General features: G+C 38.8%; 54 protein-coding genes, 1 pseudogene, 2 riboswitches and 1 other annotated feature (2 of these 58 only partly in view). Of the genes and pseudogenes, 15 read left to right on the forward strand and 40 right to left on the reverse strand.

Annotation, left to right across the window (positions count from 1 at the left end):
- A protein-coding gene (gcvT, locus tag BUB71_RS02830; protein WP_073151554.1) for a glycine cleavage system aminomethyltransferase GcvT crosses the window boundary here: on the reverse strand, window positions 1-59 show its beginning. 1,051 nt of this gene lie to the left of the window's left edge; 59 of the gene's 1,110 nt are visible here — the first part of the coding sequence; the start codon lies at window positions 57-59; its stop codon lies beyond the left edge, outside the window.
- Between the two features lie 152 nt (window positions 60-211).
- A riboswitch (glycine riboswitch) is annotated at window positions 212-305 on the reverse strand.
- A gap of 255 nt (window positions 306-560) precedes the next feature.
- Here gcvT and BUB71_RS02835 point away from each other — a divergent pair.
- From BUB71_RS02835 to BUB71_RS02845, 3 genes are read left to right on the forward strand one after another with little or no spacing between them, the layout of a single operon-like run.
- Entirely contained in the window at window positions 561-2,273 is a 1,713-nt protein-coding gene (locus BUB71_RS02835) for a DEAD/DEAH box helicase (protein ID WP_073151556.1), read from the forward strand.
- On the forward strand, window positions 2,230-3,054 hold the full coding sequence (locus BUB71_RS02840) for a YqhG family protein (protein ID WP_073151562.1): 825 nt from the start codon (window positions 2,230-2,232) through the stop codon (window positions 3,052-3,054). The genes BUB71_RS02835 and BUB71_RS02840 overlap by 44 nt, the downstream gene beginning before the upstream one ends.
- Before the next feature lie 26 nt (window positions 3,055-3,080).
- Window positions 3,081-3,851 (forward strand): AIM24 family protein, encoded by a 771-nt coding sequence (locus BUB71_RS02845; RefSeq protein ID WP_073151565.1) that lies wholly within the window; start codon window positions 3,081-3,083, stop codon window positions 3,849-3,851.
- Between the two features lie 394 nt (window positions 3,852-4,245).
- Here the strand turns inward: BUB71_RS02845 and BUB71_RS02850 are convergent, their stop codons facing one another.
- The 7 genes from BUB71_RS02850 to BUB71_RS02880 all read right to left on the reverse strand — a co-directional run bounded on the left by BUB71_RS02850 (window position 4,246) and on the right by BUB71_RS02880 (window position 12,347).
- Entirely contained in the window at window positions 4,246-4,596 is a 351-nt protein-coding gene (locus BUB71_RS02850) for a hypothetical protein (RefSeq protein WP_139278959.1), read from the reverse strand.
- Window positions 4,597-4,922: 326 nt separating this feature from the next.
- The gene (locus tag BUB71_RS02855; RefSeq protein WP_073152747.1) at window positions 4,923-5,666 is read right to left on the reverse strand and encodes an amino acid ABC transporter ATP-binding protein; all 744 of its coding nucleotides are present in this window, start codon (window positions 5,664-5,666) and stop codon (window positions 4,923-4,925) included.
- A 95-nt stretch (window positions 5,667-5,761) separates the two neighbouring features.
- A complete protein-coding gene (locus tag BUB71_RS02860) occupies window positions 5,762-6,457 on the reverse strand; it encodes an amino acid ABC transporter permease (protein ID WP_073151574.1) in 696 nt (231 codons plus the stop codon).
- Between the two features lie 59 nt (window positions 6,458-6,516).
- Entirely contained in the window at window positions 6,517-7,320 is an 804-nt protein-coding gene (locus tag BUB71_RS02865) for a transporter substrate-binding domain-containing protein (protein WP_175552262.1), read from the reverse strand.
- Between the two features lie 115 nt (window positions 7,321-7,435).
- A complete protein-coding gene (locus BUB71_RS02870) occupies window positions 7,436-8,743 on the reverse strand; it encodes an anti-phage deoxyguanosine triphosphatase (RefSeq protein ID WP_073152753.1) in 1,308 nt (435 codons plus the stop codon).
- 119 nt (window positions 8,744-8,862) lie between these two features.
- Window positions 8,863-10,599, reverse strand: coding sequence for an ABC transporter ATP-binding protein (locus BUB71_RS02875; RefSeq protein ID WP_073151577.1), 1,737 nt, complete (start codon window positions 10,597-10,599; stop codon window positions 8,863-8,865).
- A complete protein-coding gene (locus tag BUB71_RS02880) occupies window positions 10,596-12,347 on the reverse strand; it encodes an ABC transporter transmembrane domain-containing protein (RefSeq protein WP_073151581.1) in 1,752 nt (583 codons plus the stop codon). Before BUB71_RS02880 ends, BUB71_RS02875 begins: the two co-directional genes overlap by 4 nt.
- 384 nt (window positions 12,348-12,731) lie before the next feature.
- A riboswitch (SAM riboswitch) is annotated at window positions 12,732-12,841 on the forward strand.
- Between the two features lie 70 nt (window positions 12,842-12,911).
- On the opposite strand from BUB71_RS02880, the gene BUB71_RS02885 reads away from it, so the two are divergent.
- Entirely contained in the window at window positions 12,912-14,204 is a 1,293-nt protein-coding gene (locus BUB71_RS02885) for a homocysteine synthase (protein ID WP_073151585.1), read from the forward strand.
- Between the two features lie 24 nt (window positions 14,205-14,228).
- Complete coding sequence (gene metA, locus BUB71_RS02890; RefSeq protein ID WP_073151589.1) at window positions 14,229-15,137, forward strand: homoserine O-acetyltransferase MetA; 909 nt, start codon at window positions 14,229-14,231, stop codon at window positions 15,135-15,137.
- A gap of 29 nt (window positions 15,138-15,166) precedes the next feature.
- On the opposite strand, the gene BUB71_RS02895 is transcribed toward metA, so the two are convergent.
- Entirely contained in the window at window positions 15,167-15,523 is a 357-nt protein-coding gene (locus BUB71_RS02895) for a hypothetical protein (protein ID WP_073151593.1), read from the reverse strand.
- 122 nt (window positions 15,524-15,645) lie between these two features.
- Here BUB71_RS02895 and typA point away from each other — a divergent pair, with 122 nt between their 5' ends.
- Together typA and BUB71_RS02905 are read left to right on the forward strand one after the other, a co-directional pair.
- Window positions 15,646-17,469: a translational GTPase TypA gene (typA, locus tag BUB71_RS02900; protein WP_073151596.1), complete on the forward strand. Its 1,824-nt coding sequence runs from the start codon at window positions 15,646-15,648 to the stop codon at window positions 17,467-17,469.
- Between the two features lie 137 nt (window positions 17,470-17,606).
- On the forward strand, window positions 17,607-18,467 hold the full coding sequence (locus BUB71_RS02905; protein WP_073151598.1) for a hypothetical protein: 861 nt from the start codon (window positions 17,607-17,609) through the stop codon (window positions 18,465-18,467).
- 43 nt (window positions 18,468-18,510) lie between these two features.
- Here BUB71_RS02905 and BUB71_RS02910 read toward each other — a convergent pair whose 3' ends face one another.
- The 7 genes from BUB71_RS02910 to BUB71_RS02940 form a co-directional block, all read right to left on the reverse strand.
- A complete protein-coding gene (locus tag BUB71_RS02910) occupies window positions 18,511-18,840 on the reverse strand; it encodes a hypothetical protein (RefSeq protein ID WP_073151599.1) in 330 nt (109 codons plus the stop codon).
- A gap of 127 nt (window positions 18,841-18,967) precedes the next feature.
- Window positions 18,968-21,271: a right-handed parallel beta-helix repeat-containing protein gene (locus BUB71_RS02915; RefSeq protein WP_073151600.1), complete on the reverse strand. Its 2,304-nt coding sequence runs from the start codon at window positions 21,269-21,271 to the stop codon at window positions 18,968-18,970.
- A gap of 173 nt (window positions 21,272-21,444) precedes the next feature.
- Entirely contained in the window at window positions 21,445-21,957 is a 513-nt protein-coding gene (locus BUB71_RS02920; protein ID WP_073151601.1) for an adenine phosphoribosyltransferase, read from the reverse strand.
- Window positions 21,896-24,295, reverse strand: coding sequence for a single-stranded-DNA-specific exonuclease RecJ (gene recJ, locus BUB71_RS02925; protein ID WP_139278960.1), 2,400 nt, complete (start codon window positions 24,293-24,295; stop codon window positions 21,896-21,898). Before recJ ends, BUB71_RS02920 begins: the two co-directional genes overlap by 62 nt.
- Before the next feature lie 50 nt (window positions 24,296-24,345).
- Entirely contained in the window at window positions 24,346-25,248 is a 903-nt protein-coding gene (gene secF / locus BUB71_RS19935) for a protein translocase subunit SecF (RefSeq protein ID WP_245815496.1), read from the reverse strand.
- The gene (secD, locus tag BUB71_RS19940) at window positions 25,238-26,470 is read right to left on the reverse strand and encodes a protein translocase subunit SecD (RefSeq protein ID WP_073151605.1); all 1,233 of its coding nucleotides are present in this window, start codon (window positions 26,468-26,470) and stop codon (window positions 25,238-25,240) included. Before secD ends, secF begins: the two co-directional genes overlap by 11 nt.
- 155 nt (window positions 26,471-26,625) lie before the next feature.
- Window positions 26,626-26,916: a post-transcriptional regulator gene (locus BUB71_RS02940; RefSeq protein ID WP_340148291.1), complete on the reverse strand. Its 291-nt coding sequence runs from the start codon at window positions 26,914-26,916 to the stop codon at window positions 26,626-26,628.
- Between the two features lie 126 nt (window positions 26,917-27,042).
- Between BUB71_RS02940 and spoVB the strand changes: the two genes are divergently transcribed.
- Window positions 27,043-28,611, forward strand: coding sequence for a stage V sporulation protein B (spoVB, locus tag BUB71_RS02945; RefSeq protein WP_073151608.1), 1,569 nt, complete (start codon window positions 27,043-27,045; stop codon window positions 28,609-28,611).
- A 48-nt stretch (window positions 28,612-28,659) separates the two neighbouring features.
- Here spoVB and BUB71_RS02950 read toward each other — a convergent pair whose 3' ends face one another.
- The gene (locus BUB71_RS02950) at window positions 28,660-29,340 is read right to left on the reverse strand and encodes a DUF421 domain-containing protein (RefSeq protein ID WP_073151611.1); all 681 of its coding nucleotides are present in this window, start codon (window positions 29,338-29,340) and stop codon (window positions 28,660-28,662) included.
- Between the two features lie 104 nt (window positions 29,341-29,444).
- Between BUB71_RS02950 and BUB71_RS02955 the strand changes: the two genes are divergently transcribed.
- Window positions 29,445-29,834 carry a TIGR04086 family membrane protein gene (locus BUB71_RS02955; RefSeq protein WP_175552263.1) on the forward strand — a complete coding sequence of 130 codons (390 nt, stop codon included), beginning with the start codon at window positions 29,445-29,447 and terminating at the stop codon, window positions 29,832-29,834.
- A 190-nt stretch (window positions 29,835-30,024) separates the two neighbouring features.
- Here the strand turns inward: BUB71_RS02955 and yajC are convergent.
- The 16 genes and pseudogenes from yajC to BUB71_RS03035 form a co-directional block, all read right to left on the reverse strand.
- Window positions 30,025-30,306 (reverse strand): annotated as a pseudogene (yajC, locus tag BUB71_RS19945) (preprotein translocase subunit YajC); the annotation flags it as partial.
- Window positions 30,307-30,326: 20 nt separating this feature from the next.
- Window positions 30,327-31,463, reverse strand: coding sequence for a tRNA guanosine(34) transglycosylase Tgt (gene tgt, locus BUB71_RS02965; RefSeq protein WP_073151614.1), 1,137 nt, complete (start codon window positions 31,461-31,463; stop codon window positions 30,327-30,329).
- A gap of 158 nt (window positions 31,464-31,621) precedes the next feature.
- Window positions 31,622-32,659, reverse strand: a complete 1,038-nt coding sequence (gene queA / locus BUB71_RS02970; RefSeq protein ID WP_073151617.1) for a tRNA preQ1(34) S-adenosylmethionine ribosyltransferase-isomerase QueA — start codon at window positions 32,657-32,659, stop codon at window positions 31,622-31,624.
- A 133-nt stretch (window positions 32,660-32,792) separates the two neighbouring features.
- A complete protein-coding gene (gene ruvB / locus BUB71_RS02975) occupies window positions 32,793-33,791 on the reverse strand; it encodes a Holliday junction branch migration DNA helicase RuvB (protein WP_073151620.1) in 999 nt (332 codons plus the stop codon).
- A gap of 15 nt (window positions 33,792-33,806) precedes the next feature.
- Window positions 33,807-34,424 (reverse strand): Holliday junction branch migration protein RuvA, encoded by a 618-nt coding sequence (gene ruvA / locus BUB71_RS02980; RefSeq protein WP_073151623.1) that lies wholly within the window; start codon window positions 34,422-34,424, stop codon window positions 33,807-33,809.
- Between the two features lie 14 nt (window positions 34,425-34,438).
- Entirely contained in the window at window positions 34,439-34,921 is a 483-nt protein-coding gene (ruvC, locus tag BUB71_RS02985) for a crossover junction endodeoxyribonuclease RuvC (protein WP_073151627.1), read from the reverse strand.
- Between the two features lie 212 nt (window positions 34,922-35,133).
- Window positions 35,134-35,694, reverse strand: coding sequence for a hypothetical protein (locus BUB71_RS02990; protein ID WP_073151630.1), 561 nt, complete (start codon window positions 35,692-35,694; stop codon window positions 35,134-35,136).
- Between the two features lie 71 nt (window positions 35,695-35,765).
- Window positions 35,766-36,644, reverse strand: a complete 879-nt coding sequence (locus BUB71_RS02995) for a YitT family protein (RefSeq protein WP_245815516.1) — start codon at window positions 36,642-36,644, stop codon at window positions 35,766-35,768.
- A gap of 161 nt (window positions 36,645-36,805) precedes the next feature.
- Complete coding sequence (locus tag BUB71_RS03000; protein WP_175552264.1) at window positions 36,806-37,483, reverse strand: polysaccharide deacetylase family protein; 678 nt, start codon at window positions 37,481-37,483, stop codon at window positions 36,806-36,808.
- Between the two features lie 177 nt (window positions 37,484-37,660).
- Window positions 37,661-38,623 (reverse strand): polysaccharide deacetylase family protein, encoded by a 963-nt coding sequence (locus BUB71_RS03005; protein ID WP_245815517.1) that lies wholly within the window; start codon window positions 38,621-38,623, stop codon window positions 37,661-37,663.
- A 120-nt stretch (window positions 38,624-38,743) separates the two neighbouring features.
- The gene (locus BUB71_RS03010; protein WP_073151639.1) at window positions 38,744-40,195 is read right to left on the reverse strand and encodes a hypothetical protein; all 1,452 of its coding nucleotides are present in this window, start codon (window positions 40,193-40,195) and stop codon (window positions 38,744-38,746) included.
- An 88-nt stretch (window positions 40,196-40,283) separates the two neighbouring features.
- Window positions 40,284-41,006, reverse strand: coding sequence for a YebC/PmpR family DNA-binding transcriptional regulator (locus tag BUB71_RS03015; protein WP_073151643.1), 723 nt, complete (start codon window positions 41,004-41,006; stop codon window positions 40,284-40,286).
- A 44-nt stretch (window positions 41,007-41,050) separates the two neighbouring features.
- Window positions 41,051-41,902 carry an NAD+ synthase gene (locus BUB71_RS03020; protein WP_073151646.1) on the reverse strand — a complete coding sequence of 284 codons (852 nt, stop codon included), beginning with the start codon at window positions 41,900-41,902 and terminating at the stop codon, window positions 41,051-41,053.
- Window positions 41,899-42,756, reverse strand: coding sequence for a nitrilase-related carbon-nitrogen hydrolase (locus BUB71_RS03025; protein ID WP_073151650.1), 858 nt, complete (start codon window positions 42,754-42,756; stop codon window positions 41,899-41,901). Before BUB71_RS03025 ends, BUB71_RS03020 begins: the two co-directional genes overlap by 4 nt.
- Window positions 42,757-42,856: 100 nt before the next feature.
- Window positions 42,857-43,768: a phosphotransferase gene (locus BUB71_RS03030; RefSeq protein ID WP_175552265.1), complete on the reverse strand. Its 912-nt coding sequence runs from the start codon at window positions 43,766-43,768 to the stop codon at window positions 42,857-42,859.
- 40 nt (window positions 43,769-43,808) lie between these two features.
- On the reverse strand, window positions 43,809-44,342 hold the full coding sequence (locus tag BUB71_RS03035; RefSeq protein ID WP_073151656.1) for a LysM peptidoglycan-binding domain-containing protein: 534 nt from the start codon (window positions 44,340-44,342) through the stop codon (window positions 43,809-43,811).
- A gap of 178 nt (window positions 44,343-44,520) precedes the next feature.
- Between BUB71_RS03035 and BUB71_RS03040 the strand changes: the two genes are divergently transcribed.
- The 5 genes from BUB71_RS03040 (at window position 44,521) to BUB71_RS03060 (ending at window position 50,311) form a co-directional block, all read left to right on the forward strand.
- On the forward strand, window positions 44,521-45,330 hold the full coding sequence (locus BUB71_RS03040; protein ID WP_073151659.1) for a GDSL-type esterase/lipase family protein: 810 nt from the start codon (window positions 44,521-44,523) through the stop codon (window positions 45,328-45,330).
- Window positions 45,327-46,280, forward strand: a complete 954-nt coding sequence (locus BUB71_RS03045) for an ABC transporter ATP-binding protein (protein ID WP_073151662.1) — start codon at window positions 45,327-45,329, stop codon at window positions 46,278-46,280. The genes BUB71_RS03040 and BUB71_RS03045 overlap by 4 nt, the downstream gene beginning before the upstream one ends.
- On the forward strand, window positions 46,252-47,244 hold the full coding sequence (locus BUB71_RS03050) for an ABC transporter permease (RefSeq protein WP_073151665.1): 993 nt from the start codon (window positions 46,252-46,254) through the stop codon (window positions 47,242-47,244). Before BUB71_RS03045 ends, BUB71_RS03050 begins: the two co-directional genes overlap by 29 nt.
- Before the next feature lie 61 nt (window positions 47,245-47,305).
- Window positions 47,306-47,515, forward strand: a binding site (T-box leader).
- Between the two features lie 43 nt (window positions 47,516-47,558).
- Entirely contained in the window at window positions 47,559-49,247 is a 1,689-nt protein-coding gene (gene argS / locus BUB71_RS03055; protein WP_073151668.1) for an arginine--tRNA ligase, read from the forward strand.
- Window positions 49,248-49,402: 155 nt separating this feature from the next.
- On the forward strand, window positions 49,403-50,311 hold the full coding sequence (locus BUB71_RS03060) for a peptidoglycan-binding protein (protein WP_073151672.1): 909 nt from the start codon (window positions 49,403-49,405) through the stop codon (window positions 50,309-50,311).
- Window positions 50,312-50,528: 217 nt separating this feature from the next.
- Here the strand turns inward: BUB71_RS03060 and ilvE are convergent, their stop codons facing one another.
- The 5 genes from ilvE to BUB71_RS03085 are packed head-to-tail and all read right to left on the reverse strand — an operon-like array spanning window position 50,529 to window position 54,843.
- On the reverse strand, window positions 50,529-51,437 hold the full coding sequence (gene ilvE, locus BUB71_RS03065; protein ID WP_073151675.1) for a branched-chain-amino-acid transaminase: 909 nt from the start codon (window positions 51,435-51,437) through the stop codon (window positions 50,529-50,531).
- Window positions 51,438-51,470: 33 nt separating this feature from the next.
- Complete coding sequence (pheA, locus tag BUB71_RS03070; protein ID WP_073151678.1) at window positions 51,471-52,355, reverse strand: prephenate dehydratase; 885 nt, start codon at window positions 52,353-52,355, stop codon at window positions 51,471-51,473.
- Window positions 52,356-52,360: 5 nt separating this feature from the next.
- On the reverse strand, window positions 52,361-53,308 hold the full coding sequence (thrB, locus tag BUB71_RS03075) for a homoserine kinase (protein WP_073151681.1): 948 nt from the start codon (window positions 53,306-53,308) through the stop codon (window positions 52,361-52,363).
- Window positions 53,305-54,372 carry a threonine synthase gene (gene thrC, locus BUB71_RS03080; protein ID WP_073151684.1) on the reverse strand — a complete coding sequence of 356 codons (1,068 nt, stop codon included), beginning with the start codon at window positions 54,370-54,372 and terminating at the stop codon, window positions 53,305-53,307. The genes thrB and thrC overlap by 4 nt, the downstream gene beginning before the upstream one ends.
- A gap of 21 nt (window positions 54,373-54,393) precedes the next feature.
- Window positions 54,394-54,843: an ACT domain-containing protein gene (locus BUB71_RS03085; protein ID WP_073151688.1), complete on the reverse strand. Its 450-nt coding sequence runs from the start codon at window positions 54,841-54,843 to the stop codon at window positions 54,394-54,396.
- A 126-nt stretch (window positions 54,844-54,969) separates the two neighbouring features.
- On the opposite strand from BUB71_RS03085, the gene BUB71_RS03090 reads away from it, so the two are divergent.
- Entirely contained in the window at window positions 54,970-55,437 is a 468-nt protein-coding gene (locus BUB71_RS03090; RefSeq protein ID WP_073151691.1) for a low molecular weight protein-tyrosine-phosphatase, read from the forward strand.
- 351 nt (window positions 55,438-55,788) lie between these two features.
- Here the strand turns inward: BUB71_RS03090 and obgE are convergent, their stop codons facing one another.
- Entirely contained in the window at window positions 55,789-57,105 is a 1,317-nt protein-coding gene (gene obgE, locus BUB71_RS03095) for a GTPase ObgE (protein WP_073152770.1), read from the reverse strand.
- Between the two features lie 5 nt (window positions 57,106-57,110).
- Window positions 57,111-57,671, reverse strand: partial view of a Spo0B domain-containing protein gene (locus BUB71_RS03100; protein ID WP_073151694.1) — the 3' portion only. 177 nt of this gene lie beyond the right edge of the window; the window shows 561 of its 738 coding nt (coding positions 178-738); the start codon falls outside the window, past its right edge; it ends in the stop codon at window positions 57,111-57,113.

A 57,671-nucleotide genomic window follows, 5' to 3' on the forward strand; every position in this document is an offset into this window, starting at 1 on the left:
AAACATATTAGTCGGCTTTCTTGCTCATATGCCGGAAAAATTGGTGTTCTCTTTTTCATTGCACACCTCCACTTTTGATAAAAAAAGACAGAGAACCTCCGTGATTAAACATGGAAGTCTCTGTCCTGATACCTGAGAGATAGTCCTTCTTTCATGGATTGCCCCGTTGGTGGTAGACACGATGCAATCGTATCTACACTCTCCAGAGTGGCGTCCAGCGGACCTCCTTTTGCCTGAGAGTTTCACCATTCTGAATGGTTTGCTCCTTCGGCGCCACAAGTTGTGGTCTCTCCTTCCGCCTTCAATCGCCGTACAATATTTGATTTCCACTTCCTATTTTGCCATAAAAAACGAACAATATCGAGTTTTATTTTTTAAAAGTACGCTTTTAAGCTTGAAGTGGTATCTTGAAGACATCTGTGTAGTCTGATATAAAATCGAAGCGCGAAATATTGATGTAGCTATTACCTTTGCTCACAAGTTCTTCGACTTCTATCTGTATATGCTTTCTCTCAATGAAACATACTAAAACTCGTATGTAATAGGAAAGGATGTTACCAATGAATCAAATATCGATCCGTTTTGATCGTACTTGGCTTACATCATTTAAACATACGATAGAAACTGGTGAGCATTGGTCAAATTGGGAGCGTTTCCAATTAGCTTTTGAAGCTGCTGAACAACAAATTATTCCGCAATTTGATACCTTACAGTGCCTCAAACATCTACAGACATTTCAACCTCTTCCACATCAGATTGAGGTAACTCGTCAAGTGATCTCAGAAATGCATGGACGGGCGATTCTAGCTGATGAGGTAGGACTGGGCAAAACGATTGAAGCAGGCTTGATCTTAAAAGAATATTTGATTCGTGGATTGGTTCATAAAGTTCTGATCCTCGTACCTGCCTCACTTGTCCTTCAATGGACACGGGAATTGAATCAAAAGTTTCAAATCCCTGCTATGGCTCAGAAAAAAGCGTGGATGTGGGATTCATATGATATCCTGGTCGCATCGATGGATACAGCAAAAAGAGAACCACATCGCTCAGAAATTTTGAAACATCAGTACGATCTTTTGATTGTAGATGAGGCACATAAGCTTAAAAATAAACGAACGAAAAACTGGCAATTTATTAACCAACTTGATAAAAAATATTGTCTCCTACTTACAGCAACACCTGTACAAAATGAGATGGAAGAATTATATAACTTAGTTACATTACTCAAACCTGGACAACTAGGTAAACAGCGCGAGTTTCAAAATGAATTTGTGGCAGCAAAGCGAAAGGCAAAAAATGAAGCTCAACTCCGTCAAGAAATTCAACGTGTCTTAATTCGAAATCGACGACAGGATCATGATCTACCACTTACCAAACGAATGGTTCATACGATTCCAATTGAGCTATCACCAGCAGAACGTGAACTTTATGACGGCGTCACACAATTTGTTCAGAATCAATGCAGGCAAGGCGGAACTGATCCGCGAAGCATGCTATCGCTTCTTGTGCTACAAAAAGAAGTGTGTAGTAGCAGAGATGCTGTATTTCACACGCTCTTTAAACTGTTTCAAAAAGATGGCAATCCATTATCCCCAGAAGTAGCTTCATTGATCGAAAAACTTCGTGCTGTTCAGTATTCTTCAAAAGTAAATCAAGCTGTTCAGCTAATCAAAGAAATTCCAGAAAAATTGATTCTTTTTACCGAGTATCGAGCAACACAGGAAATGATTATCCGTCAACTTGAACAAGAAGGCATTTACGCTATTCCCTATCGCGGAGGATTTAGTCGAAATAAAAAAGATTGGATGATGGAGCTTTTCGCAAAACGAGCGCAGGTTATGGTTGCCACGGAAGCGGGAGGAGAAGGAATTAATCTACAATTTTGTCACCATATGATTAACTTTGACATGCCTTGGAACCCGATGCGAGTCGAACAAAGAATTGGTCGTATTCATCGACTTGGTCAAGAAAATGATGTTTTCATTTACAACTTCGCCACAATCGGCACAATTGAAGAGCATATTATTTGGCTTCTACATGAAAAGATCAATTTGTTTGAATCAGTGATTGGTGAATTAGAAACCATCTTAGAGAAAATGGATGGAGATGATTCATTAGAAAAGCGATTGCTCCACCTAATTGCATGTAAAAAAGATGATCTTGCTATTCGAGAGGAATTAAACCATTGGGGAGAACGGTTTCGTTTGTTAAAAGAGGAGGTATTAGCCGATGAGCAACAAAGTAGTAACAGAAGTTGCGCGCAACTTCATTGAACGTTATTTATACGCATATGATTGTCAAATCATTGAATCGACCCCCTCCTATCTGCACACACAACTTTCCATTCCAGCAGATCGCGATCTATGCAATCGACCCTATTACTGGATGTATGTAGAACAATTAAATCTACCTCCTCAGCCGATTCAACTATGCCTTACCTTCGATCCTGAACATCCTCCTACAGATCGTCCCAGTGAATGGATTTTTCCAGGTTCACAGCGATACCAACATTTTCTACAATCTGCTAAAAGACACGGTCGCTTTACTTCACTTTTCCAAAACGCTGATGAAAATTATCGACGACAAGGATCATACCCCTATCAAACTTGGCTGGGGATCAATTTTCTGGTCTCTTATATTTGTGAACAGAAACGAGATCAAATCTGGGAGCTGGGCATTAATCTACAATCAGGGGAGATTGTTGAATCTTTCTATCAACAGATTAAATCTCTATCATGGCAAACACAATTACCGCCTAACCGCTTCACTCAACCCTTAAAACTTAAATACATAGAAGCTTTGGGAGAGTTGGAGTGTTATTTGGAAGAGAAGATCAGCTTGGAAGATCACGATTGGGCAAAACAAGCGTTAACTCGACTTTCAGAAGAACAAGAACAATTACAGGATTACTATCCCGAATCACAATCAAATGAAGAGGTATTATTGGAGAAAAAACAACGTAATCTCCAATTAGTTCGACAATATCATCCACGAATTGAAGTTGAAGTGATCAATGGCGGTTTTTTTCATCTTGACATGCTAAAATACAAATAATTCATGTCAGCAAAGAGGTGTGCATCATGGAAACAGAACCGCTCTTTCAAGTGGTACAATCCATCGTTCATTCTAATTGTCGCTTTGAAATTTTACAATATCGAGAGATTGCCCATCACGACTCATGGAATACACAGCAATTAGGAAATCGACTTCAGCAAGTTCGGGTCATTTTACAAGAAGGAAAAATCACTTCAACAGAGGATTTATTTTATTACTCTAAAGGGAAAATTGAGTTAAATTTAGAAAAACGTTCTACAGAACAAGTAAAAAAAATCAAACGCCGCTTTCTACCCAATCATGCAACACTTCAACCTACATATGAAGGTACAGGAGAAATCTATTTCCGACCAGAATGGGAACATTATCTCATTTTTCAACTTGATAAAAATGAGATCTTAGTCGATCAACATATGTTTATTTGTGGTGAATCGTCTCTTCAACTCTCTTATGCTGATCCTAAAAACATTAATCAAGCAGTCAACCGCAACCGTGAAAAATTACAACAACTCAAGTTAAAAGGTTCAGGTGTCTGTGTATTGCGCAGCCCTGTACCAGTTGATGAAATTGTTCAAATCGATCTTCAAGATGAAACATTCCGCACAGAGGAAGATATCGTGATTTATCGGCAACCAAGCGTTGAATTTACCATAGAAGGAACTGATAGCAGTAAGATGTTTTCCAATATTCGCGCTGCTGATTCATTCCTGCGCGCTTATCGGGGAACAGGTACAATCTGGATCACACCCACACGCTTTCTTCATCAAGAAGATGATGAGGAAGAAGAGGAGGAATAAGTCCTCAATCAGCTTTTGACATATGTTTTTTAGCAAAAGGAAACCCCCATATAGGGGGGTTCAGCTTGTATACAAAGTCTCGTGATTGGCTCGTGATCGTGGTTCGCGGCGACGCTCCGATCCGGGCTTACGTGGATGCGGGGACTGTCGCGTTCTGGCAGCTTTCGCGGTCGGGCAAAACTCGCCTCCTCCGGCATACGCCTGCGGAGACTCGAACAGTTTGCCCGCAAGGAAAATGCCGATTCAGCTGCCATTCCGCTAAGTTACACCCGAAATGGAGCTTTGCCGTTCACCTCTCCACTCGCTCATTCGGTTTTTCTTCAGTCTGAACCCTCATATAGAGGGTTATATCTCATTGATTTAGGCGAAATATATGTGGCTTTTCCAATCACAATTAGCGTGTTCTTCCACGTTCATGCTCTTTATCTTTCATTAATGCTCGCTCAATTAATTTATCTGACAACACCATTCCAATTTTTGGACCATCAGGATTTTTAGCATCTTCTGGAACTCTCATGTCAATAGGTTGTTCTTTACCTGGTTGACTCAATTGTTTTGTTAGATCAGTAAAACTAAGGTCAGGACCGGATTTTGCTTTTTCTGTTGCCAAAGCTTTTTGAAGAGTCATGTGTGGAGAATTATTCGCATTGATCAAGTCTTGTTTAGTCGGTTGACTACTAGGCATTACCCCTACAGTTAAAGTAGGTTTTTTTGTTTCTTTCTCTTTTGTTGCTGTTGACATCATGATCCCTCCCTACTCCCTGTATATGCCTATTTTAATCCCTATCTTTATAAAAGTCTATTATTTCATTGAGCTTAAAAAGTTAAAACTTTACTCTCTCCAGATCCAAACTCTATCATAAATAGTCACTCAATAATGAACTTTTATACTCCTCTATCTTTCATTGATCATATTTATAAAGCGCCAAGTTGAACCCGCCATCCTTTGGATTGGTGGGTAAATTTATGCTATATTATGTATTTCATCATACAGATTGAACATGAAAAGGATAAGAGAAAATGACTCGTATCCTTCTGAATGTGTCTATACATTACGGATTACATTTATGGTTAACGATACAAAAACTTCTGTAAAAAAACTTTCGTTCGTTCTTCCTTAGGCTGAGTAAAAAGCTGATTAGGATGATCTGTTTCAATAATTTGCCCCTGATCGATAAAAATCACGCGATCTGCCACATCCCTGGCAAAATTCATCTCATGTGTAACGATGAGCATTGTCTGTTTTTCCTCAGCTAGCTCTTTAATCGTTACTAAAACTTCTTCTACTAGCTCTGGATCAAGAGCAGAAGTCGGTTCATCCAACAGGAGTACGAGTGGTTCCATTGCCAACGCCCGGGCGATGGCTACACGTTGTTGCTGACCGCCTGATAATTGGGCTGGATATGCACCTGCTTTTTCAGCAAGGCCTACTTTTTGTAATAGTCGCTGTCCGAGCTTCACAGCTTTTTGTTGATCCATTCGACGAACGATAAGCGGCCCCTCAATTACATTTTCAAGCACCGTTTTATGTGGAAAGAGATGAAAATTTTGAAAGACCATCGCTGTGTGCCCTCTTAACCGCCGATACTCCGATTCACTTACTTTTCCCTGCCCAAAAGATAGATGTACCTGATTGATATCAATACTACCTTGTGTTGGCAATTCTAATAAATTCAGACAGCGGAGCAATGTAGACTTACCAGAACCGCTTGGCCCAATAATACAGAGCACTTCACCTTGTTTTACCTGTAAATCAATTCCATGTAATACGACTTGATCACCAAATCGTTTCTCCAATCCATTGATCTCAATCATCAAAACACCTTCTCCTAATCCAATCATTTATGACAAAAGGATCTAATGAAAACTTAGATTAATAAAAGAATCTCCGGGATATCTATTCATTGCACTTAAAGGAAACGATTAAAATGCTTTTCAAGTCGGTTTTGAGCCATTGAAAGGAGCGTACAAATAATCCAATAGAAAAACGCGACAAGGATATACATCGTCATATAATCAAGCTCACGACCACCTACAATCTTTGCTTGATACAACATTTCTGGGACCGTTATTACCGATAGAAGAGAAGTATCCTTTACTAAAGCAAGAAAAGTATTCGAAAGTGGAGGCAAAGCAACTCGCGTAGCTTGGGGAATGATAATTCGACGCATCGTTTGTCCATAAGTCATATTAATGGATTGGGCTGCCTCCCACTGTCCTTTTGGCACAGAAAGTAAAGCGCCTCTTATTGTCTCCGCTGCATAACCACCAACATTGAGTGAGAGTCCAATTAATGCTGCTGCAATGGGTGTTAATTTAATATTGATTACTTGTAATCCAAAGTAAAGGATGACAAGTTGCACAAGCAAAGGTGTACCTCGAATAATCGAAATATAGATTTGAGCTGGGAAATACAGCCATACTCGATTAGACATTCTTGCGATTGCAGTAAAGAAAGCGAGCAACAAACCAATGATCATTGCAACGATACTGATCCAGACTGTATTCCATAATCCTTGTAACACAAAAGGAGTTGACTGGATCGCTAAGTCCCAGTCAAACAATTTTTGCCACTCAATATATTGAAATTGATCGAGAAAATCCATAATTTGTTTCCCCTTAAATCCAGCTACAGTAATGTTACGAAATGAATCATTTCATTCGTTTACTGTGTAATATCTTTTCCAAAATACTTCTCGGAAATTTCCTTCAATGTACCATCTTTTCTCATTTCATCTAATGCTCGATTCAATTCAGCTAACAATTTTGGGTTTCCTTTTTCAACCGGGAAAGCAATTTCTACTTTTTCAATCGGTTCCCCTACAACTTTCAAGGGCAATTTTTCCTTCTTCATCATCTCAGCGATGGCAAGGCGATCATTAATCGATACGTCAATACGTTTATTGGCTACGTCCCACATTGCTGACATCATATCTTCATACACTTTTACTTCTGCTTTTGCATCTCGTGCATATTTTCCATAGTTACTTGTAGATGTTTGGCCAGCCGTCTTCCCTTTAATATCTGCAACGCCTTTAATGGTTTGGTTATCCTTGTGTACCACAATTTCCGCATATGAGATGGTATAGGGATTCGTAAAGTCGAATTTTTTCTTCCGTTCTTCCTTTACCCCTACTTGGTTGGCAACAATATCGATCTTTCCAGTCTGAAGACTTGATAACATACCATCCCAAGGAGTTTCTACAAATTGAGCCTTTACACCAATCCGTTTGGCTAATTCTTCTGCAATCTCAACATCAAAACCGGTAAGTTTATTCCCTTTTTTCTCATGAAAACTGAAGGGACTATATGTACCTTCTGTTCCAATTAAAATCGTTCCCCGTTTCTTAATTTGATCAAGCAAATCGCCCTCAGCTTTCTTTTCAACAGAGCATCCTGTTAATACAACACTGAGCAGGATCATAACAGATAAGAGCGAAAAACCGAGCATCCGTAGTCTAGACATCATCTCTTCCTCCATAATTCATAGTAAACTAGTATGATATATTTGATTTTATAATCTTACGTTGCAATTCTTTGCTTGTCAATCTGTTTTATTTTATATATAAATTGTTTTATATATGCTAATCATCAAAAAAACGATCACTTGGACCAAACAAACGCGCATGCACTTTCATTGCATAGGAGTCAGTCATACCAGCAATATAATCGCAAACAATACGTGCTTGTTCTTGCTCTGTCTCCGCTTTCTTTACCTTGATTCGATCACTTCGAGGTAAAAGTGCATGTTCCTCCATTAGTGCATCAAACAATTGCTGAATGATGTAACTACCTCGATAGGCAACTGTCTGAACGCGGTGTGAATATATCACCTCATCCGCAACTAATCGATGAAGCTGATCTAGTAACGGTCTCATATCCGATGTTAAAAATACACGATATTTTACTCTTGCTGACGAAAATTCATTCGATATTTTTTGTAAGGAAATAGAAGCAATAAAAGCTGAGATCAGTAAAGTGAAGACTCTTTTTAAACGATATTTCAACTGTTCACTGCCTAAACGGAGGTTTTCCAAAAGTGAACAGGCACTTTGTAGAGGAGGTAAACCAATCTTTGCATATGGAGCGATAATATCTGACAACTGATCTAATTGAATCAAACCCAAATTAATCGCATCTTCAACATCATGGGTACCGTAGGCAATATCGTCCGCGATTTCAAGTAAAGAACACTCTAGACTTTGGTTTACTGTTTGTAAATATTCATTTGGTTTTGGCTCCGTTCTAAGCAGATAAGACTGCTCATGATCTAAGAGTGGACTGATCACCCACTTAAAGCGAGGCTCTTCAGAAAGAAAATAACTAGCTTTAGGTGGATAAGGTTTTTGTAACTGTTGCATCGCTTGATCTAAAGAAATGGGATACTTCATGATGGAGAGCAGCAGCGCACGTGTTAAATTTAACCCCTCACCATGTTCTCCTTCTAAATCCGTCAACAAACGAAAGGTATGTGCATTTGCTTCAAACCCACCATATTTGCTCATACATCGATGCAATGCTTCTTCACCCCGATGACCAAATGGTGGATGTCCTAAATCATGCGCTAGAGAAGCTGCCTCTACCAACGAAGCATCCAATGTCGCTTCTGGCATGAAACTTCTGCTTGTTCGATTAAGAAAATTGGCGATTTGACGAGCTATCTGGGCTACCTCTAAAGAATGAGTTAATCTTGTACGATGTAGATCGCCGACATACATACCAATCACCTGTGTTTTGGCCTGTAGTCGGCGAAAAGCTGCACTATGAATAATCCTTGCACGATCAATTTCAAATGCTGTCCCTTGAACTTCCATGTCTAGCGCTTCATCATGAAAACGTTCATAATCTGATACCTGATACAATGAATTCACTTGATCAAATGATCGTTTCATTGGTGTAATCGAACCTCTCACACTTTTTATTCCAGGAGTTCAAACAAGAAATACCACCTGGTTGTATACAATTGCTAGCAATCATTTTTATTTTATACGAATTATGCTTGAAAAATCCATTACCCAACAACGATCCCATTTTGCATTTGATCCATTTGAGCATAAATCCCGCCTTGGTTAACTAATGTTTTGTGTGTACCTCGTTCGACAATTCGCCCACGATCTAGAACAAGGATCTGATCTGCATCTCGAATCGTTGACAGACGATGAGCAATGATAAAAGTGGTTCGATCCTTACGCATTTTTATCATCGCTTGTTGAATGAGCTCTTCCGTCTCAGTATCGATGTGTGCAGTCGCTTCATCTAACACTAAGATTTTCGGCATGAGTGCCATTGTCCGTGCAAATGCTAGAAGTTGCTTCTCTCCACTAGATAATGTTGTTCCACCGTCAGTGATAATTTGGTCATATCCATTTGGCAAACGACGTATAAAAGGGTCAGCCTGTACAAGTTGTGCCGCGTTTATGATCTGTTGATCTGTTATCGAGGGATGATCTAAGCCAATATTACTACGAACAGAACCATGAAATAGCACAGAATCTTGTAGTACCAACCCAATTTTTGTTCGAAGTTCCTGCTCAGAAAAGCGAGCTAATGGCTTCCCTTCTAAAAGAATCTCACCACTCGTTGGTTCATAAAACCGCAAAAGCAATTGAACAATTGTACTTTTACCACTACCTGTATGTCCTACAAGCCCTACTGTCTGTCCAGGCTCAATGCAAAATGAGACCTCATCTAAAACCAATTCGCCATTTGAATATGCAAAAGAAACATTTCGAAATTCTACCAAACCTTTATCGATTGATATTTTGTCATTTCCTAATTGTTGTGGAGCAAGGTCTTGCTGATCCAATAATTGAAAAACACGTTCCGCAGAGACGATTGATTCTTGATAGCGAGGTAATTGCGTAACAATCTGTTGTAATGGCTCAAAAACACGATTGATTAAATTAATAAATCCATATAGAACACCAATTTTAATTTCTGCATGGATCGCTTGCCAACCAAAAAACTGTAAAATCACGATCAATACAAGAATCCATAGAAAGTCGGTTGCAGGTCTTAAAAGTAAAGCATCGGCCTGTATTCCTTTTATACGTAATTGAAAATGGTCTTGATTCAATCCTCGAAATTGTTCATATAAGCGAGCTTCTTGAGAAAAGACTTGAATGACTGACATCCCTTGTAATGTTTCGTTTAAATGTGTATTCAACTGACTCAACTTGCTACGCATTTTTTGAAATATTGGGCGACTTACTTTCCGATACGTCGCAATCAACATGTAAAACAATGGAAATAAAACCAGCGAAGTCAACGCCCAACCAGGATCTAATATAAAAAGACCCACCAGTACGCCAATAATAAAAATACTATTCTGTAACAAAGATGCTAAAACACTTACATATAGATCACGAATTGATTCTGTATCGTTGGTAATTCGTGTAATCATAGAACCAGTAGGCGTCCGATCAAAATACGCGAGTGAAAGTTGTTGTACTTTCGAAAAAACTTCAATTCTCATCCTACGGATAATAGATTGTGCAATTTTTTGAAAACGAATCTCCTGTTTATATAGCAAGAGTGCCGACAATACTTGACATCCAAAATAAATCGCACAAAACAATAGTACTTCACGAATAATCCAATGCTTAGGTAACAAAAAATGGTCAATGTAGTAGCTAATCCCCAATGGAAGCCCTATCTCGATCATCGTAGCAATAAAGAGCAAAATAAAAGCGAATAGAAAGACTCTCCAATGAGGCTGAACATATCTTACCAATCGACGAAAAATCATCTTCGTCCCTCCAATCCTTCGGTCAATGTCTGTTGACGTAGTAATGTCTGTTGATACCACCCGCTCTTTTTGGCAAGTTCTCGATGTGTCCCGGAATCGATTACTTCTCCTTGTTCAAAAACCCAAATTTGATCTGCATGTTCAACTGCGCTTAAACGATGAGCTACAATGATCGTTGTCTGATCCTGACGTTTTTGCCGAATCATTTGTATGATCTGCTGCTCTGTTTTCGCGTCAACAGCAGATAGAGCATCATCTAAGATTAAAATTTCTGGTTTCAACAGAATAGCCCGAGCAATGGAGATTCGTTGCTTTTGACCACCTGATAAAGTGACACCTCTCTCCCCGACTACAGTCTGGTACCCTTGAGCAAATTGGAGGATATCATCATGCACTTGTGCATCTCGAGCTGCTTGTTCAATCTCTTCTGGTGTTGCCGCAGGATAGCCAAATGCGATATTCTCTGCTATCGTGGTGGAAAAAAGCATGTGCTCCTGAGGAACATATCCAAATGCAACACGTAATGTTTTTAACGCAATATGACGATGATCAATTTCCGATAATCGAATCTGACCTTCAGTTAACTCAAATTCTCGTAATAACAAACGCAATAGTGTGGTTTTGCCACTCCCTGTTCTACCGACTAATCCAATAGTCTGTCTTGGAAAAATGTTTAAATCTAACTTCTGTAAGGCTACTAGGTTTGAGTTTGGATACGTGAAACGCGGTATATAGATTTTCACTTCTCCTGATGGAAGTTGTTTGATCGGTTGACTGACCTGAATGATGGGCTCTTCATCCTGTAACAGTTTTTGGAGCCGCCCATATGAAGCGCGACCGCGCTCAATAATATTAAATAACCAACCAAGGGCTAACATCGGCCAAATTAAATCACCTATATAAAAAGTAAACTGTGTTAGTTGACCTATGGTAATCTTCCCTTGCAAAACAAACCACGATCCAAAACCAATCGATATGAGAAAACTTACTCCTGTAATAATGAAAATAGTGGGGTCATAGAGTGCATCTATTCGCGCTGCAGATAGATTGGTAGAAACAATTTGATTCATACGCTTCTTAAACTGACTCAACTCGGAATCTTGTTTGCCGAATGCCTTGATCATCCTTACTGAAGATATATTTTGCTGTACATCTTCCGTCATATCCTCAAAGGCTTCTTGTGCTTTTTTAAAACGATGATGCAAAAGTTTTCCATAGTAGCTAGCCGTCCAGGCCATAATCGGCATCGGCAGCATAGCTAATAAAGTCAATTTCCAATCAATAAAGAAAACCATTGTACTGATAATCATAATCCCACCAATTAATCCATCAACGATTACCATAACTCCATCACCAGCGGTATAAGTAACTGCTTGAATATCATTTGTTCCATGTGCCATTAATTTCCCAATTCGGTGTCGCTGATAAAATGTTGGTGATTGCTTTGTTAGATGTTGGTAAAAGCGGTCTCGTAATAGTTGCCCAAGTCGGTGTGCAGCACCAAACAATTGAACTCTCCAAACATACCGGCAACCATAGACCAAAATCCCTGAAATAAATACAAGTAAAGTCCATTTCAGAAGTATGCCAGCCGTAAGAGTTTTAGCAGTTCCGTGATCAACAATGATTCGTATCACATATGGGACAAAAAGTTCTAATAAAGTGACAGTGATCAACATAACAATGCCAATTATATATCTCTTCTTTTCTAGGCGAAAAAACCACCATAAATCTAAAAAAATCTTCATTTCCTTTCTCCTCCAAAGAACCCCAATAAAAATAGCCATCAAAGGGTTGCAAACAAGAGCAACCCCTTGATGGCCGATGGTCATGCTTAGTGACCTGTATCAACCATAGCAAAAGTTGCTGACTTGTTTAGGGAAATATACCTTTAATACGCTTTTTAACTTCATCATCACAAATCAGCTCCTTTCTCAGTCCATTATTGGTAATTTATGATAAACATTTATTCAACATATCGAACAATTATTCCTGCTTCATTTTAAAATTAAGTAATAAAAAGTAACCGAAAGACAATTCACGAGTGATTGTCTTTCTCTTAGATTGACGAATTGGCTTGGATCGCATACAATGTCCAATAGTAATAACTTAAAAATAGTTTAATAAAGATTCTCTTATCCAGAGTGGCGGAGGGACGGGCCCGATGATGCACGGCAACCCTGATTTTTGAATCAGAAGGTGCCAATTCCTGTAGAGGTTTGATACCTCTAGAAGATAAGAGAGGGACTTCGATACCAAGCCCTTCTCTTATCGAGAAGGGCTTTTCATATGAAATAAAGGAGGATATTATCTTGAGTGATTTCAAAAGACTAAATTTAGAAACTGTTGCTGTACATGGAGGGCAACAACCTGATCCCACCACAAATTCACGTGCTGTGCCCATCTATCAAACGAGTTCATACGTTTTTAACGATGCACAACACGCTGCCGATTTATTTTCTTTGAAAGAAGCAGGAAATATATATACTCGTATTATGAACCCAACGCAAGATGTATTTGAAAAACGAGTTACTGAGTTAGAAGGCGGTGTTGGTGCCCTAGCAACCAGCTCTGGTCAAGCTGCCATTACGTATGCAATCTTAAATATCGCTGGTTCTGGAGATGAAATTGTTTCTTCAAGCCACTTATATGGAGGAACCTATAATCTTTTTCGACATACATTTGCGAAACTAGGAATTACAGTTCATTTTGTAGATCAAAGTGACCCTGAAAATTTCCGTAAAGCGATTACTCATAAAACCAAAGCGATATTTGCAGAAACGATCGGAAATCCCCAACTTGAAGTTTTAGATATTGAAGCTGTAGCAAATATCGCTCATCAAGCTGAGCTTCCACTAATCGTAGATAATACTTTTGCTACTCCCTACCTGTGCAGACCTTTTGAATATGGAGCCGATATTATCGTTCATTCTGCAACAAAGTTTATTGGTGGACATGGTACAAGTATTGGTGGAATTATTGTTGATTCTGGTAAATTTAATTGGGATAATGGAAATTTTTCTGAGCTCGTTGAACCAGATCCAAGCTATAATGGGATTCGTTACACTGAAGCAGTGGGTCCTTTTGCATATATAACAAAAGCACGCGTTCAATTGCTTCGTGATACAGGTGCTGCCATTTCTCCCTTTAATGCCTTTTTACTCTTACAAGGTCTAGAAACATTACACTTACGGATGGAACGTCATAGTGAAAATGCTCTAGCTTTAGCCACATTTTTAAAAGAGCACGACCAAGTAACTTGGGTAAATCATCCTGGCTTAACAGATCATCCATCTTATCAAAAGTCACAAAAATACCTTCCACACGGGCAAGGAGCGATTTTTACTTTTGGCATTAAGGGTGGGGTTGAAGCAGGAAAGCAGTTAATTGAAAATGTAAATTTATTCTCGCATTTAGCGAATGTTGGTGATGCTAAGTCTTTAATTATCCATCCTGCAAGTACAACACACCAGCAGCTATCCGAGGAAGAACAAAGCTCAGCAGGCGTAACACCTGATCTCATTCGACTATCGGTTGGAATCGAATCAATTGATGACATTATCGCTGACTTATCACAGGCGTTAAAAGCAAGTAAACAAGGGTAGTTTGATAGAAAGAAGGGTATATCTTTGCCTATTAAGATTCCAAATCAATTACCAGCTAAAATGATTTTACAAAATGAAAATATATTTGTTATGGATGAACAACGTGCATTGCATCAAGATATTCGCCCATTGCAAATTGTCATCCTCAATCTAATGCCAACAAAAGTAGCGACAGAAACACAATTGCTTCGACTACTTGGAAATTCACCACTTCAAGTTGAAATTACATTGATCCATCCAAAATCACATATTTCTAAAAATACACCTGCTGAGCATTTAACTGCTTTCTATCAAACATTTGAAGAGATTACACATAAAAAATATGATGGAATGCTGATCACCGGAGCTCCTGTTGAGCATCTACCTTTTGAACAAGTAGATTATTGGGAAGAATTAACACAGATTTTGGAATGGGGGGAAACAAATGTTACCTCTACATTTCACATTTGCTGGGGAGCACAAGCAGGACTCTACTATCATTATGGCATATCTAAAACCATACTTAACCAGAAGGTTTTTGGGATATTCGAGCATCAGTTGAAAAAGACTCACCATAAACTATTACGCGGTTTTGATGATCTCTTTTATGCCCCTCATTCACGCCATACAGATATCGACCGAACATTGGTGCAAAAAAACGATCAACTTGAACTTTTAGCAGAATCAGACGAGGCGGGTATCTATTTACTCGCCAGTCAAGATGGGAAACAGATTTATGTTACTGGTCATTGTGAATATGACTTACTTACTTTAAAGTACGAGTACGAACGTGATGTAAGTCGGGGTCTTTCTATCCAAGTTCCTAAAAACTATTTTCCAGGCGATGACCCCTCTCAAACACCAAAACAAAATTGGCGTTCACATGCAAATTTACTCTTTACTAATTGGCTCAATTACTACGTTTATCAAGAAACCCCCTATAAACTTCAGTAATCGAAAAGAGACCTTCCATGAGGTCTCTTTTACGCCCGAAATGTAGCAATCACTTCGATTTTCCCTACTATATTCCGATTCAACTCTTCTAAATCCTCTGCCGGAATCCAGTATTCTTGATGGTGAGTTCCTCCAACTGTTTGAATCTCATACTGTTCTAAAAAATCTTGTTGAATCTGAAAGCGAGTAACATGTCCCTCAAAATCTGAAGCTTTATCTTTTGTATTCCAATCACGTGCAATCTGTTCAGCATATGACTGATCCAAAACAGGATAAAAAATGGGCTGAAACGGTAATCGCGGTGGAAATGCACGATAACCCCTCTCTTTCAATAAATAAAGCTCCTTTTTTCCAACAGGTCTATAAAGTGTTATTGTTTTCATCATTTGTTTCCTTTCGTCTTGATTCAGTGCATAATATTATTCATTTGGTAAATATAGCTCGATTCTTATATCCATTCTGTGTTACGATGGGGGGATGAAGAATAGAGAGGGGTCTTAACAGTTCCATGAATGCAGAACAGATACGGAATATAGCGATTATCGCCCACGTTGATCATGGTAAAACAACATTGGTCGACGCGATGTTAAAACAGAGTCAAATCTTTCGTAGTAATCAACAAGTTGCTGACCGTGTTCTAGATTCAAATGAATTAGAACAAGAACGAGGTATTACTATTTTATCGAAAAATACTGCCATTCAATATAAAGAAACAAAAATCAATATTGTTGATACACCTGGTCACGCTGATTTTGGCGGAGAGGTTGAACGGGTTATGAACATGGTTGATGGTGTTCTCCTATTGGTTGATGCGGTTGAAGGACCCATGCCTCAGACGAAGTTTGTACTTAAACAAGCCTTAGAGCGAGGACATCGTGTTATCGTTGTGGTTAATAAAATTGATCGACCTCATGCTCGTCCTGACTTTGTAATCGATACTACATTTGATCTTTTCGTTGAATTAGGCGCAACAGATGAACAGTGCGAATTCCCCATCATTTATGCAAGTGGTTTGAGTGGTGTTTCTGGCGAAGAACCTGATCAATTAACAGAGAATTTGGTACCTCTCTTTGAAACCATTGTACACGAAATCCCTTCACCACAAGTAAATCTAAATGCTCCCACTCTCATGCAGGCTACTTTGCTTGGTTATGATCAATATAAAGGTCAAATTGTGATCGGACGCTTAGCACAGGGAACCATTCATCGTAATCAAACAATATTACTGATCTCTGCTGATGGCAAACGGCGACAAGAGAAGATTACACAAGTTTTCACTCACCGAGGACTTACTCGTCAAGAAACTGATACCGCATATGCTGGGGATATTATTGCCCTTACGGGCTTGGGTAAAGTTGGAATCGGAGATACACTCTGTGACCCAGAACACCCACAACAATTACCTCCTATTCAAGTGGAAGAACCGACCATCCAGATGACTGTGAGTGTAAATACGAGTCCTTTTGCAGGTCAAGAGGGTACTTATGTGACTTCTGTAAAACTTCGGGAGCGTCTTTTCCGTGAAGCTGAACGTGATGTTGCCTTAAAAGTGGAAGAAGGAAATAGTTCAGATACTTTCCTTGTATCTGGTCGTGGAGAACTTCATTTAAGCATCTTGATTGAGAATCTACGGCGTGAAGGTTATGAATTCCAAGTAAGCAAACCGGAAGTGATTATCAAAGAGATAGACGGAAAAAAACATGAGCCTGTTGAATCAGTTGAAATTGAAGTGAGTCAAGAATATCAAGGAACTGTAGTCGAGCTACTTGGTCGCCGAAAAGGCGAGTTAAAGGACATGGAGCTGCAAGATAATGGATTGATTAAATTTCGATACTTGGTGCCTTCCAGAGGCTTGATTGGATTCCGACAGCAATTATTAACCGCCACACGCGGTCATGCACTTGTCAATACTCTCTTTGAAGGGTATCAGCCGTTCTTAGGAATCATTCAAACCCATGAATTTGGATCATTAATCGCTTGGGAAACTGGCACAGCCACCACATATGCACTTCACTCCGCTCAAGAGCGCGGCCAACTCTATATTACGCCAGGGACAGAAGTCTATGAGGGAATGGTCGTAGGTGAGCATATTCGCGACAGCGATTTAGAAGTAAATGTGTGTAAAAAGAAGCATTTAACAAGTATCCGTCGTGCAACAGCAGAAGAAGCTCTTCGTTTAGATACACCTCGACAACTTTCATTAGATGAGGCCTTTGAGATTCTAAAAGATGATGAATTACTTGAAGTAACACCTAAATCATATCGATTGAGAAAAAAATATCTTCGGAAAAATGAACGTACACGAATGGCTAAACAAAAACAACACTCATAAATAAACAATTGGCGACTAAGTCGCCTTTTTTCTTACATTCTTATTTAAACTCAGTAGTTTAACTGCTTGTTTTTATCAAAATCTATTATAAAATAATCTCATAAGTTTTTAATTATATTAAGTTGAAGGAGACCATAATGAGAAAGAAATGGTTTTTATTCATCACATTGCTTGGTTTTATAGTGATTGTCAGTGGTTGTTCTGATGATGAAGAATCTAAAAAAGACGGACCAAAGGGGATAACAGCAAAGTCGCAAAAAAACGAAAAAGTTGATGCTGGTCCACTGCTTCAAAGCGCAGCAGAAAAGCTAAAATCATCACAAGGAAGTGCTTTTTCACTAATCGGAAGCCAACAGCTCTCCCTACAAGGTGAAGAAAACCCTGCAACCAATCAAATTGACATGACGGGAGAAGAAAAAGGGCAACCTGCAACAATTACACATCTAAACGGGAAAATTAACCAGCAAAAACCAATGGAGTTTTATCTAACCAATGGCTATATTTATGAAAAAATTGGAGCTGATCCTTGGACAAAACGAGCAGCCGCTGTGATGCAAAGAAAACCTGCTGATAGTTTAATATTGGCCAATAAAATTATTGAGGCAATTAAAGGTTTAGCCAACGTCAAAGGAGCAGAAGCAGAGAAGCAAGGGTCTATATATATATTAAAAATTCCAAAAAAAGTTTTAGACCAAGCATCTCCTTCGTTGTCTCAAGAAATACAGACTTATCAACAAACAGCTTTGGATAGTGAAATTTCAAAGAAAAATCCAGGCAAAAAAACAGAAGGTCTTACAATTGATGACATAGGGGCAAAACTAATACTGAATGCAAATACGAAAGAAGTTACCAAAATCACCACAAATTTAAAAACAACCTTTCAGCTTGATCAACAAACACATGTGATTGAAGAAGATATGGAAAAATCACTTACTGGACCATTATCAAATGATATACAAATCCCAAGTAACGCTTCATCAGCACAAGAAATCAAGTAAAACAAAAACCTCCATCATGGAGGCTTTGTTTTTATATGAACAATTAAACAGCTTCTTCAGAAACTTGTCTTTGTAACATATCAATTTCTGCTTTAGCGGAAAGCAAATCGTGGGCCAGAATTCCTTGCATTTTTTCCACTTTCTCGAATCCCTGACTCATCTCTTCCCTCATTGAATCCACAGTGGATTCAAGTTGATCAACTCGACAATTTAGGCTACTTACATCTTGTTTTAGTTCTGCTACTTCCTGTTTTAGTATTGATACATCTTGTTTTAGTTCAATTACTTCTTGCTTTAGCTCTAGAATCTCAGAATTATTTACTTTTACTGCATCTAATATTTGCTGTAATAACAAATTTTGATCTACTTGCATGTGATGCGTTCTCCTTTTCATGTATTTCTGGATTAGATGTAGCTGTACTGTCTATAGCTGCGTTGATTGGTATTATTTTACATAAAAGGAGAGGCCATGTAAACATATTTTCTGAATTTTCATCGTTTTATTTACGTCTTAATCGATCTGCCCACTCTTCATCTTGGGGCAGTAGCATACCTGAATGATCCGTTTCTTTTAACTGTAAATCAGCTTCAATAATGGTCGTTAACACTTCTTTACTTCGACTTTCTTTCGGTAAACGCGCACAACGCATACTATGCATAATTTTAACCTGCTTAAAATAATCATATACTCGTCTAGCATGACTTTGTTTTCCTGGGTAATGCCAAATTTTATGCATTTGTTTTACCAACGCAGGTTGAGCTGTTGGATCAACATGATAATCCTCATCTTGAGCAATTCGATAAAAAATGAAACTCATTTCTTCAGGTGAATAATCCTCGAAAACAAAAAAGTGTTCAATTTGATTTTTAAGTGTAGGATACTTGTTAAACCAGCGTTTCGTTTTCATCTCGGTTCCAGAGATGACGAGAATCTTCTTTCGTTCTTGATCTGATAAATACTGCTGAATTAATTTCACCCATTGTTGTTCAAGGTTGCTTGAAAAAATCCCTGATAATAATTGATCAATTTCATCAATATAGATCAGTCCGGCTGATGAGTGATTAATAAACTGCTCCCAACGATTGATCATCTCATCTTCTTCAAATTGTAACCATGCATTTGGTGTTGTTTCTACAAATCCATCATGATCCAAATAACCCAATTGATATAAAACAGTGCTGTATAGATGAGCAATTTGCTTCTTTCCGGTATCGACAGGCCCTAGGAATAGAGCATCTAATTTTGGCTTTTCTGTGGTCCGAATCCCCATCTGTTTTCGGTCATGCAAATAATCTAAATACATAAAGAGCTCATGAAGTTGTTTTTTTACTTTTTCCTGACCAATTACATTGAGTAATTGCCCTTGAAGCGTATCCGAAAGAACATGCACAAAGCTTGTTTGGTTTTCAGGTAACTCTTCCTCTTCTTCTACTACTTGCTCATGAGTTGAATCCTTAATTGTAGGATTTCCAGCTTGAATCATCCAAAGTTTTTCAGTAATCCTGTCCAAGTGACACTGTTCAAAAGTTCCGCGACCATTTTCTGTAACAGCTACTCCAACTAGGCTATCGAGAATCTTACAATTTACAAATAGAGGATCGGCTACTTGTGTCACATGAATCGCAGCAGCATGTGAAAAGTGAGTAAAATCTGTGTTACGAATGATACCGCCTGATTTTTGTGCTACATATATACCATGTTGTTTACCATTTGAGAGTTTACAATGTAGTAGATCAAGTCGTGATTGATTAGTGATCGCCACTATACTAGAGTTAAACCCATACATTTCACAACTTTCAAAAATGCCATTTCCTGCATCCGTACTATGAACCGCCTCTGCATTTCCATCATGAATTTTACAACGAATAAATTGAGGATGTGCTTTTGTAAAGATAAAAATAGCTGCTGCTGTTGCAAAGCCGTACATTTCGCAATCCTCGATCAATCCGCTGCTCTCTCCTTCAAAAAGAAAGGCTCCCCCTTTACAATCGTGAAAAACACAATTTGCAAACTGTGGATGTGATCGATTATTAATCCTGACAGCAGGTAACTCTTCCCCAAAGCCAAAAAAACGGCATTCTTCAAAGTGCCCTCTTCCTTCATCGATGGCGACACCACTTTCCAAACCATCATGAATCTTACAACGAATAAACTGAGGGTTACCACCCAAGATCCCCACCGCTGGACTATAATGAAATCCAAATAAATTGCATTCTTCAAAGAGACCTTCTCCACGGTGTTCAATATAGACTCCATAGCTTTCTAGTCCAGTAAAAACACAACGTCGAAATACAGGATTCCCTTTGATGACCATCACTGCTGCTAAATCACCATCGCTGGATAACTCACAATCCTCAAAAAGAATTTTTCCAGTTCCACGTGTTTCAACTGCTGTACTTCTTTTACTATACAACTCGCAATTTCGAAAAATGGGCTCTGCCTCATCACCAGTAATTTTAATAGCAGGGCTTGTTCTTGATTCAATCCGACATCCCTCTGCAACCAATGCCCCTTGTGAAATGGCGACGACTTCTTTCTGTCCTAACCATGATTGACGAATCGTTATGTTTTTCATTACCGCATAACCAGTCTTCATCGTAATGGTTGATTCACGGTTTCCTTGAATCACAACCTTTTCCATATCACCGATTCCAACAAGCTGTACATATTTATGAAAATGAATCTCTTCTTTATAAAGGCCAGGTTCAATTTCAATCACACTTCCTGCAGGAGCTTGGTCAATCGCTTCTTGAATACTGCGATTCTTGGAAAATAGTTTACGCGAGACACGAATCGTACTCATGCTCTTTCCACCCTCCTCTAACCATATTTCTCTGCATGCAACTGGCATATTAAAAATAAATGATTTCTATATGATTTATCTATTTAATCATTCTACCAAACTTTTATAATCCCTGTTTCATTGCAGTAAAATATTGAAAAGGTAGAAAGGTAACCATAAATAATTGAAGTAGTCTAATATTGGATCAATGAGAATATATCAATATTCTCTAATTGATCTCTGCCATTTAGATATAGAAGTTCAATTAAGAAAGCAGTACCTACAACTTGGCCATTTAATTGCTTGATCAGATCAACTGTTGCCTTTACAGTTCCTCCAGTCGCTAAAAGATCATCCGCGATTAATATTCGTGAACCTGGGCGAATTGCATCCCGATGAATGGATAAACGATCCTGTCGATATTCCAAATCATAAACAACTTCTACTGTTTCAGCAGGTAACTTACCTGGCTTACGAACAGGTATAAATCCAACTCCAAGCGCATACGCAAGAGGAGCGCCAATCACAAATCCACGCGCCTCAGGCCCGACTATTGCATCTACTTTCTTATCTGATGCATATTTCACAAGTTCATCTATTGCTTGATGATATGCCTCTCCATCCTTTAAAAGAGTTGTAATATCTTTAAATTGAACGCCTGGTGTAGGAAAGTCGAGAATCTCGCGAATCTTTGTCTTGAAATCCATATAAAAACTCCTCCTGTAGCAATGAAAAAAGATATTTACACAGCTCTTGATAAGAAGAATAGATTAAACGCTCTCCCACTTTCTCTCTATTTAAGTGCTGTAGATAGATCGATGAATCATGTAAAGAACGTTTAGGTGGTTCGGATACAACATGAAACAATCCTGCTTTTCGTTCAATAAACCCGAGCTCTTCAAACACTTGAAAGATCAGACGAATTAATTTAATGGATAACCCTGTCCGTTTCTCAAGCGATTGCATAATTCTATGTTCAAATGGAAAAGAGGGTTGGCTCAGAATTGTTTGGTACAATAACTTAAAATGATCTCTAGTTGGAGCTGGAAGCAATGCTTGTTCAAATGATTGGTCTCCATATAAGAAATAGAAACGTTCAACATGTGATAGATAAGTTAAACTCTTACTAAATTGATCTAATCGCTCTGGTGGATCTACATAAGCGACAGCAGAAAAGAGTAACCATTCTTTGTCCTCTACACTCTCTTGATCTAATTCCTGCCAGTCAATTTTTTCCCCTACCCACTTCTTCCAATAATAAGAATTTGCGGAGCCGATGAGTATACAGCTTTCTTTATGTAAACTTTCCAATTGTCTTTTTATCATTCGGTTTCCACGCCAGTCAAACACTTGACGATGTGGAATTTTCATATCATGAATGAGCAACTGTGGAGACTTTCGTCCATTCCATTCATTCACTTGTAATTCACCAATCACTTCTACCTGCGCATGTGGTGTCATCTGTTCAGCTAATTCAGCTTTTCGAAACCCAATCGCTTCAAGTCTATGTTTTTCGTTTTGCAATGATAACTTAATGGTATCTTTATAAGCACCAATCACTTGTAAATTGGCAATGGTTGCATCATTCACTTGAAAGCGAGGAGTTGGATTATCAACACCAAAGGGAGCTAGACGATCTAGTTGTTCAATAAAATGAAGGTCAATATCTCTTATTGATAGTTCAGCGTCTACATCAACCAATGGAATCCTATCTTCAGGCTTTAATCTTTCACGGGTATATTCAGCTAATGACTGGTGAAACGCTTGGATTTCAGATTGTTCCAACGTCATCCCTGCTGCCATTGTATGACCACCAAAGTTAAGCAAATGTTGCTTTACCTGTGTTAAAGCTTGATAAAGGTCAAAACCTGGTATACTCCGGGCAGATCCTTTGGCAAGCCCTGTCTCTTCATCGATCCCTAATACAATAGTAGGACGATGAAAAGCTTCAACTAGCCGTGAAGCAACAATCCCAACAACACCTACGTTCCAACCGCTTTTCGCAACTACAATAAAATGATGATGACTTTCAAGGTTGCTTTCAATTTCTTCAGTTGCTTCTAATACAATTTGCCGCACGAGATTTTGTCGCTCTTGATTTAGCTCCTGTAAACTCTCAGCAATCTGATTTGCTTTAGACCCATCTTCAGTTATCATCAATTCTGCTGCTTGTGTAGCTGATTGTAAACGTCCACATGCATTAATTCTTGGACCCAGTACATAACCGACATGATGTGAAGTAATCGCTTCCTCTATCCCAGCTACCTTTGCTAAAACATGCAACCCTACATGTTTCTTCTTATTTAACTGCTGTAATCCCCAAGTAGCAAGAATGCGGTTTTCTCCGACAAGCGGTACTAAATCAGCTATGGTTCCCACTGCTACCATATCCAACAATTCTTCTGGTACGCGTTCTAATAAAGCCGTTGCTAGTTTAAAAGCAACGCCTACCCCTGCCAGTTTTTTAAATGGATATGTACATCCGGGTTGCTTTGGATTAATGACCGCATAAGCATCAGGTATGATTGCTGGAGGCTCATGGTGGTCGGTTATAATTAGATCCAGCCCTAAGGATCTAGCATAGTTAGCTTCTTCGACTGCACTGATACCTGTATCTACAGTAATGATCAGCCGTGCTCCCTTTTGATGACATTCTGATAACGCCTCTTTATGTAAACCATATCCTTCTAAAAAACGGTTTGGAATATAATAATCTACATCTACATCTAAAAGTCGAAACAATCGCACCATCAAGCCCGTACTACTCACACCATCAGCATCATAATCTCCATAAATGATAATCTTCTCTTTATGTTCTATCGCTTGACGAATTCGAGTAATCGCACACTCCATTCCTTTTAGTAAATATGGATCGTATAATCGATCTAATGAGGGAGCAAGAAAATCCTCTACCTCTTCTACTGTTTGACAGCCTCGTTGATGCAAAATTTGTGCAACAATTGGATGTATTTGCAAACGATCAACGAACTGTTCAGTCCATTGCGGATCATAAGACTGTTGTTGCCATCGCATTCGTGCATGCAACAATTTTCACACCCCCTTTAACTTGGGCGTCCCATTTGATGGGACGCTGTTTAGCTTGCAAGCTTTTCTTTTCCCTTCTTCATCGAATGCCATTTCCAGTAAATCCAAATTTGGCTTGCAACAAAGATAGACGAGTATGCACCAGAAATTAATCCAAAGAGTAAGGCAAGGGAGAAGTTACTAATACTTTCGCCACCAAATAAGTAAAGCATCACTGATGCAAAGACAACCGTTAGTACTGTATTAATTGACCGGACAAGTGTATGATGCAATCCTTCATTCACTACACGAACTAAATCTTCCCATTTCTTAGGCTGAATACGTTCAACTTGCTCACGAATCCGATCAAAGATCACAATGGTGTCATTTACCGAATATCCTACGATCGTCAATATGGCCGCAATAAAGACAACATCAACTTCTAATCGCAAAACGGAAAACATACCTACCGTAAAAATAACGTCATACAATAAAGAGATAACTGCTGCTATTGCAAAACGATACTCAAATCGAATCGTTACATAAATAATGATCGCCAATGAAGCAACTAGTACAGAAATGATAGCGTTTTTCGCTAGTTCCCGACCAATGATTGGGTCTACAACTTGCTCTTGTATCCCAATTTCTTTTTTATGTATCTGAGAAAATTTTCCTTTAATTTTTTGTACCTGCTCCTTAGATAAAACCTGATCTGTGCGGAAGATAAGCAAATCTTGTTCCGCGCCACCCACACGAACATTCGGATGTTTATATCCTAAGTCTGTTAAAATCTTTTTCTCTTTTTCAACATCTAACTTCTTGCCTACTGCTATATCCAAACGAGAACCACTTTGAAAATCAATCCCTAAATTCAGACCTTGAATAAATAATGAGACCATACTAAGTACAACCACAATTCCTGATAGAAGAAAAAACAGCTTACTTCTTTTCACAAAATCAAACTTATAAGTCACTAATCTCATCCTCTCTTACAGCGAACCAGCTTGGTTGTTTAAATAAATTAGAACGCACTAATAAATTGATCAACAACCTAGATAAGGCAACGGCTGTAATAAAGCTCACTATGATCCCTGCGATCAATGAGACGGCAAATCCCTTCACACCCGCCGTTCCAAAGATGATGAGTATGATACCAGCAATAATCGTCGTTAAATTGGCATCAACAATTGTTAAGAATGAACGACTCGAACCTGATCGAATGGCGACTGGTACACTTTTGCCATGTCTTAACTCGTCACGAATTCTCTCACTCATAATAATATTCGCATCGACAGCCATCCCCACGCCTAATATAAAAGCGGCTATTCCTGGAAGTGTAAGGGTTACATGTAGAAGCGAGAAGACTAACAGAACGAGATAGGCATAAGAAATCAAAGTTAAAACTGCTACAAAACCTGGCAATCGATAATATCCAATGACAAAAATAAAAATTAATAAAATCGCATATAGACCAGCTTTTAAACTCTCTTTTAGAGATGCGGCACCTAAACTAGCATCTACGGAGTAACTTTGTACTTCTTTTAATTTAATCGGCAGGGCACCAGCATTTAGTAGATCGGCTAATTCTTGAGCTTCTTCCACTGTTTTTGAACCTGTTATTGTTGCAACTCCGCCAGGAATCGCCCCTTGAACAACAGGTGAGCTCAACATGGTCTGATCTAAGAAAATAGGCATTGGTTGACCTACCAACTTTTTCGTCAAATCTTCAAACTTCTTCGCATCTTTTAATTCAATGACAACAGCAGGTCGACCTTGCTGATCATAATCTACCTTTGCTTTGTTCTGTTTTAAATCGCTACCTTTTATCAAGATTTGTTTACCTGTGGGATCTCGAAAAGTGAGATGAGCAGGTTTCCCAATGATCTCACGAGCCTTTTTCGGATCTTTAACACCTGCGAGCTGAACCCGAATGCGGCTAGGTGGCTCAATTGTAATATCTGGTTCACTCACTCCAATAATATCAATCCGATTTCGAATTGCACTTGCAGCATCATTTAAAGTTGCAGTTGTGATCTTCTGTCCTTTTTCAGCTTGGTAGAGGACTTCAAACCCTCCTTGCAGATCCAAACCTTTTGTGATCGTTCCCCATATTGTTGTTGTGGTAGTGGCGACAACCGCTAAGATCACAACAACTAATAAAAGAAAGACGAAAAGTCGCCCCTTGTGAACTTTCATTCTGATCCTCCCTTTATCCATCCTCAAACTTTCAAATTCATTCATTATGTATTAAAGCCAGATAGTTTTCATTATCTCCTTCACCTAATGCCTCTGTCAATTCTCTACATGTGAACAAAAAAAGACCCGCTCGTCTACAAAGTACGGGTCTAGAATTATTTTGTTTTATAGACGCTAAGCATAAGCCAATTCATAAATCGATTCGCTTTCAGAGACATAATATCATTTACTAAACGATTTAAACGTGGCCACCCTCGACGATATCCTTCTGACACACATGCCCAAATTTGCTCCCCTGTTACATCCTCATAACCGTACATACGAAATTCTTCAGCTTTACTATTACAAAGATCCTCAATACATGTCATCAATTCATCTTCTCGGAGCAACTCCACTTCCTCGTGTCTATGTAATCGATTAATTGATTTTACTTTTCCACTAGCCAATGCAAAACCTCCTACGCTTTTTTGCCAAATTCTAATTTGTATTCCTACACATTTGTCATGGAAGTAACGGACAAGACATAGAGATAGATTGTGAGCATAACAGACCGAAGGGGGGATAATGGGCTGATGACAAAACAAAGCTTCCTTTATGGAACCTTGATTTTAGCAGGTGCTGGATTTATTACGAAGGTACTTGGCTTCGTCTACCGGGTCGCACTCTCTCGAATGATCGGCGATGAGGGAGTAGGCCTATTTCAAATGACATATCCGATCTTATTGCTAATGGTTGTCATAACCACTGCAGGGCTTCCAGTAGCGATCTCAAAGTTAGTTTCGGAAGCAATTGTAGAGCGGAATCACAAACGAATTGGTTCGATCCTCACGGTCTCTATTTTCATCTTGCTTGCGATGAGTTTCCTAATTACTAGCCTTATTTTACTCTTTGCACCGTTGATTGCCAATACCCTTTTAACAGATCAACGAGCACTCTATTGTTTACTAGCAATGGTACCTATGATTCCAATTATTGCTATTTCATCTGTCTTTCGTGGTTACTTTCAAGGGAAACAACAAATGAATCCTTATGCAATCTCACAAATTCTGGAACAATGCATACGTATTGGGAGTGTTCTGCTCATCGCTTATATACTCATGCCTTTCGGTGTTCAATATGCTGCGGCCGGTGCCATGATGGGAATGGTGATCGGTGAAGTCGCAGGAATGATCTTTATCAGCAACTGTTACCGAATTGATCCAACAAGCCCTAAGTTAAATCTCTCATTAAGGAATTTAAGGTCTATCCATCCTATCAAAACATTAAAAGATATTCTTCATATTGCACTTCCTGTTACTGCAAGTCGTCTAGTTGGTACTTTATCATATGCGATTGAACCGATCGTTGTGGCGCAAAGTCTAGCTTTAGCGGGAGTAACCGCAGCTACATCAACAGCATTTTATGGTCAGTTAGAGGGTATGGCTGTACCGCTCGTCTTTTTCCCATCTTTTATTACCTATGCCCTTTCGGTTTCACTTGTACCTGCGATCAGTGAAGCTGCAGCTCAGAAAAATCAGCGGCTTATCGAACATAGATTAAATCAATCCATCCGCCTTTCACTCATTATTGGGCTTCCTTGCGCACTCTTTATTTATCTATTGGCAGAGCCGCTTGCCTTATTTCTATTTAATCAAATTGAGGTAGCACGCTACATCCAATTGATGTCTCCATTTGCTATTTTTCTGTATATTCAAGGCCCATTGGCTTCGGCGTTACAAGGTTTAGATTATGCGAATATATCAATGCGAAACTCAATCATTGGTGCCATTGTAAAGACAGCACTTATCTTTCTACTCGCTTCCCAGCCACAACTAGGGATCGACGGTGTAGCCATTGCTGTAAACTGTGGTATGGTAGTCGTTACAGCTCTCCATTTTTTAAGTATTCTGCCAATTGTCACAATCACCATTCATTTACGAGAACTAGTTAAGCTTGTGCTGACTTTAGCAGCAACCGCTCTGTTTGTGCAATATCTATTAATGCAAGATCAATGGAGCTTGATCACTCGAATCCTCTTATCTACTTTTGGCAGTGTTACGCTTTATACCATTCTATTAATTTTCTTTTCCTTACTTAAAAAACAAGAAATTATTCAAATGCCCTATATTGGAAATTGGTTAAGCAAATGGATTCGCTCATAATATAATCGAACATCAAATGACCATTGCTATGTATATTTCGTTAAACGATCAACTAGATCCTGATTTAGAGGTGGATGCATTTGGGATAATAAACAATCCATCATTGTCTGTATAACTTGCATAATAAATATTCTCCCAATCTTGATATCCTTTCGCCTGAAGCTGTTTTAGCAACCAATGTCGATCTTGATTCAATTTGTGTAGATGCTCTTCCTGAATTTTGCCTTCGATGATCAGCGTGTTTGGGAATTGGACTTGACTACTTTTATCACGTAATGCCTGATATTTAGGGAAAACACTTAATTTACCAGACGTTTCTAAAAATGCATATTCCACTTCTGAAATATCAACTATTTCTTTTTCCCTTAATTGCATTCGCAAATCATCTAAGTTATATCGATTCTTTCTCATTTCCTCTACTTGCAACTTGCCTTTTTGAATGATCACAATAGGCTGACCTTCAATAAAATGACGAATATGACTAAAACGAAGTGATATATACGAGATGAGTATTTGCAAGCCTACCAAAGTCGAGATCGGTACAACAACATGTAATAGAGGACGGTCATGGCTTTCCAGTGCGATTGCCGAAATTCCTGCAATCATAAAGGAGACAACCATATCAAAAACAGACAGCTTACCTACTTCTCGCTTTCCCATTAAACGAACGACAAAAAACATAAAAATATAAATAAGAATAGTCCGCCAAAAAAAGCTCCATAGTTCCATTTGGTTATCTCTCCTTTCCTTCGTTTTATTCTTACCAAAAATAAACAAGCATAATCGGACAATCTACTCATAGGATGTAGCAGTACCCATTAGAGGTGATCGAATTGCGAAAACAAAGTGAACCTATTGACGAGTCTATCTCCTCACCTTGGCTAAATGGACAACTCATCATTTGGGGCATATTATTGGCAAGTTCACTAATTGTTACATGTTTGCTTCGTTTTACACCACTAAGCGAAAAAACCTTACCTAGTATTGCCTATATTGTCAATGTTATTAGTCTTTTTCTAGGAGGCTACTTCTCCGGGAAAGCAGCTGGTACTAGAGGGTGGCTATTTGGTGGTCTACAAGGCTTAATCTATGCTACTGTACTCATCCTTATTGCTTTTCTAGCCTTTGACACAGTTACCCAGTTACACCCCACCCTTCTTTGTATATGGGGATTTGTACTTAGTGCACTCGGCGGGATACTTGGTGTAAATCAATTAAATTGAAAAAGCCATCCTCTGGGATGGCTTTCTCTTAGCTCTTTTCAGCTGTTTCTTTATCTGTCTCTTCTTTAACAACTTCTTCAGTAGAAGACTCAGCTTGCTCAGTCTTTTTTTCTTCCGTTTTTTCTTGGGAGTTGTTAATTTCTTTTACTTCAGTTGGCTTCTCTTGTTTTTTCTCTTTCTCCTCTGCTTTCTTCTCTTCTACCTTTGCAGGGTCACGGAGAATGGAATTAATAGCGGATCGTTCAAAAGTTAAACGAGTATGGTCATTCACTTTTAGGGTGACACGCTCATCGTTTAGATCAACAATTGAACCATGTAAACCTCCAATGGTTACTACCTTATCGCCTTTCTTTAACAACGACAACATTTGAACACGCTCTTTTTGCTTTTTATTTTGTGGACGAATCAATAAAAAGTAGAAAACCACAAAAATTAATACCATAGGTAAAATCGCTAATAATTGATTTTTCATCAAATATACCCCCTCTTCGATTAAAAGCGTACAGAAAGTTCATCGGAACCATAGTACTGTGTTAAAAAGCGATTTGCAAATTCAGGCAACTGTTTGTTTCGAATAGCTTCCCTAACTTTCGTCATCAATTGCAACAAGAAATGAAGATTATGGTAAGAGATCAGCCGTAGACCAAAAGTTTCATCTGCTTTTACCAAATGCCGAATATACGCCCGCGTATACTTGGTACAAGTATAACAATCACACTCGGGATCTAAGCTGGTAAAGTCTCGTGCATATTCAGCTTTTTTCACCACAAGTCTTCCTTGGCTTGTCATAGCTGTACCATTGCGCGCAATCCGAGTGGGTAACACGCAATCGAACATATCAATCCCCAGCATTACACCTCGAATTAATGCATCTGGAGAGCCCACACCCATCAGATAACGGGGTTTATCTTTGGGTAAATATGGAGTGGTATGCGAAATCATTTCATACATCTGCTCCTTAGATTCTCCAACACTTAATCCCCCAATTGCATAACCAGGTAAATCGAGGTCTACAATTGCTTTCGCGTTCTCTACTCGTAAGTCTGGATACATGCCACCTTGAACAATTCCAAATAATGCTTGTGAGTCAGTACGTTGATGAGCTTCTTTACAACGCTTTAACCAGCGAACGGTTCGCTCAGCAGATTGGCGGACATATTCGCGATCAGCTGGATAAGGTGCACACTCATCAAAAGCCATGGCAATATCTGATCCAAGTGCATTTTGAATCTCCATCGCTTGCTCAGGACCTAAAAAGAGTGGCTCACCACTTAGATGGGAACGAAATGAGACTCCCTCTTCGGTAATTTTTCGTAGCTTGCTTAAACTAAAAACCTGAAAACCACCACTATCGGTCAGAATGGGTCGATTCCAGTTCATAAAAGTGTGCAGCCCACCTGCTTCCCGCACAATTTCATGACCTGGACGTAAATATAGATGATATGTATTCGCTAGGATTATCTGACTCCCGATCGCTTTTAATTCTTCGGGACTCATCGTCTTTACTGTAGCCAAGGTTCCAACTGGCATAAAAATCGGAGTCTCAATCGTGCCATGTGGAGTATGTAAACGACCTAGACGTGCATTTGTCTGTTGACAATCTTGAATTTGTTCAAATCGAACAGCCAAATTGGTGACCTCCTACTTCTTTTCTTTCGCCATAAAGTAACTAATTCCTACAAACTGGATAAAAAGCGTGAAAAGTTTTCCAATTGGATACAATCCATGATAACAGTGATCACTATTCATAGCAGGCATTTTACCATAAAGTAAGATCTAATACGAGGTCAATAAATGAACATTGCATCTCCAAAGCTAAAAAAACGATAACGCCTGTCAATTGCTTCCTGATATGCTGTGAGAATTCGTTCGCGTGAGCAAAATGCACTGACTAACATTAATAACGTTGACTTTGGTAAATGAAAATTAGTAATCATCCCATCTACTATTTGAAATTGGTATCCTGGATAGATAAATATATCTGTCCAACCGCTCTGATCGCCCTTTACATGATCAATTTGCATCCCAATTGTTTCCAAAGTCCGAACAGCTGTCGTACCTACAGCAATCACACGACCTCCTCTCTTTTTTGTTCTTTTTATTTTTTCAAGAGTTTGTTGGGAAATTTGGAAAAATTCAGCGTGCATTTTATGTTCCTCAATCTTAGAAACTGAAACAGGGCGAAATGTTCCCAATCCAACATGTAAGGTTAGAAAAGCAACATCCACCCCTTTTTGGTTACACTGATCCAGTAGTACATGCGTAAAATGAAGACCTGCTGTTGGTGCTGCTGCAGAACCTACTTCATAGGAATAGACAGTCTGATATCTTTCTGGGTCATTAAGCTCTTCATGAATATAAGGAGGGAGTGGAACTTTTCCAAGCTCTTCAAATAACTCCTCAATAGAACGCTGTGGATCATATTCCAATCGAAAAAGACGTCCTCCGTCTACCTTGCTTTCTTGCTCTGCAATGGCAACTAACTCTCCATTACCAAACTGTATAACAGTTCCTTTCTTGACTCGTCGAGCTGGTTTCACTAAAGCCTCCCAGCGATCTTCTCCTAAAGGTTGGAGTAGGAGCAACTCTATTTTTGCACCAGTTTCCTGTTTGATTCCGATTAATCGTGCGGGGCGAACCCGAGTATTATTTAGTACTAGCAAATCTCCTTCACGTAAATAATGGGGCAATTGTGCAAAGATTGTATGCTCACGTTCTCCTGTCTCACGATTTAAAACAAGTAAACGTGACTGACTTCTTTCTGAAATCGGCTTTTGTGCAATCAATTCCTTGGGGAGATGAAAATCAAACTCAGCAATATCCATTGTTTCGACTCACCTTTCTCAAAGATAAAAACACCTACCTGAAATGATCAGGCAGATGTTTACAAATATCCCACGCCTACAGAATATTTCGCTGCTCATATAATAAATAGAAAAAAACAATAAGACCTAACTTTCATGAAGGATAGGTTAAACCAAAATGTTGATAACATTTTGCTGTAACCATTCGACCGCGTGGAGTCCTTTTTAGAAACCCAATCTGCATCAAATAAGGCTCGTACACATCTTCAACTGTGTGCCCTTCTTCACCAATTGTTGCAGCAATCGTTTCTAATCCAACAGGCCCTCCTGAAAAAGAATCAATAATCGTCATTAACAAACGGTGATCCACCTGATCTAATCCCAGTCTATCCACTTGAATTCGATCTAATGCATGGCGAGCTGATTCTGCGGTAATCCAACCATCGCCTTCTACTTGTACAAAGTCTCTGACACGCTTTAACAATCGATTTGCTACACGTGGTGTTCCACGAGATCTGGTTGCTAATTCCCTAGCTCCGTCTTCCTGAATTCCTACTTGAAGCAAATCAGCAGTTCTCATTAAAATTTGTGTCAGTTCTTCCTCCTGATAATACTCTAATCGAGAAACAACACCAAATCGGTCACGAAGAGGGGCTGAGAGAGAACCTGCACGAGTTGTCGCACCTACTAAAGTAAATGGCTGAAGATCGAGGCGTACTGACCGTGCACTAGGTCCTTTACCAATCACGATATCAAGTGCATAATCTTCCATTGCTGGGTAAAGTACTTCCTCAACGGAACGATTTAACCGATGAATTTCATCAATGAATAGTAGATCATATGGCTGAAGATTTGTGAGAATCGCTGCTAAGTCACCTGCTCGTTCAATGGCAGGCCCTGATGTCGTTCGCACATTTACTCCTAATTCATTAGCGATAATATGCGAGAGTGTCGTTTTGCCTAGACCTGGAGGGCCATATAAAAGAACATGGTCAAGCGCTTCTTTTCTCATCTTGGCTGCTTCAATATATACTTGTAAATTTTCTTTAGCAACCGATTGACCAATATATTCTTTTAAATAACGAGGACGAAGACTTACTTCAACCTGTTCATCCTCCATCGACATTTTTGCTGAAATAATGCGTTGATCCAATTGAAAGACACCTCTTTATACTTTCATCGATTCCTTGAGCGCAAGCTTAATCCACTCTTCGACCGAAAACTCTTGATCTTGACTCTGTTTTTGCACTGCTTGAACGAACATCTGTGCCTCTTCTTCATTATAGCCAAGTCCTACCAATCCATCAATGACTTCTCTTAAGTCAGTCTGTTTTGATTGGCTGATTGAACTTTCTAATTGTTGACCTGTTAAGAATCGTCTTTCAAATCCTGCCTTGGTCAACTTATCTTTGAGATCAAGAATGATTCGCTGAGCTGTCTTCTTACCAATACCTGGTATTTTCGTTAAGAATCTTACATTATCCATTTGAATTGCGACAACCAAATCTCGTGGAGACCCACTTGCAATCATTGCTAAAGCCGCCTTTGGACCTATGCCTGATACTTCTAACAACAGTCGAAATAGATCACGTTCATCTTTCGTTTGAAAACCAAACAAAAGCTGAGCATCCTCGCGTACTACCTGATGTGTGTAGAGAAAAATCTCTTCCTCTTCTTGATGCCGATACGGATTCGGAACATAAACTTGATAACCAACACCATATGTTCCGACAGCTATATATTGGTCTTCTATGTATTGTACATGACCGTTAATAAATTCGATCATTTACTCATCTCCCATTATTCATTCATTAATGAGCCAGAATGAGCTTCACAAATCGCTACAGCCAATGCATCTGCAACATCATCTGGTTTAGGTATCCGAGGTAACGATAATAGCATCTTCACCATTTCTTGGATTTGTTTTTTCTCAGCTTGGCCATACCCAGTAACTGCCATTTTAACCTGTAGAGGGGTATACTCAGTTATGGGAATTCCTGCCTCTTCCGCCGCGAGCAATATTACCCCCCGTGCTTGTCCCACAGTAAAGGCTGTAGTTACATTCCGATTGAAAAATAATTTCTCAACCGCCACAACATCGGGTTGGTGTTCATCCATAATGATCGAGCATGCATCATATATTTGTTTTAGGCGAGTGGGCAAACTTAAGTTGGTTTCCGTTTTAATACAACCAAAGTCAACTGGTTTCAACATATTACCTCTCTGATCCAAAATTCCAAATCCCACAATTGCTAATCCTGGATCAATCCCCATAATTCGCACTCATTTCCCCCTCTTCAATCAACGTAGGTAGATCTATATTATATCATAGGACAAGAACTACCTTCAGTTTACTATGTGTAGCTATAAGAATAAAATGTTTTTTCTAAACTGAATACCATAAAAATGCGTTTTTTCACTTTGATCCTTATTATTTGATAAAAATTGTATCTTATTTCAAAAAGTTGGATAAAATGTGTTATAAAAAAACCCCTTTATTGAGAGGCTCTTTTTATTTCTGATTTCATAAAAGAGGCTGTGTCCTCCAATCTTGCATCCATGCTTTTTTGTTTCTTTTCAGTTGCATAGGCAACATAATGCGTCAATTCTTCACTTAATTGTTGCATTCTTTTTAGCGAGAGTAATTTTCCATCTGCTAAACGAACAGCAATTCCTTTTTTCATGGGGAGCAATTCAACATGACCAATATGCTTCTTATCTGGATGATTTTTTTGATCCTGATAATCTCGAATCAAAAGTTCACGGAATGGCATAAACTGTTGCTCAACCACTTTTAAATACGAAAATAGATATTCCAAATCAATCCCTGAATTTTGGTCATATTTAATAATCTTTTGCTCAATCATTTCTTCCATCATCTGTACAATTTTTTGCTCAGTAAATCCTGTTATCTCTTCGATCATATCTATGTCATCATATTGAATACAGGTATGTAATAAAAAGTATTGTTCATGATCCAAGCCTAGATATCGATGATACCTCAACAACAATTCAAGCAGTTGATATACAAAGGAGGTATGATTCTCTGTTCTCATCTCGAATCCAACTCCCTGTTGCTCAGATTGGGCAAACTATACCATCTAAACAAACACATAATCTATCAAACCTAATGAATGGCTTGCTTTTTGAATCGACCACCCCTCACATCATGCATAGAACCAATCGCTAAAAAAGCATCCGCATCTTTTTCCTCAACAATCGATTTTAACTTTGCCTCTTCTAACCGGGTGACGATACAAAAAATTACTTTTTTATCATTCCCTGTATAGGCACCTTCACCATTGAGATAAGTAACTCCGCGCCCTAACCGATGTAAGATTGTTTCTCCAATTTCAGTAGCTTTTTCGCTAATAATCCAAACTGATTTTGTTTCGTCAAAACCTTCTACTACAATATCAATCATCTTAAATGCAATGAAATAAGCAATTAAAGAATACATAGAACGATCCCAATCAAATACAAACCCAGCACTACCTAATATAAATAAGTTGAAAAACATTACAATTTGCCCTACTGAGAAAGGAAGGCTCTTCGTAAATAAAATTGCTAAAACTTCAGTTCCATCCAGCGATCCACCATTTCGAATCACTAGTCCAACTCCAATCCCTAAGATGATCCCTCCAAATACTGCTGCTAACAATGGGTCATCCGTAGCGGAGTGAAACGAATGCAGAACACTGGTGAGAAAAGACATAAAAGCTACACCGATTAAAGTTGAGATAGCAAAAGTTTTCCCAATCTGTTTATATCCAATGATAAAAAAAGGTAAGTTAAAGATAAACAGCCATATACCTAGTTCAAGGTGAGTCAGATGTGAAACAATTATCGAAATCCCTACTATCCCCCCATCAATAACACGATTTGGAACCATAAAAAGCTCAAGCCCAACTGCTACTAACGCAGCTCCCAGCAAAATAAAAAAAAGACGTGGCACCAATTTAGCAATCGGTGATTTTCGATGTTGCTTTAACGAATTATTTTTAATTTTTAACACCTCTCCTGTCTATTTATTAATAAATTCATTACTATATATATGATTAGTGATAGCTGGTTCATGTAAAAAAGATTGGAGATGGAGTCTTTATTCATAATCATATAACAGTCTAGTAATAATTTCAAAATGGAATCTGGAATTTACTTTTTTCATCATTGTTTTGTCGTGGATTGATATGCTGGTAAGTCAAAAAGCCGATCGATTGTAACCATTTCATACCCCTTCTCACGCATTAAACGTATAATTTTCGGCAAAGAAAGTATTGTTCCCTTTAAATGACGATGTCCCCCTGCTGAATGGAAAAGAATGATTGAACCAGGTTTTAGACTACGTTTTACTACTGATAAAATCCGTTTTGCGGACCGTCCACTCCAGTCTTTGGTATCCACATTCCAATAAATAATAGAATATCCTTTGTTTACAATTTGGCGTTCAATTTTTCGATCAATCGCGCCAAATGGAGGACGAAAAAATCGTAATTGTTTTCCAGTAAGTTTAAAAACCATTCGGTTTGTTCGTCTCAACTGATGATTGATTTCAGCAGGTGTTAGCTCTGTAAAATCTGGATGATCCCAAGAATGATTACCAATCACATGACCTTCCGAAATGATCCGATTTAATACAGAAGGATAACGTTTTGCCAACCGTCCCACGATAAAAAATGTAGCCGGAACATGATATTCCTTTAAGATATCTAAAATTTGTAGCGTATAATCATGATCTGGACCATCATCAAAGGTGAGGGCAACCATTTTCTTTGACCCAGGACCATGGAAAAGCATACGGCTCGGTGTCACGTCAGTTGCGGCTACATCCGTAGATTGAATCATAGGTATACAGCAAATTGAATACGTGAATAAACAAATAAATAAATATTTGGTTATGCGAATAAAAAATAGACGATGAGTTCGCAACATTAACTGATCACTCCTATCAGCCATAGTATGCCAAATCAACGTCCATTCAACTCTCATGTGAGACAAGTGCAGTAAATCTACATTTTTTGTTTATTGTTTCTCTAAACTCTTCACTTTTTTCTGTTGGAGCTTTTCTTTATTGTGTTGAGTGGTTTGTTCAACAGGTTTGTCCACTTTCTGATCCGCTGGTGCAAGTACAACATCTGCTTGCACGCCTTGATAAGGTGGAATTGATAATAATTGATCTAGTGTAACAAGTTCATAACCTTTACTTTTTAACTCTTTAATAATGGCGGGTAATGCGTCAACTGTCCCTTGTAATGTCTTACCCGCATTATGTTGTAATACGATAGAACCAGATTTACCGGTCTGTTTTACTGTTTGTTCAATCTGTTTCCCTGTTCTTCCTCGCCAGTCGTTTGTATCTACATCCCAATTTATAACATAATAATGATTTCCTTTTATTTCCTGAATTACGCTTTTATTAACAGCTCCATAAGGAGGACGAACCAAATTAACTCGCTTTCCAATCTGTTTTTGAATCTCTTGAGTAGTCGAATTAACCTCTTTCTTTACTTTTGCATCAGATAAATGTGTTAATTGAGGATGACTCCAAGTATGATTTCCAATAATATGACCTTCTTGATCAATTCGCTTTAGAATCTCTGGATGATTATGTACCATCTTGCCCATCACAAAAAAAGTAGCCCTAACCTGCTCTTTTCTTAAAATTTCTAAGATTTTCAGCGTATATTTATCATCTGGTCCATCATCAAAAGTTAATGCTACCCGTTTTGACTTTGCTGAACCTCTGAAAATTACTTCTTTCATAGTGATTTTCTTTAATTCTTGCTGTTCTTCAAAAGTAATTGTAACATTCTGTTTTACTATGGGTTTAATTAATACTTTCGGCTTTTGAATTTGTTTCTTTTCCGGTTTTTTTTGCTTGGGTGCTTTTACAGATTGTTGGGAAGAGTCAACTGACTTCGTATCAGCGAAAAGGGAACAACCACCGCCAATTATCAGTAACAGACACATGCCCAAATTGAGCATTACACGCACAGCAGTCACTCCTATTATATACCATTTATTAAAAGACACGATCTATTCTAACATAATATAAAACCATCTGGAATGTTTTATTAACGTAAAAAAGCCCAGTAATTGGGCTTTTTATCTACTGTTAGAATAATCTCTCAAAGGTTTTGCAATCGGTACATTCGGTTTCCAAAATGGATTTAGTCGGTTCCGCCACTTGTTATTGGTCGGGGCAAATCCTTTCACGTACCGTAAATCCGATTCAGTACCAATAAAGTTTTTAAAAAGTTGTTTATATGCTCGACTATTGGTCCAATGTGACATGAGATGACTCATTGAATTTGGAAAATCTTTGGTCTGATCTTCACCAAGCGTTGATAATGTTTCGCTTCTCTCTAGATTTTGTCTTGCAGAAACCGCATTTGTATATCTTCTCTCTCTAACATTGGTAAAATCTTTATATACTCTTTCGTTTCCAAGGTGATGATTCATTAATCTTGTTTGGAATTTTAATGATCTTCTTCTTAAACCCAAAGTACAAGCGGCCATCACAGGTGCAAAGGGTACTGCCATCAAAACACCAACAGGTCCTAGTGCTAAAGAGCCCAGCATAATCCGGCTCCAATGACGCATATAATCAGCGGCTCCTTGCGAACGTAACCGATTTAGACGGGCAGTTAACTCATCGTTCTGTAACTTGACCGTATTACCTACTTCAACAAGACTATACATCCAATCGTCAGCCTTGCTCATATTATCTAGCATATTTTCTAGATCACGAATTCGACTTTTCTGCTTGGGGGTGCGTTTACGTCCAAACGAATCTACTAAAAGATCAGACATCGCTCGAATATGCTGTCTCTGTTCAGGAGTCACATCACGATCTTCTATATTTTTTAGTATGTGGTGCAAGGTATTGAAATGTTCTTTATCCTCATCACTAAATTGCCATTTTTGTACATTTTCAAACAGATGACTCATTTCATGTAGTTTTTCTTTTTCTTCCTTAGTAAAATCACGCCCCACTGCCCCTTTGATCAACACCGCAAACTCTTTCAAATCACGAATCGTATTTTGATTTTGCATCTCTTTAAAGTCAAGATCAAAGGAATTTTGTTCACGTTGTTCGGGAGTCATTTTGTTAATCACATCGGGATCAGTTACGCCTGGAAGATTTGTATGAAAATCTCGTCCATAAATATTGAGTTGATATTGTTCAATTACTTGTTTCAAGCTATCTCTAAATTGTCGGAATTCCTTGATCACTTTCAAATGTTTTTCCCATACTTGATCAAATTTCTGACGTGACATTATCTGATATAATCCAGCCACCCAGGGGAGGACGCCCATACCAACTAATCCCCAGACAACATGGTAATTATTGCGACTTCGATTTACCTGTTGACCCAAACGATCAATTCTGTTGTAACGATAAAAGAGAACGTTATACATCCAAACCGCGCGACGTAAAACATGAATGTAATCATCTACTACTTGATGATCATTTACTTCTACACGAGCACTAGGAGTAATATAGGCCCTAGCTGGTGATGGTGCTGAAGCAGATGATGCAACTGCAGCAGGCATAATATGTCCCCCTTTCCACGAAGTCTATATTACCTAATAATTGTAAAATCATTAGATTATAGAATGATTATAGCATATTTGCCTCTTTTTAGACATAATTTGCGTAAACATTTTGCACATCATCATGTTCAGATAATGCCTCTAATAAGGAATATAGGGACGATAATGATTCCTCACGAATGGGCGCACGATTTGATGGAAGAAATGTAATCTCAGCATCTGAAAATTTAATTCCTTTTTCTTCCATATTCTCTTTTATTATTTCAAATTGCTCGGGACTTGTAATCAGTTCAAAACCCTCTATTGTTGTTTCATAATCTTCTACTCCTGATTCCACTGCTAATAATAAAAGCTCTTCTTCTTCTACTGAGCAATCACGGCGATCAATTGTTAACCAACCTTTCCGTTCAAACATCCAAGCAACACATCCAGCTTCACCAAGGTTTCCACCCCGTTTTGAAAAGATATGACGCACATCGGCGGCTGTTCGATTACGATTATCTGTTAGCACCTCGACAAGTATTGCAACTCCCTCAGGTCCATATCCTTCGTAAAATAGATGTTCATATCGTTCATCTTCGCCTCCTCCCATCGCTTTTTGAATCGCACGCTCTATATTTTCATTAGGCAAATTTTGCGCTTTTGCCTTTGCAATCGCCAATCGAAGCTGATGATTATTGGCAGGGTCCTTATCCCCAGCACATGCAGCCACATAGATTTCACGAGCCAATTTATTAAATAACTTTCCTCTTTGTGCATCTTGACGTCCTTTACGATGTTGAATGTTTTTCCACTTCGAATGTCCAGCCATGATGCTCCCTCCCATCTATTTAGCCCCTTGATTAAATATGAAAACTATACACCCCAGTCTCGGAGATAACGAAAATCCGTTCCTACCGTACGACTCCCAACTTTCAAGATAATTGGCATGACTCGTTTAAATTGATTTTGCCTAATTCTAGCTACCACATGATTAACGAATGAAGGATCAAAACCTTTTTGTTTCACTTGCTGAGCAGATAATCCCAAGTCAATGAGATGATAAAGTAAGATGTCTACATCTATATAGCGAAAACCTAATTCACCTTCATCTGTCTGATCAGACCATAAATCCGCGCTTGGTGGCTTATCAAGGATTGACTGTGGTACACCGAGATAAGAAGCTAATTGACGGACTTGCGTCTTATAGAGGTCGCCGATCGGGTTAACTGCTGAAGCAGCGTCTCCAAACTGTGTTCCATATCCTAATAATATTTCAGTCCGATTACTCGTTCCAACAACAAGCGCCCGATGCTCGGCTGAGAGATCGTAGAGGATGGTCATGCGCTCACGGGCCATTTTATTTCCTCTTCGCAAAGGACTTGCCTCTGGGAAACGATTAAAATAAGCATCGATCTGTGGGGTAATATCGATTGTAATCGACTCTACACCTGTTTCTTCTACCGCGATTTGAGCATCTGTAAGACTATTTGTGCTACTCGTACGGTATGGCATCCGAACAGCAATTACACGATCTGCACCAAAAGCACGCACTGCTAGATAGAGGGAGAGTGCTGAATCAATTCCTCCAGAAAGCCCAATTACAACACGTTGAAACCCTACTTTTTCAATTTCTTCGCGCAACGTAGTAACGAGCAGTCTCGTCGTCTGCTCAGAATCTAATCTTAAAAAAGGCGCTTTACTAAGCTGTTCTTCAATCCAATTCATAGTCCGTCCACTTCCTCTATCCGTCGCTTTTGAATTCTTTTTAATTCACGGATTGTGAGTTCTAAATTTTCATCTCGAATGAGAGGCATTTGAAAACGGGCACGACGTATTTGATCTAAATCGATCTCAGTAACTAAAAGCTGTTCTTCAAATATATCAGCCTCGCATGCCATTTCTCCATCAGGAGCAATGATATGCGAATTGCCAAGAAATGTCGCACCATCCTCACTGCCAACCCGACTAGCAAATAGAGTGTAAGCTCCATATACTGTGGCATTAGTCTGTGTAAGTAGTCTCCATTCCCTTTGATTAGCAAATTGCTCTGTTCGAATATCTCTCACAGGAGAGTTTACAAGAAACAGGAAAATTTCTACCCCATCTTGAGCTAATAGATATGTAGTAGCAGGATGCCATACCTCTTCACAGATCAACATGCCCATACGCCCCCACTTAGTGGGAAAACTACGAACGCGTTGACCTCTTCCAAAATATCTTCCTTCATCGAACATGCCATATGTCGGTAAATGTGTCTTTCGATGGGTGTGTACAATTTTTTGGTCACTTGCATAAACAGCAGTATTATATAAAAGATGATCTGAACTTTTTTCTACATATCCAAAAACAATATCAATTCCCGCTGCCATTTCGACAAGAGATTGAATCTGTTCATCAGTCTTTACCCTAGCTACATCAAATGTTAAATCAAGCAAATTATAACCTGTTAAACTTAATTCAGGGAAAACAATCATATCAACTTGCTCCGCTTTTGCTTGTTCGATAAACTGAGCATGTTTGTCCAAATTTTGATCGACCCGTCCCAGGAAGGGTCGGATCTGAGCGATTCCTACTTTCATGTTGAATGCCTCCATTAACTAACCTTTCACCTACTACTATGCCCTACTTATTTAAAGTAAATAGATTTTTCTCGATAATCATATCATATGGTTTCCTTAGCTACCAATCGGATAATTGTTTTAATTGTTCTTTCCACTGCTTACGATCATCTGCTAAACGTTTCAAATAAGACCAAGTTGCTTCAATGTTATAACCTTTTTTATTTAACAATAAACCTTCACTTTCTCGAAAAAAATCATTAGGAAAACCAAGCAAAAGAATGAGCAATTCCATCTCTTGTTTGGTTAATGGGCGAACTTGTTGATACATTTGAATAATCCGTTCAAATTGTTGTAAACCATTCTGCTCATGCAAAATACGAGAGGCAATTTGCCAAACATCGCCCAATTGTAAATCGTAATCTGCTGTATCAAAATCAATTAGCCATGCTTGCTGTTTTAAATCGATCAGCCAGTTATGATTTGCCAAATCACGATGACAAACTGCTTTGGCAGCAATATCATTCGCTGTTAATAGTCGCAGTAGATCATGTTGAACTGATTGTAAAACCCGATATGCATCTTCATAAAAAAGTGGACCATATGTTTGAAAAAAAACTCGATATGGTTCTGAAAATTGATTAATTCGCTTGATTAAATAGTGAAAACGATACAAACGTATATATAACCTTTCATAAAAAACAGAGGATTCCCGGCTTTTTTTTGGTGTTTCTAAGCATCTTCCCGCTAAATGAAACCGGGCAAGTTGTGGAATAATGCGTTGAATATCCTCCGTTGATTGATAATTGGCTCGCCTACTCTTTACATAAGGCATGAATGCCCAATTTGTGTGAATCATTGGTTTCGGCATCTGTTGAAAACCTCTTTGCCGCAGCTCTTGGTCAATCGATTCCCACCAGCTCATCTGCTCCAAATTTCGAATTGGTTTTGCCAACCATTTTTGTTGGTTTGATAACTCCAAAAACAAAAGTCTATGATGTTGTTTGACACTTCTAATTTTCGCTGGTAACACAGTTTCCCACTGATTTATTTCAACGGTTGATAATCTCATGTTAATCGCGAGCCGTTTCGCTCTCCGAATAAGACTCTAGGTCAAACTGTTCTTCAAACATATGTGTGTATGCAGATGCCCAAGGATATGGATAGATTGGAGGGGGATAATATGAGACATATGGAGGCGGCATATATAGTGGCATTCTAGGATAATGATAATATTGATCAGGATAAGAAGGGACATCTTTAGATGTTCGTTGAGTAGTCTTACCCTGTTCCATAAAAAAGACTTCAGGGTCAATTTCTACTTCAGGTGATGGCATCGATGGTATTTCTATAGGATATTCAGGATTGTCCGCATGCTCTTTGTGATGTCGTACTTTTTCTTTTCGATTTGTACCCATTCTCTTTTCACGTGGTTCTGCCTGCAAAATAGGAACTTTACCTGTTGGTATTTTTACCTTATAACCCGATTGTAAGGGTTGATCCTCGCTCAATTTTGGATTTATTTCAATCAATCGACTGATGGGTACATTATACTGGGTAGCCAATTCCCACAGTGTCTCATTCTCTCTAGCCACATGTATTTTCACTACCGATTCCTCCTCATTCTCCAGACTCTTTTTCATTCTATGCAGGGTATCGTTCCATCTTTCTTCACAAAACGACCTGGGGAAGAAATCTTATCTATATTACAATAGAAAAAACTATATACAAAATAAACATAGTGGGAATTTCACATCTCGATCGAATTGATAAAAGGTGATTACCATGAAAAGAAACAAACATCATTTCAACGTGTGGATTCTAATCCTTTCGACAGCAACATGTATCATACTCATCATCGGTTGGGCACTCGCTTTATCCGATATTTTACATACGCCAACCCGTCAATCCATCATCCACTCGCCAACCGTTCAACCGAACAAAACACAAAAAAATCTCTTACTTGGACTAGGTGATTCGTTGACTCGTGGAGAAGGAGACGAAAAAGGTCAGGGCTACTTTGGTATCGTCAAAAAAAATCTAGAAAAGGAGAAAATGCCTTCGTTTTCAGCAAGCAACATGGCAATAAGTGGACAAAAATCATCAGAATTGATTGGGCAGATACAACGAAAAAATATACAAAAGATAATTAGCGAAGCAAGATGGATCACTTTAACCATCGGCGGTAATGATCTCAAAGAAAGTATCGGAACCAACGATAAAATCGATGTAAAACAAGCAGATCAAGCCCGTAAACAGTACATCACAAATTTAAAGCTCGTTTTAAATACAATAAAAAAGTTAAATCCAGACGTAAAATTATTTATCTTTAGTCTTTACAATCCATATGGAGATTTAAATGATCAAATCCAATCGAATGAGCTGATCCACCAATGGAATGAAGCGATACGTCAGACTACAGTCTCCTTTCCTTTTGTTGTCATGGTGCCTACTTTTGATCTCTTTCAACTCGCACCAAAAAAATATTTATACACAGATCATTTTCATCCAAATCATGCAGGTTATCAACGAATGGCAACTCGCTTAATGCAAGTTTTATCTGATACAACTCTTCATAAGGAGTTGAGCGCATGACTGATTACCAAATTCCTGTTTTAGAAGTGACTCAATTAGGAAAGCGGATTGGAAAGAAAACAATCGTAAATGACTTATCGTTTAGCATTAAACAAGGCGAAATCTTTGGTTTTCTGGGACCAAATGGCGCTGGGAAAACAACAACCATTCGTATGTTAGTCGGTTTGATCCGCCCCACCAGCGGAACAATTTCGATTGGCGGTTTCTCTTTGGAAAAACATTTCACTCGAGCGATTAGCCAAGTTGGTTGTATTGTTGAAAATCCTGAGTTATATCCTTATTTAACAGGTCGGGAAAACTTACAAATTTTTGCACGAATGCTGCCATCAATCGATGAAGAACGTATCGATGAAGTGGTTCAACTGGTTAAAATGGAGCATCGTATCGATGAAGTGGTGAAAACCTATTCATTAGGAATGCGTCAAAGACTCGGAATTGCACAAGCGCTTTTAGGAAGACCAAAATTATTAATTTTGGACGAGCCCACCAATGGTCTTGATCCATCTGGCATTCGGGAACTTCGTAGTTTTATAAGGTACCTAGCTCATGACGAAGGGATTAGTGTCTTTGTATCCAGCCATATTCTCCATGAAGTACAACTGCTCTGTGATCGTGTAGCAATTATCCATCAGGGGCAAATCTTACAAACCGCTGATATTGATCAATTAATATCTGAGCAAACACGAATCGAATGGCACCTATCTCCAATCGACAAAGCGATAAAATGTTTGCAAAACATCTCCTTTATCTCATCGCTGGAGAGTGATACAGAGCAAAATAAAGTATGGGTACATATGCCACCTAGCCGCATTGCAGAGACGAATCAATCTCTAATTGAAAACCAAATTGCTGTTATGAGCATTCAACCTTATCAAAAAACACTTGAAGATATCTTCCTGGAACTAACACGGGGTGATACAGTTGTCACAAATGATGAATCTAATTTATAACGAAACATTAAAAATGGTTCGCAAACGTCGATTACTAGTGATTGGATTATTATTACTCGTCTTATTGCCGATATTCACCTATTCACAGTATAAAGCGATTCAGGACTCGGTCAAGCAAGTAGGGTCCTCAGACTGGCGAATTGTGTTACAACAGCAAATTGTCGATCAACAAAATCGACTCTCTTCCAGCCGGATTCCTCCTGAATGGAAGGGTCTGATCAAAATGAATATCGCTCAACAACAATACTACTTAGATCACAATATTAATCCAAATGCTCCTGGTGCGCCTACCTTTATTCGCAACTTTGTAGAACAAACCATCACGCTTTTTTTACCACTTCTTATCGTGATTCTTGCAGCAGATATGGTATCTTCGGAACATACAGGGGGTACGATTAAATTACTTTTGACTAGACCAGTACAACGATGGAAAATTCTATTGAGTAAATATATCACCCTGATCTTGATGATATCCTTTGTCCTGTTAACAACGGCTATACTCTCTTATTTGATATCAGGAATTATTTTTGGATATCGTGGATGGGATTTACCGGTGATTACTGGTTTTCAAATCAAAGGTAATCAATTGATCACATCTGCTACACATTTGATCCCACAATGGCAATATATTGTCATGGCATATGGTCTTGCTTGGTTTGCTTGTCTTACAGTAGGTACGATATCTTTTACAATTTCTGTCTTGGTTCGTAATACAGCAACAAGTATGGGAATCATGTTAGCAGCCTTGATTACGGGAATGCTTCTAGAACAAGTCTCACCATATTGGAATGCGATCAAATATTTTGTCTTTTCGAATTTAAGGCTGACAGATTATTTATCTGGTAAGCCAATGATGACTCCAGGTATGAGTCTAACATTTTCTTTAAGCGTTTTAACAATATGGTCGCTCATCGCGATCCTCATTGCCTTTATCACTTTTCAAAGACGGGATGTGCTTGAATAGCTTTTAAATATTGACTTTCCTTCACTTAACTACTATAATTCTGGAAACAAAATCTGAACAAAACCATTCGACGAATGAGAGAGTATGAAATGATGTGATTCACAGCGAGCTGGGTTGGTGTAAGCCAGTATAAACACGTTTCAGAAACGCACTCAGGAGAAATTGAATTGTTATCAGAACAATTCAATCGGGTTCCACCCGTTACCTGGATAAAAGTGGCACAATTGTGCAAGCGGAGTGGTACCACGGGCAATTCATTCTCGTCTCCAAGATCAACTTGGAAACGAGTTTTTTCATTTCAAGGAGGAATACTTATGGATCATAAACTGCTATTTGCTAAGGTGTTACATGAACAAGGAGAACTTCCATTTGACATCCAAACGATCAAACAATTGATTGAAACACCAAAACGTATCGAAATGGGAGACTTCGCATTCCCATGTTTTGCACTTGCTAAACATTTACGTAAGTCTCCAGCCATAATAGCACAAGAGTTACAAGCAAAAATTACTGACCCCATCTTTGATCATCTTGAGGCTGTAGGGCCATACCTTAATCTCTTCCTGAATCAAGAAAAAGTGAGTCAACATATTTTTAAACAGATTATGGAACAAGGTTCAGATTATGGTCGCAACCAAAATGGAAAAGGAGGAACTGTTACCATTGATTTATCAGCACCTAATATCGCAAAACCGTTTTCAATGGGTCATCTCCGTTCAACAGTTATTGGAAATGCAATCGCAAATCTGGCTGATAAAAATGGCTACCAGCCTTTTCGTATTAACTATATTGGTGATTGGGGTACTCAATTTGGTAAATTAATTGTTGCATATAGAAAATGGGGGAATGCTGAATCAATCCAGCAAAATCCCATTACCGAACTACTAAAATTGTACATACGTTTTCATGAGGAAGCTGAAAATAACCCTAGGTTAGAAGAAGAGGGACGAAAAGCATTCAAGGCACTAGAAGATGGAGAGCCAGAAGCGATTCAGCTTTGGAAACAATTCCGTGATGAATCGCTCAAAGAGTTCTCACGCATTTATGACTTGCTTGGTGTTCACTTTGATTCATTTCAAGGAGAGTCTTTCTACAACGATAAAATGGATGAAGTAGTAGAGATATTACAAGAGAAAGGATTACTTGTCGAAAGTCAACAAGCGCAAGTGGTAAAGTTAGATGAAGAAGAAATGCCTCCTTGTTTAATTAGAAAGTCTGATGGTGCCACCCTGTATGCGACTCGTGATTTAGCTTCTGCACTCTATCGTAAAAGGACGTATCACTTTGTTCGTTCACTTTATGTTGTTGGTAATGAACAAAGTTTACATTTTAAACAATTGAAGGCTGTGCTGAAAAAAGCAGCTTATGCTTGGGCTGACGAGATGGAACATATCTCATTTGGAATGATGCTAAAAAACGGAAAAAAAATGTCCACTCGGAAGGGTCGCATTATTTTACTTGAGGAAGTTTTACAGGAAGCCATTGAACGCACTGAAACAATTATAAATGAAAAAAACCCAAATCTTTCTGACAAAGCACAAGTAGCAAAACAAGTGGGACCAGGAGCGGTCATCTTCCATGATCTAAAGCATCATCGTACCAATGATGTTGAATTTTCATTTGAACATATGCTGAACTTTGATGGAGAGACAGGTCCCTATCTCCAATATGCATATGCTCGATGCAAATCTTTACTACGAAAAGCAAATTTCACCCCTTCTTCTCAGGTAAATGGTGTTACTGATGAACAGGCATGGCCGATTGTTCGATTGATATCCGACTTCCCAAATGTAATTCGCACTGCTTGGAATAACTATGATCCTTCTAAAATTGCTCGTTTTGCCCTTGATTTAGCTAGGTCACTCAATCAATTTTATGCACATGTTCACATTCTTTCTGATCCAGACCATCAGCAAGAGCGACTGCATTTAATTTATTCAACAGCAATCACATTAAAAGAATCTCTACGTCTATTAGGACTCAAAGCACCAGAAGAGATGTAATCTACATACCATCAATCTTTTGATTGATGGTTTACTTCTTAATATAAAATTCTATTTTTTTACAATTTAAAACATGATATGGATATTAGTAAAATGCTATTTAATAGAAATTTTATGCTATAATATATCAAGCGCTAAACCATAGGAGGTAATATATGCTAAAGTTATTTAAAAAATCTGCTATAGTAGCTATCATTTCAGTCTTCGCTATTGCTTTAAGCATTAGCAGCGCATTGGCGCGTCCTGATGACCCAGTCGCGCCTAATCCATTAGTCGGTCAATTAGTTCATATCACAGCAGAAAAAGGCAAAACAGCCTCCACTTTTACTCAAGAATGGAAACAGCAATGGAATGCATCAAAAGTTAATCTATCCATCCGCTGTTGGGAACAAGGAGTTACAGGTTACAATGCTCCAGGAACTCCACAAGTGACAGCAGTTGTAACCAAAGCAAATGGTGGTAAGGTAGAAGGCGCACAACCGCAGACCATTACATGTCATAAAGATTACAATAGTAAAAAGCCTTACAGCTATTTTACAAATGATGGGGTTAAATTGATAGACAAACAGGGTTACAAAGTTCAATTTTCCCAAACCAACAAAACAAAATATGCGGTAACGGTCTCTGTGGACTATATTTTGCAACCAGTTTTTGGTGTAAAACCAACACCACAAAAACCTGCTAAACCAAAAGCTAATAATAAGCCAAGTAAATCAACAAAACCTGCTCCATCATCAACAAATCAGCCACAGCAATCTAAACTTAATCAATCATGCAATCAGCTAAATAAAGATATAAGCAAATTCCCAGGGGTGGATTGCTTCCAAATGGGGCAAAAAAGCCCTTATGTTGAGTTACTGGGCAAAATGTTAACAAAAGCAGGCTATGGTAAAGGTGGAAAAGGTTTTTATAAAGTAGGTCCTACACCCACTTTCACTGAAGTAGATCGACTTTCACTTCAACGTTTCCAGCAAGATCATAAACAACTGGCTGGAGACGCAGATGGTTATCCAGGTCCACTAACCTGGCAAATCCTTGTCAAGGAATCAGGTTATCAAAAATAATCATTTCCAATAAAGATCACTGAAAACCTTTCAGCGATCTTTATTTTTTGATACAATTTTCGGAAAATAACGAGAACCAAAAAGCTACTGAGACGCTTTTCAATCTAAAGAAAGGCGCCAAACCATCAGATTTCTTCAAAAAATAAATCAAAAGCACTCCTTGAAACAGGAGTGCTTTTAGGACTTAAAAATCCACTATATTGAAATTCATTTTATCCTATTTACTTAACCCAACCTTCTCTGGATAACATTGTGTTCCTTCGATCTTCACAAGTTTCTGGAATGCTTCTAATAACTGTTTCATCACAGGGCCTGGTTTCCCATCATTGATCTGACGGGTATCAACTTTTACAACGGGTATTACTTCTGCAGCCGTCCCAGTAATGAAAACTTCATCTGCCGTGTAAACACTTTGAAGTGTAAATGGTTCCTCAGTCACAGTTAAACCTAGTTTACCCGCTAAATCAATAATGGCTTTCCGAGTCACTCCTTCTAGAGCTCCTACATAGCTAGGTGGAGTGTATATGATTCCTTTCTTTACAATGAAGATATTATCAGCTGTACACTCCGCTACATAGCCACTACTGTTTAACATAAGCGCTTCTTCGGTTCCAGCTTGCTTTGCTTCGATTTTTGCTAGAATATTGTTTAGATAATTTAGCGATTTAACGCGTGGATCTAATGCATCAGGACTGATCCGTCTTGTAGATGCAGTTACAATCGGTAATCCTTGTTCGTATAGCGATTTAGGATAAAGGCGAACTTGATCAGCGATAATCACCACATTTGCACTGGAGCAACGATCAGGGTCTAAACCCAATTCACCAATTCCACGTGAAACAACCAAACGTAAATAAGCATCAGTCAAGTCATTTTTTCGCACACATTCTACAATGTGCTTCTCCAACTCATCCATTGTATAAGGGATGGTCAATAAAATCGCCTTTGCAGAATCGTACAGTCGATCAAGATGCTCACGCAAACGAAATACATTACCGCTATAAACACGTATGCCTTCAAATACACCATCACCATATAAAAATCCGTGATCGAAAACGGAAACTGTTGCTTGCTCTTTCGTTTTGTACTCACCATTTAGAAAAATATAACGTTCAGAATTCGACATGATGAAACACCCCTTCTGTAACCACATGAATTGCTACTTTTTTAACGATTGGAGCTCATTCACTTGAAAAGACGGATACGAACCAAGCACTCGAACATTACATCCTAAAGCTTTTATTTCAGCTAATGCTCCTCTCATCAACACATGCTCATGAGATAATTCAGCATCAATAATGAAAAAATAATTTCCTAAACCCGTCTTTGTTGGACGAGACTCAATATGTGAAAGGTTGATCTTGCGCCATGAAAATGTGGCCAATACTTGAAACAGAGCGCCAGGATAATCTGAAGGCAGGGTAACTTGTAAACTTGTTTTATGTTTTACAGATTTTTGCTCTTCTTGAAAATCAACCCATTTATGACCAATGGCAATAAAACGAGTAAAGTTATTTTGATGATCTTGTATATCTTCTTCCTTGATCACAAGATTTCGTGTTTCACCTGCTCGTTTCGTACCAATTGCTAAGGCAAGATCTTCAGGATTTGACTGTAAAATTGTCGCCCCTTGCGCGGTACTCTCTGTATAAATAATCTCAGCTTGAGGGCAAATCTCATCGATCTTTTCTTGGCATTGTGCAATTGCCTGAGGATGTGAATAAATTCTTACAAAATCTTGAAGTGGGCGATTTGCATGTTGAGGATGAACAAGTAAACATTGAGAAATTGGGTAAATCACTTCCCCAATTATCGGTACGTCTACATGATGGATTAGCCAGTCAATCGTTAGATTTACTGAGCCACCAACAGCAGTCTCTACGGGAACTACAGCTAAATCTGACACCCCTTGATCAACGGCTGTTAGCACATCTGGAATAGTCGGATAAGGAACTAATTCGGAGTTTTTATTTGAGAATAGCAATTGAGTTGCTTCATGAGTAAAAGTTCCTTGCGGACCAAGATAGGCAATTGTCTCTACCATTTAGATTAAACTCCTAAAACTTTTCCCCCGAATGTACTACATTCTTCCACCTCTGTCAATTGCAACTTTACCCCTTCTGCTACAGTTTGCAAAGACTCCACAACAGCAGACACTTCTAATCGGGAAAACAAAGATTCAAAATATGCGATCAAACGCTCTTTCTCCTGAGTAAATGCAAGGATTGTTGGACCTGCACCACTTAGCGCAACACCCAAAGCTCCCTCTTGGCTTGCTGTCATCAAGGCCTCACTTAAACCGGGTACCAAAGATTCTCGATAAGGTTGATGAAAATAGTCTTCCATCGCAACAGATAATAATTCCCAGCGTTTTGTTAGTAAGGCGGCGGTTAAAAGATTCGCTCTGCTACTTACAAGTACTGCATCATTCCTCCGATAAAATTCTGGTAATACTTGGCGCGCTTGCTTTGTGAAAAGCGTTGCATCAGGAATGGCAACAACCACATCTAGTTCAGGTGGTTCAATCTGAACAAATTTTACATGATGACCATCCCAAGACCCAATCATGACCCCACCATATAAAGAAGCACCTACATTATCAGGATGATCCTCCCATTTTGTCGCCTGATGTAAAATTTGCTCTTGATTCCAAGGGTTACCTAATAAATGGTTAGCCGCTACTAATCCGCCTACTATAGCGGCAGCGCTACTACCCAAACCACGTGCGAGCGGAATTTCATTTTCAATGGATAAATGAAAAGTAGGGAGCGATTGACCATGCTCATCAAATGCTTTTTTCATCACTCGAATGATCAAGTTATTTTCATCAATTGGAAGAGTCTCTCCAAACCCCTTCACCTGAATCTTCAACTGCTCATGTGGTAGAAAAGTAAGCTGTAAATAACGATTTAGGGCTAAGCCAATTGAATCAAACCCAGGACCTAAATTGGCAGAGCTAGCGGGAATTACGACGCGAAATGGTTGAAACTCCTTCATAAGACAGCATCCTTCTCTGGTAACATAGCCGATACCAATGCTTGATAATCAAATGGCACAACTTTTGGTTGAAAGTTGGTATGTTGAATCGCTGTCTGAGGGTCTTTTAATCCATTTCCAGTTAGTACACAGACCACTTTTTGACCTGCCACCAACTCTCCTTGCGCTTTCTTCTTTATAACACCTGCAATCGAAGCACATGAACCAGGTTCCGCAAATACACCTTCTGATTTGGCTAGTTTCTGATAGGCAGCTAAAATTTCTTGATCTGTAACACTATCAATGAGTCCATTTGATTGATCACGAGCTTGAACAGCAGTTTCCCAGCTTGCGGGATTACCAATGCGAATGGCAGTTGCGACTGTTTCGGGCTTTTCAATAGGTTTTCCTTGTACAATTGCCGCTGCTCCCTCTGCTTCAAATCCCCACATTTTAGGCAATGTTGATGTATATCCATGCTCATGATACTCTACAAAGCCCTTCCAATATGCTGTGATGTTCCCAGCATTCCCTACTGGCAAAGCCAATATATCAGGAACTTGTCCCAATTGATCGCTTACTTCAAATGCTGCTGTTTTTTGACCTTCAATTCGATAAGGATTTACTGAATTAACTAGCGTAATAGGTTGCTCTGCCGCAACTTGTCTAACCATGGCCAATGCTTGATCAAAATTCCCCTCAAGAGCTAAAATTTCTGCTCCATACATAATAGCTTGAGACAGTTTACCCATTGCCACATAATTATGCGGGATCACAACCAAACAACGTAGCCCCAGACGAGCTGCATATGCTGCTGCTGAAGCTGATGTGTTACCTGTCGATGCACACATGATAGCACGACTGCCCTCTTCTACGGCTTTTGCAACTGCTACAACCATTCCGCGATCTTTGAAGGAGCCTGTAGGATTTGCACCTTCCCACTTCAGATAAAGTTCTACTCCTAATTCATCTGAAAGCTGCTCAGCAAAAATTAACGGAGTTTCCCCTTCATATAAAGTTAATTTTGGGGTTTGCTCCGAGACTGGTAAGAATGAAGCATATTTTTCTAAAATTCCTGTACGCATGACTCTTCTCCCTCTATATGTTTACTTGCCTCCTGTACCAATTACAACAACACGATTTACACCTTGAACGTTGCGAAGCCTCTCCATAACATCATTTAAATCATGATTTAAATGAGCTGTATCGACTGACATCGACACGGTCGCTTCACCATGTAACGGAATCGTTTGATTAATGGTTAGAACATTGGCTCCCTCATTTGCTAAAAATGTAAGGACACTTGAAAGAATTCCAGCTTGATGTTCTAATAACATGGAGACTGTAACAATCTTCTCTTTTACCATAGCACTAAAAGGAAAAACACTATCTTTATACTTATAAAATGAGCTACGACTTATTCCTACTTGCTCAACAGCCTCTTGAACAGTTTCTACATCTCCACTCTCTAAATATCGCTTTGCCTGTAATGTCCGTTGAATAGCTTCTGGTAACATATCATAACGAACTAGTACAAATTGATCTTTCTGCGTCACAATTTGTCCTCCAAGAAAAAACAATTGTTTTTATATGAAAGACATTTTACCAAAGATATAGATGATGTTGCAACCGTTTTTTCATGATAGACTGATTGTAACGAAACAAACAAAGGAGAGAAAGCAATGGTTTCTGTACTTTTTGTATGTCTTGGTAATATATGCCGCTCACCAATGGCTGAAGCTATTTTACGATATCAAGTTAGGCAAGCAAATCTCGAAGCAGACATCCAAATTGACTCAGCCGGTACATATGATGGGCATGTTGGAAAACCACCTCATCAGGGTACGAGAAAACAGCTTAATCAAGCAAAAATCCCCACAACAGGAATTGTTTCCCGGGTAATAAAACCCACTGACTTTTTTTCATTCGATTACTTGATTGCAATGGATCATGAAAACATCGCAACACTTAAACAACTTGCCAATGGAAATGACCATCATATTTATTCATTTGTTAACTTTATTCCCAATACAAATTATTCATATGTTCCAGATCCATATTATACTGGTGATTTCGAAGAAACATTCCAATTAGTGAATGAAGGATGCAAATATATCTTGGATTATATACGCGAAAAGCATAAATTATAAGAAATGCCCTCATCATTTTATATGAGGGCTCAGCTTGTAGACAAAGTAAAAGTTCCATCAATATTTCACGCTTCGCCTCCATTTCAGGCTGCGAAGAAGTCTTCAAGGCGCCTCGACTACTTGCTCAGGGCGGTATCAACTCGGCTAACGCCTCAAACAGTACTACCGCCTATTCTTCGCTTCATAGTCGAGACTTTGTAGCGCCTGAAAGTCGCTCTGCAGCGAAATATTGACTTCACGATTTCTCCTTCTTCTACCCAATTGTACGACATCGTCTTTTTAACATATAGGTTTTCCATCAGTCTGTGCCCTCATCATTTTATATGAGAGCTTCACTCTGTTAAAATATGATTAGTCAACATCAACATGATCACTAAATTCAAATTCCATATCGCCAATTCGGATTGTATCCCCTTCAACGGCCCCCATACCTCTTAAAGCATCTTCAATTCCCATCTTACGAATCTGCTTAGCAAACCGCATGATACTATCATGATATTGAAAATTCGTCATTTCCATTAATTTTTCTACTTGTTCACCACTTACTCGAAATGCCTCATTCTCCTGTGTAATCTTAAAATCTGGTTCAGTAGGTGGTGCTGTATAAATTTTTCGCTCATCAGAAACGGTCTCATCTATTGGATCAGGTGTTGGGCTCATTTGCTCGACTCGTTCCACTTCATCCATAATTGCATATAGCAAAGGGCGCAGTCCTTCGTGAGTAATTGCTGAAAGCGGATAGATAGGCCATTTGATTCCATCAGCCTGACATTGTTCCTTAAAAAGAGCTAATTGTTCTTCTGCCTCAGGCAAGTCCATTTTATTTGCTGCAATGATCTGCGGTCGATCTTCAAGATGTGCTTTATACTGCCTTAATTCATCGTTAATTTGCAGATAATCAGAAAATGGGTCTCGTCCTTCTGAACCTGCCATGTCGATCACATGAACCAGAACCTTCGTTCTTTCTACGTGTCTTAAAAATTGATGACCGAGTCCAATTCCCTGATGAGCGCCCTCTATTAACCCGGGCAAGTCAGCCATCACAAAGCTTCGACCTTGATCAACTTTTACGACTCCAAGATTCGGTGAAAGAGTAGTGAAATGATAAGCACCAATTTTTGGACGAGCCGCTGAAACTACTGAAAGCAAAGTTGATTTTCCAACACTGGGATAACCGATTAGACCCACATCCGCCAATAATTTCAGCTCTAACTCAATCCATCTCTCTTCCCCCTTCTCCCCATTTTCTGCAATTTGAGGGGCGGGGTTAACAGGCGTAGCAAATCGATTATTTCCTCGTCCACCTCGTCCACCCTGAACTACTACTGCTTCCTGTTGATGAAAAGTTAAGTCAGCAAGTAGATTTCCTGTCTCTGCGTCACGTACTACTGTTCCTGGAGGCACTTTCACGATACGGTCTTTTGCATTCGCTCCATGTTGACTCTTCGAACGACCATTCTCTCCCCGATCTGCTTTAAAATGCTTCTGATAGCGAAAATCAACTAATGTTCGCAGCCCTTCATCCACTTGAAATACCACATTGCCCCCATGACCACCATCTCCTCCAGCGGGACCACCTTGAGGAACATGAGCCTCACGACGGAAAGCAACCATTCCGTTCCCTCCATCGCCACCCTTAACATAGATTTTGACAAAATCAACAAACATTGCCATTAACCTCTCTTCTGTTTTAAGAGTTCTATGTACATTTTTGAAGTTCTTACTTGTTTACAAGTAACTCCCCAAGGTTCTAAAGAATGTTCTAGTTCCTTCCACGCTTCAGGCATAAAAGTAAAAGCAGCTAGCTTTCCTTCTTCCGTTATGCGCTTAATCACAGTATCAATACCATGCTCAGAGCTACTAAATTCTAAATATAAATCTGTCCACTCAGGTTGATTTTTCGCTTGTTCCTGTAGCCAAGTAAAGAAGATTTGTAAAACAAAATATAAATCTTTTTGATCCTTAGCAGATACTTGAAAGGGGTCACGAAGTGAGATATAAAAACGCCACATGGAATAACGATGTTCTAATAATAATACGAGTGTGGAGAGAGGTGCATAAGTAATATCGGCAATTCGACGGTCACGCATCGCTCGATGAATTAATTTTTGTAAGTAACGTTTCATCTCAGCTGGCTTTTCTAGCATCAAAAAACCCATCAAAACCTGTACATGGTTCATCCAGTCATGGCGCATTCGTGTTAATACATGCTTAATCTTTTTTGCCTCTCTTAC

It is taken from the genome of Seinonella peptonophila (genome assembly GCF_900129355.1).
Taxonomy (GTDB): Bacteria; Bacillota; Bacilli; order Thermoactinomycetales; family Thermoactinomycetaceae; genus Seinonella; species Seinonella peptonophila.

Coding starts and splice junctions, on each gene's coding strand:
- BUB71_RS02835 (WP_073151556.1), top strand. CDS start 561: ATGAATCAAATATCGATCCGTTTTGATCGTACTTGGCTTACATCATTT.
- BUB71_RS02840 (WP_073151562.1), top strand. CDS start 2,230: ATGAGCAACAAAGTAGTAACAGAAGTTGCGCGCAACTTCATTGAACGT.
- BUB71_RS02845 (WP_073151565.1), top strand. CDS start 3,081: ATGGAAACAGAACCGCTCTTTCAAGTGGTACAATCCATCGTTCATTCT.
- BUB71_RS02850 (WP_139278959.1), bottom strand. CDS start 4,596: ATGATGTCAACAGCAACAAAAGAGAAAGAAACAAAAAAACCTACTTTA.
- BUB71_RS02855 (WP_073152747.1), bottom strand. CDS start 5,666: ATGATTGAGATCAATGGATTGGAGAAACGATTTGGTGATCAAGTCGTA.
- BUB71_RS02860 (WP_073151574.1), bottom strand. CDS start 6,457: ATGGATTTTCTCGATCAATTTCAATATATTGAGTGGCAAAAATTGTTT.
- BUB71_RS02865 (WP_175552262.1), bottom strand. CDS start 7,320: ATGATGTCTAGACTACGGATGCTCGGTTTTTCGCTCTTATCTGTTATG.
- BUB71_RS02870 (WP_073152753.1), bottom strand. CDS start 8,743: ATGAAACGATCATTTGATCAAGTGAATTCATTGTATCAGGTATCAGAT.
- BUB71_RS02875 (WP_073151577.1), bottom strand. CDS start 10,599: ATGATTTTTCGTCGATTGGTAAGATATGTTCAGCCTCATTGGAGAGTC.
- BUB71_RS02880 (WP_073151581.1), bottom strand. CDS start 12,347: ATGAAGATTTTTTTAGATTTATGGTGGTTTTTTCGCCTAGAAAAGAAG.
- BUB71_RS02895 (WP_073151593.1), bottom strand. CDS start 15,523: ATGATGAAAACAATAACACTTTATAGACCTGTTGGAAAAAAGGAGCTT.
- typA (WP_073151596.1), top strand. CDS start 15,646: ATGAATGCAGAACAGATACGGAATATAGCGATTATCGCCCACGTTGAT.
- BUB71_RS02905 (WP_073151598.1), top strand. CDS start 17,607: ATGAGAAAGAAATGGTTTTTATTCATCACATTGCTTGGTTTTATAGTG.
- BUB71_RS02910 (WP_073151599.1), bottom strand. CDS start 18,840: ATGCAAGTAGATCAAAATTTGTTATTACAGCAAATATTAGATGCAGTA.
- BUB71_RS02915 (WP_073151600.1), bottom strand. CDS start 21,271: ATGAGTACGATTCGTGTCTCGCGTAAACTATTTTCCAAGAATCGCAGT.
- BUB71_RS02920 (WP_073151601.1), bottom strand. CDS start 21,957: ATGGATTTCAAGACAAAGATTCGCGAGATTCTCGACTTTCCTACACCA.
- secD (WP_073151605.1), bottom strand. CDS start 26,470: ATGAAAGTTCACAAGGGGCGACTTTTCGTCTTTCTTTTATTAGTTGTT.
- spoVB (WP_073151608.1), top strand. CDS start 27,043: ATGACAAAACAAAGCTTCCTTTATGGAACCTTGATTTTAGCAGGTGCT.
- BUB71_RS02950 (WP_073151611.1), bottom strand. CDS start 29,340: ATGGAACTATGGAGCTTTTTTTGGCGGACTATTCTTATTTATATTTTT.
- queA (WP_073151617.1), bottom strand. CDS start 32,659: ATGGATATTGCTGAGTTTGATTTTCATCTCCCCAAGGAATTGATTGCA.
- ruvA (WP_073151623.1), bottom strand. CDS start 34,424: ATGATCGAATTTATTAACGGTCATGTACAATACATAGAAGACCAATAT.
- BUB71_RS02990 (WP_073151630.1), bottom strand. CDS start 35,694: ATGAGAACAGAGAATCATACCTCCTTTGTATATCAACTGCTTGAATTG.
- BUB71_RS03000 (WP_175552264.1), bottom strand. CDS start 37,483: ATGATTCAATCTACGGATGTAGCCGCAACTGACGTGACACCGAGCCGT.
- BUB71_RS03005 (WP_245815517.1), bottom strand. CDS start 38,623: ATGCTCAATTTGGGCATGTGTCTGTTACTGATAATTGGCGGTGGTTGT.
- BUB71_RS03010 (WP_073151639.1), bottom strand. CDS start 40,195: ATGCCTGCTGCAGTTGCATCATCTGCTTCAGCACCATCACCAGCTAGG.
- BUB71_RS03015 (WP_073151643.1), bottom strand. CDS start 41,006: ATGGCTGGACATTCGAAGTGGAAAAACATTCAACATCGTAAAGGACGT.
- BUB71_RS03020 (WP_073151646.1), bottom strand. CDS start 41,902: ATGAATTGGATTGAAGAACAGCTTAGTAAAGCGCCTTTTTTAAGATTA.
- BUB71_RS03025 (WP_073151650.1), bottom strand. CDS start 42,756: ATGAAAGTAGGAATCGCTCAGATCCGACCCTTCCTGGGACGGGTCGAT.
- BUB71_RS03040 (WP_073151659.1), top strand. CDS start 44,521: ATGAAAAGAAACAAACATCATTTCAACGTGTGGATTCTAATCCTTTCG.
- BUB71_RS03045 (WP_073151662.1), top strand. CDS start 45,327: ATGACTGATTACCAAATTCCTGTTTTAGAAGTGACTCAATTAGGAAAG.
- argS (WP_073151668.1), top strand. CDS start 47,559: ATGGATCATAAACTGCTATTTGCTAAGGTGTTACATGAACAAGGAGAA.
- BUB71_RS03060 (WP_073151672.1), top strand. CDS start 49,403: ATGCTAAAGTTATTTAAAAAATCTGCTATAGTAGCTATCATTTCAGTC.
- ilvE (WP_073151675.1), bottom strand. CDS start 51,437: ATGTCGAATTCTGAACGTTATATTTTTCTAAATGGTGAGTACAAAACG.
- pheA (WP_073151678.1), bottom strand. CDS start 52,355: ATGGTAGAGACAATTGCCTATCTTGGTCCGCAAGGAACTTTTACTCAT.
- thrB (WP_073151681.1), bottom strand. CDS start 53,308: ATGAAGGAGTTTCAACCATTTCGCGTCGTAATTCCCGCTAGCTCTGCC.
- thrC (WP_073151684.1), bottom strand. CDS start 54,372: ATGCGTACAGGAATTTTAGAAAAATATGCTTCATTCTTACCAGTCTCG.
- BUB71_RS03090 (WP_073151691.1), top strand. CDS start 54,970: ATGGTTTCTGTACTTTTTGTATGTCTTGGTAATATATGCCGCTCACCA.
- obgE (WP_073152770.1), bottom strand. CDS start 57,105: ATGTTTGTTGATTTTGTCAAAATCTATGTTAAGGGTGGCGATGGAGGG.